Annotated in this window: 48 protein-coding genes, 1 tRNA gene and 4 pseudogenes (2 of these 53 only partly in view); 26 read left to right on the top strand and 27 right to left on the bottom strand. The window is 61.3% G+C overall.

The window, feature by feature from the left end; all coding sequences use genetic code 11:
• From ACVILI_RS09420 to melA, 5 genes are all read right to left on the bottom strand, one after another.
• A protein-coding gene (locus ACVILI_RS09420; protein WP_038644542.1) for an ABC transporter ATP-binding protein crosses the window boundary here: on the bottom strand, positions 1-414 show its 5' end (the start). 1,254 nt of this gene lie to the left of the window's left edge; 414 of the gene's 1,668 nt are visible here — the first part of the coding sequence; it begins with the start codon at positions 412-414; its stop codon lies beyond the left edge, outside the window.
• A 10-nt stretch (positions 415-424) separates the two neighbouring features.
• Complete coding sequence (locus ACVILI_RS09415) at positions 425-1,564, bottom strand: ABC transporter permease (protein WP_019860413.1); 1,140 nt, start codon at positions 1,562-1,564, stop codon at positions 425-427.
• Positions 1,565-2,572 carry an ABC transporter permease gene (locus ACVILI_RS09410; protein WP_019860414.1) on the bottom strand — a complete coding sequence of 336 codons (1,008 nt, stop codon included), beginning with the start codon at positions 2,570-2,572 and terminating at the stop codon, positions 1,565-1,567.
• 116 nt (positions 2,573-2,688) lie between these two features.
• On the bottom strand, positions 2,689-4,770 hold the full coding sequence (locus tag ACVILI_RS09405; protein WP_019860415.1) for an ABC transporter substrate-binding protein: 2,082 nt from the start codon (positions 4,768-4,770) through the stop codon (positions 2,689-2,691).
• A gap of 103 nt (positions 4,771-4,873) precedes the next feature.
• Positions 4,874-6,340, bottom strand: a complete 1,467-nt coding sequence (gene melA / locus ACVILI_RS09400) for an alpha-glucosidase/alpha-galactosidase (RefSeq protein WP_019860416.1) — start codon at positions 6,338-6,340, stop codon at positions 4,874-4,876.
• Between the two features lie 66 nt (positions 6,341-6,406).
• Between melA and ACVILI_RS09395 the strand changes: the two genes are divergently transcribed.
• Complete coding sequence (locus ACVILI_RS09395) at positions 6,407-7,462, top strand: AraC family transcriptional regulator (RefSeq protein ID WP_019860418.1); 1,056 nt, start codon at positions 6,407-6,409, stop codon at positions 7,460-7,462.
• Positions 7,463-7,486: 24 nt separating this feature from the next.
• Here the strand turns inward: ACVILI_RS09395 and ACVILI_RS09390 are convergent, their stop codons facing one another.
• The 5 genes from ACVILI_RS09390 to ACVILI_RS09370 all read right to left on the bottom strand — a co-directional run bounded on the left by ACVILI_RS09390 (position 7,487) and on the right by ACVILI_RS09370 (position 13,699).
• Positions 7,487-9,514, bottom strand: a complete 2,028-nt coding sequence (locus ACVILI_RS09390) for an aldo/keto reductase (protein WP_038644538.1) — start codon at positions 9,512-9,514, stop codon at positions 7,487-7,489.
• 36 nt (positions 9,515-9,550) lie between these two features.
• On the bottom strand, positions 9,551-10,630 hold the full coding sequence (locus tag ACVILI_RS09385; protein ID WP_457102400.1) for an ABC transporter ATP-binding protein: 1,080 nt from the start codon (positions 10,628-10,630) through the stop codon (positions 9,551-9,553).
• Positions 10,631-10,638: 8 nt separating this feature from the next.
• Entirely contained in the window at positions 10,639-11,475 is an 837-nt protein-coding gene (locus ACVILI_RS09380) for a carbohydrate ABC transporter permease (protein WP_019860421.1), read from the bottom strand.
• Positions 11,472-12,332, bottom strand: a complete 861-nt coding sequence (locus ACVILI_RS09375) for a carbohydrate ABC transporter permease (protein WP_038644534.1) — start codon at positions 12,330-12,332, stop codon at positions 11,472-11,474. Before ACVILI_RS09375 ends, ACVILI_RS09380 begins: the two co-directional genes overlap by 4 nt.
• Before the next feature lie 95 nt (positions 12,333-12,427).
• On the bottom strand, positions 12,428-13,699 hold the full coding sequence (locus ACVILI_RS09370; protein WP_038644532.1) for an ABC transporter substrate-binding protein: 1,272 nt from the start codon (positions 13,697-13,699) through the stop codon (positions 12,428-12,430).
• A 104-nt stretch (positions 13,700-13,803) separates the two neighbouring features.
• Here ACVILI_RS09370 and ACVILI_RS09365 point away from each other — a divergent pair, with 104 nt between their 5' ends.
• The 6 genes and pseudogenes from ACVILI_RS09365 to ACVILI_RS09340 form a co-directional block, all read left to right on the top strand.
• Positions 13,804-14,676, top strand: coding sequence for a helix-turn-helix domain-containing protein (locus tag ACVILI_RS09365; protein WP_019860424.1), 873 nt, complete (start codon positions 13,804-13,806; stop codon positions 14,674-14,676).
• A gap of 301 nt (positions 14,677-14,977) precedes the next feature.
• Positions 14,978-15,053, top strand: a tRNA-Phe gene (locus ACVILI_RS09360).
• Positions 15,054-15,140: 87 nt separating this feature from the next.
• Positions 15,141-15,632: a DUF6538 domain-containing protein gene (locus ACVILI_RS09355; protein WP_457102399.1), complete on the top strand. Its 492-nt coding sequence runs from the start codon at positions 15,141-15,143 to the stop codon at positions 15,630-15,632.
• A 111-nt stretch (positions 15,633-15,743) separates the two neighbouring features.
• Positions 15,744-17,258, top strand: coding sequence for an IS21 family transposase (gene istA / locus ACVILI_RS09350; RefSeq protein WP_457102398.1), 1,515 nt, complete (start codon positions 15,744-15,746; stop codon positions 17,256-17,258).
• A complete protein-coding gene (istB, locus tag ACVILI_RS09345) occupies positions 17,255-18,070 on the top strand; it encodes an IS21-like element helper ATPase IstB (RefSeq protein ID WP_284278837.1) in 816 nt (271 codons plus the stop codon). The genes istA (ACVILI_RS09350) and istB (ACVILI_RS09345) overlap by 4 nt, the downstream gene beginning before the upstream one ends.
• Positions 18,071-18,255: 185 nt before the next feature.
• Positions 18,256-19,215 (top strand): annotated as a pseudogene (locus ACVILI_RS09340) (tyrosine-type recombinase/integrase); the annotation flags it as partial.
• A 365-nt stretch (positions 19,216-19,580) separates the two neighbouring features.
• On the opposite strand, the gene ACVILI_RS09335 reads toward ACVILI_RS09340, so the two are convergent.
• The 8 genes from ACVILI_RS09335 to ACVILI_RS09300 form a co-directional block, all read right to left on the bottom strand.
• Positions 19,581-20,489: a hypothetical protein gene (locus ACVILI_RS09335; protein ID WP_240565318.1), complete on the bottom strand. Its 909-nt coding sequence runs from the start codon at positions 20,487-20,489 to the stop codon at positions 19,581-19,583.
• Positions 20,490-20,965: 476 nt separating this feature from the next.
• Entirely contained in the window at positions 20,966-21,364 is a 399-nt protein-coding gene (locus ACVILI_RS09330; RefSeq protein WP_240565319.1) for a hypothetical protein, read from the bottom strand.
• Positions 21,361-21,813 (bottom strand): hypothetical protein, encoded by a 453-nt coding sequence (locus ACVILI_RS09325; protein ID WP_240565320.1) that lies wholly within the window; start codon positions 21,811-21,813, stop codon positions 21,361-21,363. Before ACVILI_RS09325 ends, ACVILI_RS09330 begins: the two co-directional genes overlap by 4 nt.
• Before the next feature lie 502 nt (positions 21,814-22,315).
• Positions 22,316-23,071 carry an IS21-like element helper ATPase IstB gene (gene istB, locus ACVILI_RS09320; RefSeq protein WP_038646815.1) on the bottom strand — a complete coding sequence of 252 codons (756 nt, stop codon included), beginning with the start codon at positions 23,069-23,071 and terminating at the stop codon, positions 22,316-22,318.
• Positions 23,072-23,083: 12 nt separating this feature from the next.
• Positions 23,084-24,595, bottom strand: coding sequence for an IS21 family transposase (gene istA, locus ACVILI_RS09315; RefSeq protein WP_148307437.1), 1,512 nt, complete (start codon positions 24,593-24,595; stop codon positions 23,084-23,086).
• A gap of 835 nt (positions 24,596-25,430) precedes the next feature.
• Positions 25,431-25,706: a hypothetical protein gene (locus ACVILI_RS09310; RefSeq protein ID WP_240565457.1), complete on the bottom strand. Its 276-nt coding sequence runs from the start codon at positions 25,704-25,706 to the stop codon at positions 25,431-25,433.
• Positions 25,707-26,066: 360 nt separating this feature from the next.
• A complete protein-coding gene (locus tag ACVILI_RS09305; RefSeq protein WP_240565456.1) occupies positions 26,067-26,615 on the bottom strand; it encodes a recombinase family protein in 549 nt (182 codons plus the stop codon).
• A gap of 354 nt (positions 26,616-26,969) precedes the next feature.
• Positions 26,970-27,761 carry a hypothetical protein gene (locus tag ACVILI_RS09300; protein WP_240565455.1) on the bottom strand — a complete coding sequence of 264 codons (792 nt, stop codon included), beginning with the start codon at positions 27,759-27,761 and terminating at the stop codon, positions 26,970-26,972.
• A gap of 342 nt (positions 27,762-28,103) precedes the next feature.
• Between ACVILI_RS09300 and ACVILI_RS09295 the strand changes: the two genes are divergently transcribed.
• The 4 genes from ACVILI_RS09295 to ACVILI_RS09280 all read left to right on the top strand — a co-directional run bounded on the left by ACVILI_RS09295 (position 28,104) and on the right by ACVILI_RS09280 (position 31,376).
• Complete coding sequence (locus ACVILI_RS09295; RefSeq protein WP_457102397.1) at positions 28,104-29,732, top strand: IS1634 family transposase; 1,629 nt, start codon at positions 28,104-28,106, stop codon at positions 29,730-29,732.
• Between the two features lie 173 nt (positions 29,733-29,905).
• Positions 29,906-30,268 (top strand): hypothetical protein, encoded by a 363-nt coding sequence (locus tag ACVILI_RS09290; protein ID WP_240565454.1) that lies wholly within the window; start codon positions 29,906-29,908, stop codon positions 30,266-30,268.
• Positions 30,268-30,840 (top strand): DUF6680 family protein, encoded by a 573-nt coding sequence (locus ACVILI_RS09285; RefSeq protein ID WP_240565453.1) that lies wholly within the window; start codon positions 30,268-30,270, stop codon positions 30,838-30,840. The genes ACVILI_RS09290 and ACVILI_RS09285 overlap by 1 nt, the downstream gene beginning before the upstream one ends.
• A complete protein-coding gene (locus ACVILI_RS09280) occupies positions 30,837-31,376 on the top strand; it encodes a hypothetical protein (protein ID WP_240565452.1) in 540 nt (179 codons plus the stop codon). Before ACVILI_RS09285 ends, ACVILI_RS09280 begins: the two co-directional genes overlap by 4 nt.
• A 312-nt stretch (positions 31,377-31,688) precedes the next feature.
• Here the strand turns inward: ACVILI_RS09280 and ACVILI_RS09275 are convergent, their stop codons facing one another.
• Together ACVILI_RS09275 and ACVILI_RS09270 are read right to left on the bottom strand one after the other, a co-directional pair.
• A complete protein-coding gene (locus ACVILI_RS09275) occupies positions 31,689-33,191 on the bottom strand; it encodes a P-loop ATPase, Sll1717 family (protein ID WP_457102739.1) in 1,503 nt (500 codons plus the stop codon).
• 48 nt (positions 33,192-33,239) lie between these two features.
• Positions 33,240-34,460: an ISAzo13 family transposase gene (locus ACVILI_RS09270; protein ID WP_038650363.1), complete on the bottom strand. Its 1,221-nt coding sequence runs from the start codon at positions 34,458-34,460 to the stop codon at positions 33,240-33,242.
• Positions 34,461-34,985: 525 nt separating this feature from the next.
• Here ACVILI_RS09270 and ACVILI_RS09265 point away from each other — a divergent pair.
• The gene (locus ACVILI_RS09265; RefSeq protein WP_038644527.1) at positions 34,986-35,795 is read left to right on the top strand and encodes a hypothetical protein; all 810 of its coding nucleotides are present in this window, start codon (positions 34,986-34,988) and stop codon (positions 35,793-35,795) included.
• Between the two features lie 59 nt (positions 35,796-35,854).
• On the opposite strand, the gene ACVILI_RS09260 is transcribed toward ACVILI_RS09265, so the two are convergent.
• Positions 35,855-36,220, bottom strand: a complete 366-nt coding sequence (locus tag ACVILI_RS09260) for a hypothetical protein (protein WP_457102396.1) — start codon at positions 36,218-36,220, stop codon at positions 35,855-35,857.
• Positions 36,221-36,975: 755 nt separating this feature from the next.
• Here ACVILI_RS09260 and ACVILI_RS09255 point away from each other — a divergent pair.
• The gene (locus ACVILI_RS09255) at positions 36,976-37,713 is read left to right on the top strand and encodes a hypothetical protein (protein ID WP_038644524.1); all 738 of its coding nucleotides are present in this window, start codon (positions 36,976-36,978) and stop codon (positions 37,711-37,713) included.
• A 3-nt stretch (positions 37,714-37,716) separates the two neighbouring features.
• Here ACVILI_RS09255 and ACVILI_RS09250 read toward each other — a convergent pair whose 3' ends face one another.
• The 3 genes from ACVILI_RS09250 to ACVILI_RS09240 form a co-directional block, all read right to left on the bottom strand.
• Positions 37,717-37,935, bottom strand: coding sequence for a hypothetical protein (locus ACVILI_RS09250; RefSeq protein WP_019863197.1), 219 nt, complete (start codon positions 37,933-37,935; stop codon positions 37,717-37,719).
• 440 nt (positions 37,936-38,375) lie between these two features.
• The gene (locus ACVILI_RS09245) at positions 38,376-38,969 is read right to left on the bottom strand and encodes a DJ-1/PfpI family protein (RefSeq protein WP_019863196.1); all 594 of its coding nucleotides are present in this window, start codon (positions 38,967-38,969) and stop codon (positions 38,376-38,378) included.
• A gap of 201 nt (positions 38,970-39,170) precedes the next feature.
• Positions 39,171-39,872 (bottom strand): GntR family transcriptional regulator, encoded by a 702-nt coding sequence (locus ACVILI_RS09240; protein WP_038644522.1) that lies wholly within the window; start codon positions 39,870-39,872, stop codon positions 39,171-39,173.
• A 203-nt stretch (positions 39,873-40,075) separates the two neighbouring features.
• Here ACVILI_RS09240 and ACVILI_RS09235 point away from each other — a divergent pair, with 203 nt between their 5' ends.
• From ACVILI_RS09235 to ACVILI_RS09210, 6 genes and pseudogenes are all read left to right on the top strand, one after another.
• A complete protein-coding gene (locus ACVILI_RS09235; protein ID WP_038644520.1) occupies positions 40,076-41,302 on the top strand; it encodes an iron-containing alcohol dehydrogenase in 1,227 nt (408 codons plus the stop codon).
• Positions 41,303-41,318: 16 nt separating this feature from the next.
• Positions 41,319-42,806 (top strand): NAD-dependent succinate-semialdehyde dehydrogenase, encoded by a 1,488-nt coding sequence (locus ACVILI_RS09230; RefSeq protein WP_038644518.1) that lies wholly within the window; start codon positions 41,319-41,321, stop codon positions 42,804-42,806.
• Between the two features lie 10 nt (positions 42,807-42,816).
• A pseudogene (locus ACVILI_RS09225) lies at positions 42,817-43,642 on the top strand (alpha/beta hydrolase).
• Between the two features lie 178 nt (positions 43,643-43,820).
• On the top strand, positions 43,821-44,261 hold the full coding sequence (locus tag ACVILI_RS09220; protein WP_038644514.1) for a hypothetical protein: 441 nt from the start codon (positions 43,821-43,823) through the stop codon (positions 44,259-44,261).
• Positions 44,262-44,454: 193 nt separating this feature from the next.
• Positions 44,455-45,003 (top strand): hypothetical protein, encoded by a 549-nt coding sequence (locus ACVILI_RS09215; protein ID WP_236952160.1) that lies wholly within the window; start codon positions 44,455-44,457, stop codon positions 45,001-45,003.
• Positions 45,004-45,384: 381 nt separating this feature from the next.
• Entirely contained in the window at positions 45,385-45,729 is a 345-nt protein-coding gene (locus ACVILI_RS09210; RefSeq protein ID WP_010913447.1) for a hypothetical protein, read from the top strand.
• Between the two features lie 45 nt (positions 45,730-45,774).
• On the opposite strand, the gene ggt is transcribed toward ACVILI_RS09210, so the two are convergent.
• The 3 genes from ggt to ACVILI_RS09195 all read right to left on the bottom strand — a co-directional run bounded on the left by ggt (position 45,775) and on the right by ACVILI_RS09195 (position 51,108).
• Positions 45,775-47,514 (bottom strand): gamma-glutamyltransferase, encoded by a 1,740-nt coding sequence (gene ggt / locus ACVILI_RS09205; RefSeq protein WP_038644512.1) that lies wholly within the window; start codon positions 47,512-47,514, stop codon positions 45,775-45,777.
• 99 nt (positions 47,515-47,613) lie between these two features.
• Positions 47,614-48,906: an L-rhamnose catabolism isomerase gene (gene rhaI / locus ACVILI_RS09200; RefSeq protein ID WP_038644510.1), complete on the bottom strand. Its 1,293-nt coding sequence runs from the start codon at positions 48,904-48,906 to the stop codon at positions 47,614-47,616.
• A gap of 99 nt (positions 48,907-49,005) precedes the next feature.
• Entirely contained in the window at positions 49,006-51,108 is a 2,103-nt protein-coding gene (locus ACVILI_RS09195) for a bifunctional rhamnulose-1-phosphate aldolase/short-chain dehydrogenase (RefSeq protein ID WP_019863185.1), read from the bottom strand.
• Positions 51,109-51,292: 184 nt separating this feature from the next.
• On the opposite strand from ACVILI_RS09195, the gene ACVILI_RS09190 reads away from it, so the two are divergent.
• The 7 genes and pseudogenes from ACVILI_RS09190 to ACVILI_RS09160 all read left to right on the top strand — a co-directional run.
• Complete coding sequence (locus ACVILI_RS09190; protein WP_010913443.1) at positions 51,293-52,096, top strand: DeoR/GlpR family DNA-binding transcription regulator; 804 nt, start codon at positions 51,293-51,295, stop codon at positions 52,094-52,096.
• A gap of 54 nt (positions 52,097-52,150) precedes the next feature.
• Positions 52,151-53,146: a rhamnose ABC transporter substrate-binding protein gene (gene rhaS / locus ACVILI_RS09185; RefSeq protein ID WP_010913442.1), complete on the top strand. Its 996-nt coding sequence runs from the start codon at positions 52,151-52,153 to the stop codon at positions 53,144-53,146.
• Positions 53,147-53,229: 83 nt separating this feature from the next.
• Positions 53,230-54,039: pseudogene (locus tag ACVILI_RS09180) on the top strand (ATP-binding cassette domain-containing protein); the annotation flags it as partial.
• A gap of 156 nt (positions 54,040-54,195) precedes the next feature.
• The gene (locus ACVILI_RS09175) at positions 54,196-55,824 is read left to right on the top strand and encodes an IS1634 family transposase (RefSeq protein WP_038655116.1); all 1,629 of its coding nucleotides are present in this window, start codon (positions 54,196-54,198) and stop codon (positions 55,822-55,824) included.
• 77 nt (positions 55,825-55,901) lie between these two features.
• Positions 55,902-56,660, top strand: a pseudogene (locus ACVILI_RS09170) (ATP-binding cassette domain-containing protein); the annotation flags it as partial.
• Positions 56,657-57,634: an ABC transporter permease gene (locus ACVILI_RS09165; RefSeq protein WP_019863182.1), complete on the top strand. Its 978-nt coding sequence runs from the start codon at positions 56,657-56,659 to the stop codon at positions 57,632-57,634. The pseudogene ACVILI_RS09170 and the gene ACVILI_RS09165, both read left to right, overlap by 4 nt.
• Positions 57,631-57,671: the 5' portion of an ABC transporter permease gene (locus ACVILI_RS09160; protein WP_038644507.1), read on the top strand. It continues 955 nt past the right edge of the window; the window shows 41 of its 996 coding nt (coding positions 1-41); the start codon lies at positions 57,631-57,633; the stop codon falls past the right edge of the window. Before ACVILI_RS09165 ends, ACVILI_RS09160 begins: the two co-directional genes overlap by 4 nt.

The raw sequence follows: 57,671 nt of genomic DNA, 5'->3' as shown, positions 1-57,671 counted from the left end.
CGCCTCGACGATCTGGCTGCCGACCGTATAGATCGGGTTAAGCGAGCTCATCGGCTCCTGGAAGATCATCGAGATGCGGTTGCCGCGCAGCTTGCGCCGCTCGCTCTCGGGAAATTTCAGGATGTTCTGGCCGTCGTAACAGATGCTCGATTTCGGCGACACGGTGGCCCGGCGCGACAGCAGCCCCATGACGGCGCGAGCCGTCACCGACTTGCCGGAACCGGATTCGCCGACGATGGCAATCGTCTCGCCACGATAGAGCTGGAACGAGATGTCCTTGACCGCTTCGACAACACCGTGCTCGACCTTGAAGGCGACCTCGATATTGCGGGCGTCGATGATGGGCTGGTCCTGGCGCCCGTGATGGTCATGACGAACGGTGGGGGCGAAGGATTCGGCGAGTACGACGGTCATCCCAGCCACCTCAATACGGATCGACGGCGTCGCGCAGGCCGTCGCCCAGCGCGTTGAAGGCAAAGACGGTGGCGAGCACGAAACCGACCGGCGACAGGATCCAGGGATAGGTGCCGATGACGGAATAGGTCGCGGTGTCCTGAAGCATCAGGCCCCAGGAGATCAGTGGAGGCTTGACCGCGAAGCCGAGGAACCCGAGGAAGCATTCGAGCAGCACCACCGTCGGGATTGCCAAGGTGACGGCGACGATCACGTGGCTCATCACATTGGGCAAGATGTGCTGCAGGATGATGCGCCGGTCGGTGGCGCCGACCGCCATGGCGGCGCGCACATATTCGATGCGCGCCAGCGCCAACGTCTTGCCGCGCACCTCGCGCGACATCTGCGCCCAGCCCAGCGCCGACATGACGATGATGACGAAAGCGAGGAAGACATTGGTCGGCGCAGTGACGGGGATCAGCGTCGTCAGCGCCAGATAGAGCGGCAGCTGCGGGAAGGCGAGCACCAGTTCGACGAAGCGCTGCATCCAGATATCGAACCGGCCGCCGAAATAGCCGGAAACGGTGCCGACGGTGGTGCCGATGACGGTTATGATGAAGACGACCGTCAGCGCGATCATCAGCGAGACCCGTGAGCCATGGATGGCGCGCGACAGCACATCGCGGCCGAACTTGTCGGTGCCGAGGAAATGCACCGGCTGGCCGTCCATCGAGGCGAAGAAATGCCGGTTCGCCGGTATTAGTCCGAAGAGCTTGTAGGGCGCGCCCTCGGTAAAGAAGCCGAGCAGCCTTGGATGGTCGTAGTCGGGGCCGACCACGGGCTGGAAGGTGACCGGATCGAGGTCGGCCGAATCGGCCAGCGCATAGACCCGCGGCCGCGCAACGAAATTGCCGTCCTTATCGTGGAAGGAGGGCAGTTGCGGCGGCGCGAAGCCGACATCGGTCGCCTTCGGGTCCATCGGCGCCAGGAACTCGGCGAACACGGCCATGACCAGCAGCAGCACCACGAGCCAAAGCCCGGCCATGCCGGTCCAGGAGCGCTTCAGCCGGCGCCAGACGAGCGCGATATAGCTCTCGTTGCCGCGCGCCGGTTTGGCGACGATAGGCCCTTCGGCGGGCAGCGGCGGCGGTGATGGATCGCGGGCCAGCATCTAGCTCTCTCCGTATTGGCGGATGCGCGGGTCGAGCAGGACGAGCAGCATGTCGGCGATGATGTTGCCGACGATCAGCGTCGCCGCCAGCACCATCATGAAGGTGGCGGTGACGTAGACATCGCCGACCGCCATCGAACCGACAACCGCCGGGCCGACGGTCGGCAGCGCGAAGATGATTGCCGTCTCGATCTCGCCGGTGAGCATGTAGGGCAACACCACACCCTGATACATGACGAGCGGATGCAGCGCATTGGGCACCGCGTGGCGCATGACGACGGCGCTGCCGGTCAGGCCCTTGGCTCTCGCGGTTTCGACATATTGCGCGTTGAGGGTATCGAGCAGATTGCCGCGCATGACCCGCATATTGTAGGCGAGGCCGCCGAAAGTGGCGATCGCGACCACCGGCCAGACATGCTTGACCAGGTCGACGAACTTCGCCCACGACCATGGCGCACCGCCATATTGCGGCGAGAAGAATGAGCCGATCTCCGACACGTTGAACTGGAAGACCAGCAGATAGACGATGATCAGCGCCATCAGGAAGCGCGGCACCGTCATGCCGAGGAAGGCGATGGCCGAAAGCGTCGAGTCGATCCAGGTGTATTGCCTTGTCGCCGCCCATATGCCGAAGGTGATGCCCAGCACCGAGGCGAGCAAATGGCAGACCAGCGCCAGGAGCAGCGTGCGCGGCAGGCGCTCGCCCACGACATCGGCGACCGGCTTGTTGTAGTAGAGGCTGTAGCCGAAATCGCCGCGAGTGATGATTCCGCCGATCCAGTTGAGATACTGGACGGGCAGCGGCTTATCGAGGCCGTGTTCGACGCGGTAGGCCTGGGCCTGCGCATCGGCCTCGGCGAAGGAGGCACCGCCCTGGTTGATCAGCTGCGAACGGATGTAGTCGGCATAGTCACCAGGTGGTGCCTGGATGATGGCGAAGGTGACGAGGCTCAGGATTGCGAGGACCGGTATTGCCGACGCTATGCGCATAGCCAAGAATCGCAGCATGGACGGTCGGCTTCCTCATTTCGCCGGACGCTCCCATCGAGGGTCGTTCGGAGGGTTGGTTTGCCCTGGCCGCGCCAGCGGCGCGGCCAGGTCTCTTTTGGTCAGGGGAGGTAAACTTACATCGGACCCTTGTCTCCGGGCTTGCCCGGGAGCTCCTGCGGGAACAATTCGTATTTCGCCTGCTTGTCGGCCGCGACGAAGACGCGTTCGCGGACGATCGAATCCTCGGCCCAGTTGAACATGAAGATCGGCGTGCCCTGCGGAATGTTCGAGAAGCGCTTGTTGACGATCAGCGCGCCAGGATATTCCGTCAGGCCGACATTGTAGACATGTTCGGTCGAGATCTTCTGGAACTCTTTCATCAGGCTGGCGCGTTTGTCATTGTCTTCCGACGCGACGAACTTGTTGACGATGTCGACCAGGTCTTTTTCGAAAGGCATCAGGTCGACCTCGCCGCTTTCCGGCGCGCGGTGGTTCCAACTGGTCTTCGGACCGACAGGCGCGAGCTGCTCCGTGTTCTGCACGACGGAGGTCAGTTCCTGGTCGTTGCGCCGGATCAGCCAGTCGAAGCGGCCGGAGTATTGCGAGGCATCGCGCTGGGTACCGTTGAGGCCGTTGAGCACGACCCTCAAGCCCAGCTTTTCCATCTGGGCGACAACACCTTCGGCGAGGCTTTTGTCTGTGCCGTAGTCGTTGTTGACCAGCATCACGATCTCGACGTTCTTGCCGCCGGCGGTGCCGGCCGGGAAGTTCACGAAACCGTCGCCGTCGGTATCCTTGAGGCCGGCCTTTGCGAGTTCGGCCTTGGCGCCAGCGAGGTCGAACGGATAGTAGACGGTCGACTTGCGGTCATAGAAGCTGGTGCCCGAGGAGAAGCCGCCGGGATAGATGGCGGTGAACGGCCCTTTGACCAGGGAGTCGCCCAGCGCCTTGCGGTCGAGCGCCATGGTGATGGCCTTGCGGAAATCCTCGTTGCGGTTCAGCTCGCGAACCGCCTGGCTGCGTTCGTCCGGGTTGCCCCAGCCGTTGGCTGAAAAATTCATGCGCAGATTGTAGCCGATGAGGCGTGGACCGAAGGCGAGCCGTGCCGGCGCGTTCGCTTCAGCGGCGCGCTTCAGCGAGGCGACAAAGTTTTCCGGCTGCTCGAGGTTGGAGAAGTCGCCCGAGCCGGCGACCGCCTGGACGTCGCGGTCGGCCCAGGTCGACAGCTTGTACTGCAGTTCGTTGAGGTAGGGCAGCTGGTTTCCCTTTTCATCGACCTTCCAGTAGTAGGGGTTGCGGCGCATGACGATGATGTCGTCCGGCCGGTATTCGACCGGAACCCAGGCGCCCATCACCGGCATGTTCATATATTCCGGCGGGAAGGCGTTCTTGAACTGGTCGTAGGTGTTCTTCGAATATTTCGGATGCTGCGGCTTCAATATGTGCGCCGGGCCGGGACAGAAGGTGCCGTAAGCCATGGCGTAGAGGTACTGTTTCGGAAAGGCGTCCTTGAACGTCCATTCGACAGTGTAGTCGTCGATCTTCTTCAGCGTCGTGCCGACGCCGAAGGTTTCGGGCGTCGCGCCATTGAGCGGCGAGACGTTCGGGTCGACCACCTCGTCATCCCAATAGAACATGACGTCGTCGGCGTTGAAGGCCACGCCATCGGACCATTTCGCGCCCTCGATCAGATGCATGGTCAGCTTGTGGCCGTCCTTCGACCAGTCCCAGCTTTTGGCCAGATTCGGCAGCGGCTCGGTGTCCTTGGCTTCGACCTGGAACAGCGGCGCCGTGCGCGTCAGGCATTCGGAGAGGCCGATATCGATGCCGCCCCAGCCCTGCGTTTGGCCGGCGCCGTAGTTCCAGCCTTCGGGCCGGCCGCCGATGACATGGCGCATGGTGTCGCCATAGACGCCGATGCCGTTTGGCATGTTGGCCGTCTTGAAGACCAGCGGCTCCTTCGGCAACCTGTCCTTGACCGGCGGCAGTTTGCCGGTCTTGACGTATTTTTCGGTCACCCAATCCGGCTCGTGATATTCCGGCAGGGCCTTGAACTCCAGGATGGAGTCGCGCGCCACGTATTTGATCTTGCCCTCGGCCGGAAAGGTCGCCGGCACCGGCGGGACTGTCGGCTCTGAAGCGAAAGCGTTGAGTGCCGGAACCGAGACGCTCAGCGCCAGTCCGGCGGCAATGCCAATGCTGCGTAGATTTCTCATAGTCTCCTCCCTCATGTTCAGACGTTTTCTGCTGCTCGTCTCTGCTCGGACGGCTCAATGCGATGGACCTGCCTCCCAAGGTCCGCCGCCGCGCCCGGGTTTTTCAGCCGGCCTGTTTGAGCGCGGCTTTTTCGGCGCGCAATTCCTCGATCGAGCGCACGTTTCGCCGCGCAGCACCCGCCCATTCGCGGGTCTTGACCGCGGATTTCGACAGCCGCTCCTTGGCGGCCGGAACCGCATGCGCATATTGCGGCAGCCATTGAGCCTGGGCGACGACCATTTCGTCCACCATCTGCCAGACTTCCTCCGGCGTCGATACCGCACCGACCAGCGGGTCATGCAGCACGGCCAGTTTCAAGAGATCGATGTCGCCTGATACCGCGGCATGGACCGACATGCGCTGGACGTTGATCGAGGACATGCAGGTGGCCGCACAGGCCTCCGGCAGCGTGATGCCGGCGGCCATATTGATGCCGAAACGGTCGACGAAACCGGGCGACTCGATGATGGCATCCTGCGGCAAATTGGTGATCACGCCGTCATTCCTGACGTTGAAGTGGCCACGATAGACGCGGTTGGTCTCCAGCGCCTCCAATATGTGGCTGGCATGTTCGTTGGAGCGCTTGGCCGGATCGATCGGCTTCGACGCCGCTTCGAGGAATTGCGGATACTCCGTCTCGAACCAGTTGCGGGTTTCGGTGGAGTAGCGGAGATAGCCGCCGGTCTCGCCATGGATCCAATCCGACATGTCGATCCAGCGCGTGATCTCGTCGGGGCGCTTGCGGTACCATGGCAGATATTCGGAGAGATGGCCGTTGCTCTCGGTCGAATAGACGCCGAAGCGCTTCAAGACATCGATGCGCAGCTTTTCCTGCTGCGAATAGACCGGATGCGCCTCGAAGGCGGCAACCAGTTCATCCTTGCCGATCTTGCGGCCATTCAGCCGCAAATCGATGAACCAGGTCTGGTGATTGATGCCGGAACAGACATAGTCGAGCTCGTGCCTGGACTTCGCACCAAGCACCTCGGCGATCTGCTCGGCACCATGCTGGACGCCGTGGCAGAGGCCGACCGTGTCGACCTTGCCGTACTCGATCGCCGCCCAGGTGTTCATGGCCATCGGGTTGGCATAGTTGAGGAATTTGGCGCCCGTCGCGGCGACCTCGCGTATGTCCTTGCAGAAGTCGAGGATCACCGGAATGTTGCGCTGGCCATAGAGGATACCACCGGCGCAGATCGTGTCGCCGACGCATTGGTCGATGCCATATTTCAACGGAATGCGGATATCGTCGGCATAGGCTTCCAGACCGCCGACCCGCACACAGCTGATGATATAGCGCGCGCCTTCGAGCGCCTTGCGGCGATCGGTTGTCGCCGTCACCCTGGTTGGCAACCCATTCGCCTCGACGACCTTGTCGAGAATAGCCTTGATCATCCCGAGATTGTGTTCGCTGAGGTCGGTCAGCGCGAATTCGATATCCCTGAATTCGGGCACGCACAGGATGTCGGTGAACAGCTTCTTGGTGAATCCGACACTGCCGGCACCGATGATAGCGATTTTGAAACTCATCAGCCGTACCTCATCCTATTCCAGTGACAGGCCGGGAATGACAGGGGTGGGTCGCAGCCACATGCCATGGCAGGTGTACGGGACAAGCCGGATTCCGGCCTGCCAACCTCCCTGTCCGCTCCTCGCCTGCGGATCTCTCTCGCTTTTCGAGGGGGATTATGCCCTTATTCACGAGCGCGACCAGAGAAGGATTATGCTTTCAAGGGTAATTTTGTGCTACGAGATTTGATCGCCAACGGACAGTCGATGCGCACGATCTCGCTGCCGCGCGGCCGGCAGCGCCTGCATGCCATGCCGACAAGCACCGGCTATGAGGTGCGCGAGGACGAGATCTATGACTGGGACGGACGCAAACGCGGCCAGACGCCGTTCACCGTGCTCCAGCACACGATCAGCGGCACCGGCCGGCTGCGCTACGAGAACCGCAACTATCGCCTGCAAGAGAACGACACGCTGCTGGTGCTGGTGCCGCACAACCACCGCTATTGGCTGGCGAGCGACGAGCGCTGGGAATATTTCTGGATCTCGATGAACGGCGAGGAGGCGCTGCGCATCCACAAGTCGATCCTCAGCATCTCCGGTCCGGTGTTCCGGCTTAAGCCAGCGACGATCGACCACCTTGCCGATTGCAGCCTGCGCCTCATCAAGGGGGCGGCCTCAGCGGGTGCCGCGTCCGCTATCGCCTACGAGGCGGCGATGGCGCTCTATGACGATGTCTTCGGCTCGCATGCCTTTGCCGAAAAACAGAGCGCCATGCAGCCGGTCATCGATCATATCAACGCCAATCTCGACAAACCGCTGCCGGTGGCGGACCTCGTCCAGATCAGTGGCCTCAGCCGGGCCCATTTTTCGCGCTGCTTCGCCGAGAGCGAAGGCCTGCCGCCCGCCGAGTTCGTGCTGCAGCAGCGCCTGCAGCGGGCGGCGAAGCTGTTGACCAAGGCGGACTTTCTGCCGGTGAAGGAAGTCGCCATCCTGAGCGGCTTCGAGGATGCGAATTATTTTTCGAAGGTCTTCCGCCGCCTCTACGGCACCACGCCCAGCCAGTTCCGCACCACCGGCATGTATGCCAGTCTGCGGACCCCGGCCAGGCGCGGCGTCAGGGTGTCGGACGACGAGACCTGACGCCGCTTTTTGCGACCTGTTCTATCAGGCCGCGTGAAGGCTGCCGCCGTCCAGCCACTCGAGATCGGCCGGCGAAAGCGCGATGTCCAGCGCCCGCAGGCTGTCTTCCAACTCGCCCAGCGTGCGCGGCCCGATCAGTGGAACCGACGGGAAAGGCTGGTTGAGCACATAGGCCAAAGCAACATGGATCGGGCTCTTGCGCAGGCGCGCGGCGAGCTCGATGGCGCGGTCGCGGCGGCCGAAATTGCGCTCCGAATACCAGACCCGCACCAGTTCCTCGCTGTCGCGCCTGTCGCGCCCGGCGCGCTCGGTGAAGAAGCCACGGCCCTGGCTCGACCAGGCGAAATTCGGCATCTGCCTGGATGTCAGCCAGGCCTTCCAGTCGTCGGTGGACGAAGCCACACAACCCGCCCAGATCGGCTCCAGCATCTCGGCCAGCGAAAAATTGTTGGAGAGCGCGCCGGGCTTCTGCTTGCCGGCGCGCTCGGCATAGGCAATCGCCTCGTCCATGCGCTGCATCGTCCAGTTCGAGCCGCCGAACGGGCCACGGATGCGCCCGGCCTTCACCTCACGGTCCATGGCATCGACGAACTCGCCGACCGGCACATCCGGATTGTCGCGGTGCATGAAATAGATGTCGACATGGTCGGTCTGCAGGCGGTCGAGCGACTGGGCAAGCTGCTTGCCGATCACGTCGGGATAGCAGAGCGGCGAATGCGCGCCCTTGGCGATGATCACCGACTGCTCGCGCACGCCGCGGTTCTGCAACCACTGGCCAAGCAGCGTCTCGGTGTAGCCGCCGCCGTAGACAAAACCGGTGTCGAAGAGATTGCCGCCGGCCTCGAAGAAGGCATCGAGCAGGATCGAGCCCGAGGAGAAAGTGCGGAAATCCTCGAAGCCGAGCGCCACCACCGACGCCGGCTTCACCAGGCCCGGAATGGTGCGCTTGCCGATCGCCGTGCCGCCCGACCGCAAAGGCCTGCCGGAGATGGTGCTGGTGCGCAGCGGGGCCTTTTCGATCTCGTACTCCAGCCCGACGGCAGCGCGCCACCTGTCGAGCACCCGCAAGGTGCCGAGACTGTCGGCCCAATCCATGCCCGGCCAGGCGAATTCCTGCCGCCCGGCGAGGATGGCCTCGCCGGCGCCGTCGACCTCGAAGGAATAGACATGGCGCTTTTCATCGACGCTGATCGTCTCGCGCGAACCGTCGGCGCCGATCACGTCGATCCGGCCGAGGCCGACATCGCGATTTCCGCCGGCGAACCAGAAGTCCGGCACTTCGATGCGGCCCTTGGTGCCGAGGATACGCAGCACATTGTCCTGGTTCAGCGAGATGCTGCAGGAAACCTCGGCGACGATGCCGCCGGGAAAATGCAGCAGCGCCGAGGCCCATTCGTCGACGCCGGACTGGCCAAGATGAGCGGTGCCAACCACCTTGTCGGGCTCGGCAAAAGGTTGTCCCGATGCTGCCCCGGCAATCAGCCGCGCCATGGAGACGGTATAGCCGCCGACGTCCAGTATGCCGCCGCCGGCGGAATCATTGGCGTAGAGCCGATGCCGCGGCATGAAGCCCGGCATGGCGAAGCCGAAGCTGGACTTGATCATCCTGACCTCGCCGATGACGCCCGACTTGATCAGTTCCACCAGCTTCAGCGTCTGCGGGTGCAGCCGGTACATGAAGGCTTCGCCGAGAAAGGTGCCGGCCTTGCGCGCGGCATGGAACATGGCGTCGGCCTCGAAGGCGGTCAGCGCCAGCGGCTTTTCGCACAGCACGTGCTTGCCTGCTTCCGCGGCCCGGATTGCCCATTGCGCATGGCCGGGATGTGGAACCGCGATGTAGATCGCATCGATGTCGGGATCGGCTAGCAACGCTTCGTAGCCGTCGACGATGCGGGCGCCGGGAAAATTCCCGGCGAGGCTCGGCTTGCTCGGATTGCGCGCGCCGATGGCGACCAGTTTTCCGGTGCGCGAAGCGGCCACGCCGCCGGCGAAAGCCTGGGCGATGCTGCCCGGGCCGAGAATGCCCCAGCGAATGGGCGTGGTTGCGGTCATTGTCATTCTCCTTGAAGGCTGGAAGGGGGCGGCCGGTCAGCGCAGCCGCAGCCCTTTTTCGTCGAACAGGTAGGATTTGCGGATGGAAACGGTGACTTCGGAGGTTGTGGGAACCTTCGCCGCGTCGCGCTGGATCACCACGTCTTCGCCATGGGCCGTTCGGGCGTAGAGGAAGCTCGTGCCGCCGAGATGCTCGACCACGTCGATGGCGACGACAAGGTTGGTGTCGCCTTCCCCGGCGCTGCCGAAATGTTCGGGCCGCACGCCGACGATGACCTTGCTGCCCACTTCTGGCGCGGCGCCGGCCAATGGCTGGGTGATACGGGTCTTCTCCTGGCCCGCCAACTCGACCACGACGCCACGCGCATCCTGCCCGACGATTTGCGCCTTGATGAAGTTCATCTTCGGCGAGCCGACAAACCCGGCCACGAACAGATTGTCGGGATCGTCATAGAGATCGAGCGGTCGGCCGATCTGCTCGATATGGCCGGCGCGCAGCACGACGATCCGGTCGGCGAGCGTCATCGCTTCGGTCTGGTCGTGCGTGACGTAGATCATGGTGGCGCCGAGTTCCTTGTGCAGGCGCGTGATCTCGACCCGCATCTGGACGCGCAGTTCGGCGTCGAGATTGGAGAGCGGCTCGTCGAACAGGAACACTTGCGGCTCGCGCACGATGGCGCGGCCGATGGCGACGCGCTGACGCTGGCCGCCGGAGAGTTTCCTCGGGCGCCGGTCCATCAATTCGCTGATGCGCAGGATCTCGGCCGCGCGCTTCACCCGCCGGTCGGTGTCGGCCTTGGGGTTGCCGGTCATGCGCAGCCCGAAGGAGAGATTTTGCTCGACGCTCATATGCGGATAGAGCGCGTAGGACTGGAACACCATGGCGATGCCTCGATCGGCCGGCTCGACATCGTTGACCAGTTTGCCGCCGATGGCAATCTCGCCGCCGCTGATGTCCTCGAGCCCGGCGATCATCCTGAGCAGGGTCGACTTGCCGCAGCCGGACGGGCCGACGAAGACGACGAACTCACCGTGCTTGATGTCGATGTTGGCGCCATGGACGACTTCGAAGGCGCCGAAGCGCTTGACCACATTGCTCAGCGTAACGGTTGCCATGCTGCCTCTTACTTGACTGCGCCGGCGGCGATGCCGGCGATGAAATGGCGCTGCAGAAGCACGAAGACGATCAGCATCGGCACGGTGAGCATCACGGCCCCTGCCATGATGCCGCCCCACGACACTTTGGTGAGGCCGATCAGGGTGCCGAGCGCCACCGGCGCCGTCATCGAACCGGGCTGGCTGTTGATCAAAAGCGGCCAGAGATAATTGTTCCAGGAGGCGAGGAACAGGATGATGGCGAGTGCGGCCAGCATCGGCCGCGCCAGCGGCAGCGCGACAAAGAGGAAGATGCGCCACTCCTTCACACCTTCGACGCGGGCGGCGTCGAAGAGGTCGTCCGGCATCATCGAAAAACTTTGCCGCATGAAAAGCACACCGAGTGAATTGAACAGCGGCGGCACGATCAGCGCCACCCAGGTGTTGGCGAGCTGGAAGTCGCGCGCCACCATGATGAATTGCGGGATCAGCACCACCGCATAGGGCAGCGTGATGGTGCCGAAGATGATGCCGACGACCACGCCTTTGCCGAAGAACTGGTAGCGCGCCAGCGCCCAGCCGGCCATCGACGTCAACAGCACCGACAGGAAGGTGTAGGTCACCGCCACCGAGACGGAGATGCCGATGGCGCCGACGAAATTGGTGTCGCGCTGCAGATTGTTGAAATTGTCGACGAAATTGCCGTGCGGCAAGAGCTCGATGCCGGGACTGAAGATGCCGTTGTCGGGCATCGTCGAGAACACCACCATCATCCACAGCGGGAACAGCCAGATCAGCGCCAGCGGTGTGAGGAAAAGATGCAGCGCGATGCTGCGCCTCAGGCGGGCGGAGGAGAGCGAACTCATTGCTTTTCCCTCGTCAGCCACAGCTGCACCAGCGTGATCGCGATCGCCAGCGCCGCCATGGTGTAGGCGACGGCCGAGGCATAGCCGAAATTGAGCGACCGGAACCCCTGGCGGTAGAGCAGCAGGCCGAGCGTCTCGGTGCCGCCGCCCGGCCCGCCGCGCTCGGTGATCAGGAAGGGCTCGGTGAACAATTGCATGGTGCCGATGATCGAGAGCACCAGGCAAAACACGATGACCGGCTTCAACAGCGGCAAGGTGATGTGGAAGAACTGCTTGAGCTTGCTGACGCGGTCGAGCGTCGCCGCCTCGTAGACATCCTCGGGGATGGATTGCATGCCGGCCAGAAGGATGATGGCGTTGTAGCCGGCCCAGCGCCAGGTGACAGCGATCATGATCAGCGCCATGGCCGGCGTGACATTGGAGAACCAGTCGATCTTGGGCAGCCCGATGCTGTTCAGGAGCTTGTTGACGATGCCGAAATCGAGGCTGAACATCAGCCGGAACACCGCCGAATAGGCGACCTCACCGACCACCACTGGGGCGAAGAAGGCGAAGCGATAGAGGCCCCTCGCCTTGAGGAGCGGCGAATTCAAAAGCACGGCCATCACCATGGCCAGCGCGATCATCACCGGCACCTGGATGACGAGGATGAGCAGCGTGTTCTTCAGCGCGTTGAAGAAGGCCGGATCGCCGATCAGACGGCCCCAGTTGAAGCCCGGCGCGAAACGCCAGGGCACGGTGCGTGTCGCCTGGAAGGAGATCATGAACGACGAGATGATCGGCCACACCCAGAAGACGGAGAAGATCAGCAGATAAGGCGCCAGGAAACGATAGGCCGTGGCGTTGCGGTTGCGCATCCTGCTCCTCCTCCTTCATATCCGGTGTTTCAGCCAAGCTCGCAGGCGACAGGGTCCGGGCGGCAAGAGTCGTCCCGGACCCCATCCCTGGGAGGTTATGACTTGACCGGCAGTCCGGTCGCCGCGGCGATCTGTTTTGCCGCATCGTCGAGTGCCGCCTTGGCGTCGGGATAGCCGCCGGCCAGATATTTGGTCTGCACCGCGCGGACGATGATTTCGGCATCGCTCTGGAACTGCGTGCCGCGGCTGGGGACGACCTTGGGCAAGGTGCCCAGAATATCCTTCCACACCGCCTGGCCACCCCAATAGGGCAGGCCTTGGCTGACATAAGGATCATCCAGCGCCGAGACCAGCGAAGGGACGAGGCCGAACTCCTTCAGCATGGTGATCTGGCCTTCATTGGTTCCGAGCGTGTATTTCAGATACTCGTAGGCCGCTTCCTTGTTCTTCGAGGCCGAGGTGATGGCCAGCGACGAGCCGCCGAGATTGGCGGCGCGCGGACCGTCGGCGGTTAGGCTCGGCATCAGATAGACGCCCCATTTGCCGTTCTCGCCGGCCGATTCTGTGCGGATGGTGCCTTCATACCAGCCGCCATAGACTTGGGTGGCGACGGTGCCCGCCGTGTTGTTGGTGATCTTGGTGCCCCAGTCGGCGGACGAGACGATGCCGGCGTCCTTCATCTCCTTGACCTTGGTCATGGCGTCGACGCATTTGGGTTCGCTGACCGTGATCGACTGGCCGTCCTCGGCGAAATAGGCGCAGCCCTGCTCGTTGGAGATCATGCGGAAGAATTCACTGTCGCCGTTGAAATCGGCATTGGTCATCGAGACGCCCGGATTGGCCGCCTGGATCTTCTTGCCGGCGGCGATGAAATCGTCCCAGGTCTTGATCGATGCCGGATCGACGCCGGCCTTTTCATAGAAGTCGCGGCGATAGAAGGCGGCGACGGGCCCGGAATCCCACGGCATGGCATAGGCCTTGTCGCCGACCTCGAGTTCGGTGCGTTTGAAATCGGGGAATTTCTTCTGGTCCTCGGCACTGTAGCCCAGCGTATGCAGGTCGACGAAGCAGTCGGGGAACTGGCTCCAGTAATTCTCGGCTTCGCCATTCTCGATGGTGACGATGTCGGGCAGACCGACGCCGCCGGCCGCACAGCCGGCGATCGACTTGTCGTAGGTCGGCTGGTTGCCGAGATCCTGAACCGTGACCTTGATGTCGGGATGCAGCTTGTTGAAGCCGGCAACCGTCGCCTTCAGCGACGAAGCGGCGACATTCCAGCTCCAGATGGTGATTTCGCCGGACTGCGCAAAGGCCGGGGCTGAGCCCAGGGCAAGCGCGAGCGCGGCGCAAGTCAGTGTGATGCGCATTGAAATCCTCCCATTTCATTTGCTCTCTCTGCGAGCGTGGCTACACTATTCGGCGCGGAAGGCTTGTCGCCGACAAAGGGAATACGGAATTGGCGGAAAGTAAGATGCCGGAACGGCCGTTTTACCAGCCAGGCGCCAGCAGCGTGGAAGGCCTGCCGCTGGTCTTGCAGATGTTTCACACCGCTCCGCTGGTGATGCTCAAGCCGCACTGGCATGCCCAGGTCGAGGTGAATTTCATCGTGCGCGGCAGCGTGCACTACCGCATGAACGAGCACGAAATCTCACTTTCGGCCGGCGAGATGTGCTTCTTCTGGGGCGGCCTGCCGCACCAGATGGACGATCTCAGCGACGACGCCATCTATGCCGGCGCGCATCTGCCGCTGGTGCATTTCTTCCGGCTGCATCTGCCGGCGGACGTGCGCCACCGGCTGATGACGGGCGCGACGCTGGTGACCAGCGCCACCGACCAATCCGACAACGACAATTTCGCCCGCTGGAACCGCTATGCGCGCTCGGGCGATCCGGCCAAGGCCGAACACGCCGTCAACGAGCTTCTGCTGCGGCTGGAGCGGGTGCGGTTCGAACCCTACAGGCTGGTGCCAGAGACGGCGGCCGGGCAGGAAGCCGGCAGTGCGTTCGACCAGCAATCCTCGCGCAATGTCGGGCGCATGTGCGATTTCATCGCCGAGAATTTCCTGTACGACATCGATTGCATGAACATAGCGGCGGCGGCCGATATCCATCCCAAATACGCCATGAGCCTGTTCAAGAAATCGACCGGCATGACGCTCAACGAATATGTCAACCTGTTGCGGCTGAGCTACGCGCAGGCGCTTCTGATGCATCAGGATGCCAATGTGCTGCGCGTCGCCATGGACTCCGGTTTCGGCTCGCTCAGCGCCTTCAACAAGTCCTTCCGCAAGCTGGCCGGCATGACCCCCTCCGACTTCCGCAAAGGCGTGGCCGGCGCCAGGTAGGGCGACAGCTCGTTGCCCCCGCGGCATCTCCACCGGCTAACGACGGATCCCGGCGGTTGCAGCGCGGCATGGCGGCGCTAGGACAGAGGCCAAAGGGCAGAAGGAGGCCATCCCGCGCGCCATTGCGGTTGTGAAAGCGCCTGAGGAGGCCGGCCTTTCCACAGCCTCGCTTTTCCTGCCGGAAATCGCCACCTAGGCGCTGGACAGGCTAAATTCCCGTGCTATAACCCACGCGCTTTCAAGGGGTGCCCCACGGCGCCTTCATGAAATCCGGTTCACGCGTTTTCGTTTGCCGGAACAGGCCCAGATAGCTCAGTTGGTAGAGCAGCGGACTGAAAATCCGCGTGTCGGTGGTTCGAATCCGCCTCTGGGCACCATCTCTTCTCCAGAAGCCCTTATTTCTCAACGATTTCAAGGCTTAGGCTTTCCCTGCGGTCCACATTCCGGTACACCGGAGGTCCACAATGGGACTTGTTTTGAAGCACGTAAACCGAACAAAGGCCGGAACTTGGCAATACAGGCGAAGGCTCCCTAGAGACGTTGCGCCGATCGTCGGGAAGGGAGAGTTCAAACGTTTTCTCGGCTCCACAGAGCGAGAGGCCCTGCGCAATTTCCCGAAGGTCAATGTGGAATTTGAGAGGCTGGTGGCCGGTGCTCGGATGCGGAGCCATGCCGGCCAATCAGTGGGGACGCCGTTGGAGGTTCACCGCCAGGCGGAGAGGCGGGCGCAAGAGCTTGCAGCCACAAGCGTCTATATCGGCGACCGCGTGTTGCCCGCCAGTGACCCGGAGGCCGCGAGCGTGTTGCGGGATAGTTACCTCTCTTCATTCCCCTACGACGACGCCGGAGAGCCTGTAGGCGTCCCGGAGGTCGAGGTGCGGCGCGACAATGAAGGTGCGAGCGTTGCGTCAATCAAGATGAGAATGCTGGCGGGTTGGATCGCAGGGAGGGCGTAGCCCGACTGGAGTTTCAACCCGCCAGCGCCGCTGCCTTTTTGGGGGCGTTTGTCTGGTGATCGCGGTCGACCGGGTATGCCGGTGGTTTTTCCGATTTGGAGGAATCACTTTGTGCCCGGCCGCCACGTAACCGATCACCAGATGAGGCTCTACATGAAGTTCCGTCAGACCAATTCGACAGCCGTCGCGGCGGCAAAGGCGTCGATCAGCACGGCCACGGCCTATCGCATCGAGAAGGATTCGAGGCTGCCCTCGCAGAAGAAGGCGCCGCGGGAACGACGCCGTGCCGACCCGCTTGCCGATATTTTTCAGACCGAGGTCGTGCCGATGCTGCAAGCCGCGCCCGGCATTCGCGCGATAGCTATCTTCGAGGAGATGCTGCGCCGCCACCCCGATCTGGGCAACGGCGTTCGCCGCACGCTGGAGCGGCGCGTCCGCTCCTGGCGCGCCGTCCACGGCGTGGAGCAGGAGGTCATCTTCCGACAGGTGCATGAGGCCGGCCGCCTCGGCCTGTCGGATTTCACCGACATGGGTAAAGCCGGCATCACGATCGCCGGCCAGCCGCTCGACCACCGGCTCTATCATTTCCGGCTCGCCTATTCCGGCTTCGAGCACGCTCATGTCGTGCTCGGCGGCGAGAGCTTCGTCGCCCTGGCGGAAGGCCTGCAGAACGCGCTGTGGTCGCTCGGCGGGGCTCCCCGCGAGCATCGCAGCGACAGCCTCTCGCCGGCATTCCGCAACCTGGACAAGGACGCCCGGGCGGACCTGACGCGCCGCTACGACGAACTGTGCGGCCACTACGGCATGACCCCTTCCCGCAACAATCGCGGCATCGCGCATGAGAACGGCTCCATCGAAGGCCCGCACGGCCATCTCAAGCGGGCGATCGACGACGCGGCTCTGATGAGAGGATCGAGCGATTTCGGCGATCTGGTCTGCTACCGCCGCTTCGTCGACGAGATCGTCAGCCGCATGAACGCCCGCAATTCCAAGCGCATCGACATCGAGCGCGCCGAGCTCCAGGAACTGCCCGTCCGGCGCACATCCGACTACGAGGAGGTCACCGTGCGCGTCACCTCATCGGGCGGCTTCACGCTGCGCAAGGTGTTCTACACCGTGCCCTCGCGCCTGATCGGCCACCGGCTCAGGGTGCGCCTTTTCGACGATCGACTGGACATCTTCATCGGCGGCACCCTTCTCGTGACGCTGCCGCGCGGACGTGCCTCTCCATCGGGCAAACACGATCAGGTCGTCAATTACCGGCATGTCATCCATTCGCTGCGTCGCAAGCCGATGGCGCTGTTGAACCTGGTCTATCGCGACCAGCTCTTTCCGCGCGAGGCGTATCGGCACACCTTCGACATGCTCATGGAGCGGCTGCCGGAGCGGCAGGCCTGCCGCATCATGGTGGATCTTCTCGCCATGGCTCACGAGCGCGCCTGCGAGAGCGAACTGGCCGACCAACTGGATGCCGCGCTGCAGGCGCGCCGATTGCCCGACATGGCCGCCTTGCGGGAACGCTTCGCCCCCGATCCCTCCCGGCTGCCGAATGTCGTCGTGCGCCTTGCGCCGCTCAATGCCTATGAAGCCCTGCTCGGCGCCAGCCTGACGGGAGACGCGGCATGAAGACCAACACCACTGTCGATACCGCCAAGCTCAGCCTGCTCCTCAACGAACTGCGCTTGCCGGCCATCAAGCTCATGTGGCCGCAATTCGCCGAACAGGCCGACAAGGAAGGCTGGCCCGCCGCCCGCTTTCTCGCCGCGATCACCGAGCATGAACTGGCCGAACGCGACCGCCGCCGCATCGAACGCCACCTCGCCGAGGCCCGCCTCCTGCCGGGCAAGACCCTCGACACCTTCGCGTTCGAGGCCGTGCCGATGATCTCCAAGGCCCAGGTGATGGCGATCACCGCCGGCGACAGCTGGCTGGAGAAGGGGGCGAACCTGCTTCTGTTCGGCCCGCCCGGCGGCGGCAAAAGCCATCTCGCTTCAGCCATCGGCCTTGCGCTCATCGAGAATGGCTGGCGGGTGCTCTTCACCAGAACAACCGACCTCGTCCAGAAGCTTCAGACGGCACGGCGAGACCTGGCGCTCGAGAGCGCTCTGGCCAAGCTCGACAAGTTCCATCTCCTGATCCTCGATGATCTCGCCTACGTCACCAAGGACCAGGCCGAGACCAGCGTGCTGTTCGAGCTCATCAGCGCCCGCTACGAGCGGCGCTCAATGCTCATCACCGCCAACCAGCCGTTCGGCGAATGGGGCAAGGTCTTCCCCGACCCCGCCATGACGCTCGCCGCGGTCGACCGCCTCGTCCATCACGCCACCATCTTCGAGATGAATGTCGAGAGCTACAGGCGCCGCGAGGCCATGGAGCGAAAGCGTGGCCCGGGACGCCCCGCGTCCTATGCCACACCCGCCAACAGCGTCGCTGATTGACGCGCCGCGACAATCAAACCGACAAACCCTCTTGCGCGCGGCAATCAATGCCGCGATCATCACCTCCGCCGCGACACCAGATTCTCATCCAGATTGTCGCGCGCTTCTCATCAGAATTGTCGCGCCACATCGAGGGCCGCGCCCTATCGATACTTGTCAATGGCGGGCGCCTCTCGCGGCCCGCACCTACGATTGAGGACGCCCGTCTTCTCTATCTGCGCGAGCGGATTGAGGGAGACATTAACGAGACAGCGAAGACAGCGCGGCTACGTCTGAACATGGAACACCTGTCCGCCGCCTCCGTCGATAAAGGACGTGCGCTGACAAGCCTAACCAGAGAGGACGCCCGCAACGTGAAGGACTACCTTCTCCGCGACCTCGAAATGAAGCCTGCAACGGTGCGCCGATATATCAACGGTGTCTGTGCCCTTATCAACTTCGGCATGACAGAGTTCGGCCTACGGGACACGATGGTGAACCCCTTTCAAAACCTCACGATCAGGGGGGCGGAAACTGCCACCACGGCCGCCCGCGATGAGCGAAGCCCCGTTCCGGAGCCAATGCTTCCCGTGCTACGGGAGCGCGTCTCTGTCCATGCTGGGGAAGACCTGTGGCGCATATGGCGGATTGTCGAGGGGACCGGCTGTCGCCTTGGTGAGGTCACGGGCCTTCTGGTCTCTGACGTAATGCTAGATGCCGGCATCCCCTACATAAGCCTTGTCCCGCACACCCACAGACGCCTCAAGAACGCCGGCTCGGTCCGTAGGGTGCCACTCATCGGAGACGCCCTGAAGGCTGCGCGGGAGGCCGTGAAGGCGGCAGGGAACGGCCCTGCCCTGTTCTCCCGCTATGGTCGCGTGAGGGGCGCCGATGCCGCGTCCGCCATTCTCATGAAGCATGTCCGCGCGGTGACAGAAGACCGCAAGATTGTGGTCCACTCTCTCCGGCACCGCATGGAGGATCGCCTGACGCTTGCCGGCGTCAGCGAGTTTGACCGGAACCTAGTTCTAGGACATTCCAGCGGAGGCATGAGTGAGCGCTACGGTGGCCCTGACGCCCGCCTAAAGGTGGCTGAACGGGCAATCAAGGCCGCGTTGAGCGGCGCTGGAGACGGTGACAGAGGCAAAGGCCCCCGGCGCAAATAGCACTCCTGGAGCCTTCTGTTGTTACCTATCCGGTGCGACCGTCAGCGGCTCAAATCGGGATAGCTTCTCCGGACATCGGCATCGTATTTCTCCCGGTCAGTCATTGTGTTGACCGGGGAAGGCAGCGCGGATGAGACCGACTTAGGCGATCCCGCGCTTTCGCCGATCCCCTCTTGGGCTTGCGGCGGGGTCGTCTCGTCGTCGGCGGGGAAGTGTCGGCGCTCGTTAGGGAAGCCCGGACGGGTCACGGTCCAATTGCCGCGCCCGTCGTGGGAGACGCGGTACAGGTGGACCGAACGTGATCTCACGGCCCGTGCCTGCCAATCCAGCAAAGCGCGGGGATGGTGGATGCTAGAAGGCATCCGTCACCCGACCCGCACGATGCCGGCGCGGACGGCGGCGCCGAAGGACATGGCGGGCCTGCCGGGGACCCTTACGACCCACTCGCGCTGCTCCTCGCTGTAGACCAGAGCCTTGCGTTCGTTCGCGGGCATGTCTGCAATAAGAGCCTTGAAGGCGGCGGCGTCCTGATAGGGAAGCGTTTCCATACGCCCAAGGGCGGCCTGACCAAAGTGGGCAAGCTTCTCCCGATCGTTGTGGATGGTCGCCATCCGGGCCTCCCGAAGCTCACTGTCGGTAAGCGTCTCAAGCAACATGTCCACCGACGCCATGCCACCCGGCAACGCCTTCAGGACGTTGTTCGCTTGGGTCATGAAGCCCTCGACAATGGCGCTAACAGCATCTTCGGTGACACCCTTCGGGGTGCTCCCTTCAAGGTCGCCGGTTTCTGCGGCCTGCCAGATGCTTTCGTTTACAGCGTCCGCGCCTAGTGCACCGGCCAGCGTGTCCATCACGAATGCCGCCGTGTCAGTAGCGTCCGGGGCACCTTTAGGAGCATCCTCACCGACGCCGGCTTGCTGTTCGCCTTGCTGCTGATTGCCTGCCGGGGCAGCGGCGGACTGACCCCCGACAGGCTCACTAAAACCCGGAGGGAGCAACCCTGCAAGGCGGGCGGCCTCGATGCTGGTCTCGCCGAAGCCGGGAATGATGATGTTGCCGGGACGGACTTGGCGCTCGGTATTCACGGTGCGGGCGCTTTGGTCCCTCACGGTCTGCCGACCGTCGCCGAACGTATCGACCTGAAACTTGCGGCTGGTCTGGACGGATGGGGCCGTTGCGGGAGCGCTGCGGTGCGACTGAACATCGTGGTTCGCGGCTGCGATGGTCTCGGCAGCGGTGTCTGAAGTGGCTTGGAAGGTGGCGTAGTTTGCCATTGGAATGTGTCTCGCTTTCTTGCGGTGAGGTTAGGTTTTTGGTTGGTGGGAAACGGTTCGTGGAAAGGCGTTCAGGTCGGGACGGTGCATTCTACGTCCGGACCCCTCGCAGCCTCTGAAATGCCACTACCGCGTACGAACGGGCGGTATTCTGTGCGCACTGCGACCCTAGTCTGTGTGTCGATCCAATCCTCTCCCGCCCACGCTGACAGCTTGCGGTCGCGTTTGAAGATCGGAACTCCGTCGCGAACGATATGCATACGGTAGCTGGGGTCGAAGCCTTCGCGGATCAGAAGGCGGGCAAGTGGGCCTAGAGGGTCTTTGGGGCTTTTGCGTCCGTTGAAGTCGACAACATGGAAGTCATGTCGTGCGCCGTATGGGCCGAACAGTTCAACGGGTAGGGTCGCGGCGCGTTCAACGCCGTGCATGTGGATAGAGATACCTTTGCTCCTTTAGCTGGGTGGTGAGGTTGATCGTCACGGCCTCGGGTCGAAGATGTCGTGGGCCGTCTTGTATGAGGTCGGCGCTCCCGCCGGAGTTTCGGGCGGTGGCCGGGTGTTGACCGTAAGGTGGTTGAAGGTGGGCTCGGGGGAGAACCGTTCGGGCAGATGCGCCAAGGCGGCGTCTATCGTCGCCTGCGTGATCCCGTGCTCTTTGACGTAGCCGCTGTGCATGAGCGGCAGAGCGACCCTCGCGAGATTGGCGCGAGAGCGGAGAAGCGAAGCGATGTTGAACCACTTCCCCTTGCTCGCCCGGCGCTGCTGTAGGTTCCAGCCGAAGCCCTTTCGGTCCACTATCACGCGGTGGCCGGGGCCTATGGCGGCAACGACACCGGGATAGTCGTCGGACCATTCTAGCGTGTTGTAGAAGCTCATAGGGCTGCGGCCTGTCGTACGATGGCGAGGTCGTGCCGCTTGCTGTAGCGCTTGCCGGTCTTTCCACCTTTGAGCCGGAGATTGGTGGTGCGGAGGTCAAGGCGGTTGCCATTGACATTCCGGACGTACTCTCCGGGCTTCGCATTCATGATGATACGGGCAACCGTAACCAGACTGCCGGCAACCATTGCCCTGACAGAGACTTGCATGTCGTCTGTAGCGGTGCCGTCTTTCACGATCACCCAAGAGGCGCTTCTCACGCGCTCTGGCAGAGCGTCGAAGGCCGACCGCTCCACCTTGGCGAACAGCATTCGGCCTCGCTTCCGGTCATTGATAGGCACCAGCACGATTTCGCTCAACGCGCCCCAGCGGCGATGGTCGTTAGGGGTCGTCTGGTATGTTTCGGGGCGACCTGGGGTCGGGCCTCCGGGGTTTGTGATGTTGGTCATTACGAGGTCCAAAAAATTGAGGGAGGGGAGGCAAGCGGCGGCGCTTGGGTGGCCGGAAGTGGGCCTAGCGGGCTTACGGGTTGGGAAGAAACAGAGAGCCACAGACAGGGCCAATGAATGAAAGAGACACAGGACGCCGGGCACACAGGTGGAACAGCCTGTGATGCCGGTCACAGCGGGGAGCCCACACACCGGGCTTCAAGACTTCGGAGACACCCGGAAGCCTGACAGCTCAATGCGCGTTTGGATGAAGGGACCTTTTCAGCGTCCTGTGTCGAGAAGTGGCAGACGGAGACGCCCCCGCATTCGGGAGACCTTGGCTCTTCTGCGAAGAGGGAGTGCGCGGTGGGCTCTGCGTATTCCGACGAAGCCGGCCATCGATTCCGATTTGAAGCCGGCCAGTCATTCCGATTTCATTCCGGCCGGTGTTCCGATTTGAAGCCGGCCATTTTTCGGACTGATCCTGGGTCTCGTTGATGTTTGGATTGGGTTTCGTTTCAGGTCAAGCGTGCGCTGTTTCGGACGCTCTCGGCGAGCGCTGTTTTCGCATGCTTTCACCGGTGAGATCGATGCGATAGGCGTTGTGAACGAGGCGGTCCAGGATGGCATCGGCCAGGGTTGGGTTTGCAATGATCTCGTACCAGCGATCCAGGGGCAGCTGACTGGTGACGATTGTCGATCGGCGTTCGTAGCGGTCTTCAATGATCTCAAGCACATCACGCCGCTGGTCATCATTGAGTTTTTCCGGTCCCCAGTCATCGAGAATGAGAAGGTCGGTTTTGGCGAGTTGCTTGAGGATCCGGCCATAACGTCCGTCGCCTCTCGCGAGGGCAAGCGTTGCAAACAGCCGGGGAACGCGGTGATAGGCGACGGAGAAATCCTCTCGGCAAGCTTTGTGGCCAAGCGCACAGGCCAGCCAGCTCTTGCCGACGCCGGCCGGCCCGGTGATGAGAAGACTGTGATGCTTTCTGATCCAGTCGCAGCCGGCGAGCGCCATGAACAGATTGCGATCAAGACCGCGTGCGGCACGAAAGTCGGCATTCTCGATCTGTGCGTCATGGCGAAGTTTTGCAGCTCTGGCGCGGGCTTCGAAACGCTTCTGGCGGCGCATGGTAGCCTCGCGCTCGAGCAGCATGGCAAGCCATTCGCCATGCTCGAGGCCGCGTGCTTCGGATTGTGCGTCGAGTTCCTGGAAGGCAGTGGCCATGCCATGAAGGCCGAGTTCGCGCAGCATGTTGATGGTCGGATGGATGAGCATTGGTATGTCTCCTCAATGGAAGTAATCAGGGCCACGCAGATTGGCGTGATCGACGATGGCGGTCGGTTCGGTGGAATGCCTTGCGGCCTTGTGATTGGCGATGAGCGAGGCGATGCTCTTGCAGTTCAGCCCACCGATCTCGACAGCGCGGGCTGAGACGGCTTCGGCGCGATCGCGTGTGACATCGCGAAACAGGCGAAGGACACCCAGGCATGTTCGAAAGCCTTGTTCAGGATGTGGGCGGCTGGCGAGGATTGCGACAACCAAGCCTTCCGTCTCGGGCCCGACGGATGCGGCCCAGCGACGGAAACGATCCGGCGTCCACTCGGCATATCGCCGGTGGGAGCTGGGCATATGATCCGGATCCGTCCCATGACGAGGGCCGCCATAGCGGCGCTGATGGACGGCAATGCGCTTGCCGCGGTGGAAGATCTCGATGGTGCGTGCCGTTGCCCTCAGATCGACTTGCTGACGAATGAGGTTGTGCGGTACGGAATAGAAGAAGGTCTTGAACTCGACGTGGTAATCCGTCGAGACGCGGGCCAAACGCCACTCGGCGAATTCGTAGTCTTCGCTCGGAAGGCTTGCCAGCGCAGCACGCTCGACGCTCTCAAACAGTTGCCGGCGACTGACGCCCAGCCGACGCATGACGTGATCATTGATGCGATTGAGTGCCTGGCGAATTGCGGCATTGGCCTCGGCCAGCGAGAAGAAGGTCTGGTTGCGCAGCCGCCCCAGAATGCATGACTGGGCGAAACGCACGCCGTTCTCGACTTTCGATTTGTCCTTCGGCCGTCGCGGCCGTGCCGGAAGAACGCCGACGCCATAATGGGATGCCATCATGCCGTAGCTGCGATTGATCTCGGGATCGTAGAAGCTGGCGCGGCTGACGCCCGACTTCAGATTGTCGGGGACGATCAGGCGGGGAACGCCATCAAAGAAACGAAACATCCTGACGTGTGAACCAATCCAATCCGGCAGTGTCTGGGTCCAGGTCGCTTCGGCATAGGTCAAGCTGGACGCACCCAGCACTGCCACGAAGATCTCCGCCTCACGGATCTCGCCGGTGTCTCGATCAACGATCGGGATCTTCTTGCCGGAATAGTCGACGAAGACCTTGTCGCCGGCGGCGTGTTCCTGGCGCATCGTCGGCGAAAGCCGCTGTTCGAAGCTGCGAAAGAGCTCGCAGAACCGGCTGTAGCCATATCCGTCGGGATGACTTCCTCGATACTCCTCCCACAAGATGAGGAGCGTGACGCCCGGCTTCTTGAGCTCGACGGCAAGATGGGCCCAGTTCGGCTCTGTGCGCCGCCGCGTGCCCTGCTTGACGCCATTGCGAGCGAAGAGTTTGTTCTCAAGCGCGTCATCGGTCAGCTCGCCTGGCAGGGGCCAGCTCAACCCGATTGCCGCTGCGCGCCGCAGATTATCCTGCACCGTACTGCGTGCTATTCCCAGCACGACCGCAATCTCGCGGGAGCTGGTCCCGCTTCCGGCAAGCCGAAGCATTTGTCTCAACTGTCTCATGGTCAGCCTTCTCTTTGCCGGCATCAAAATGTCCTCGTTCATCGCGAGGTAATTGATGCCAAAGTTGCTGACCCAGGAGGTAATCTTCAGTGCCGAAAACCGGCCGGTCTTTGGTTGGAATGGTGGCCGGCTTCATACCGGAATGGTGGCCGGTGTTTGATCGGAATGGCGGCCGGCTTCACGTCGGAATCCGCAGTGGGCTCCGCTTACGGGGAACCAAAAAACAAAGGCGGATCACGATCAGCCTGCCTGATCACATTCAACGCTCATACACATGTTTAGGTCGTATCGGGGGATCATGCTTCCTGGGGCGTGTCGCAATCAACGGCCCGGCTCTGAAGCTGACTAGTCAAACGCCTATAAACGTTAGATGCAACCGGAGGCGCTGGTTCCTGAAGGGAGTGGCAATCAACCCTCGCCCACCTATCGTGCCACGACAGGGAGCCTTCTGTGGGACTGCCGGGGGCCTAGCGTGGCTCTCGTGGAGCGACAACATACAGCGCCGCCCATAAACATGTTCAGGTAACTGTATCGGGGATCGTGCTTCCTAGAGGGAGTGGAAATCAACCGCTCGGCTCGGTCGGTGAGGTCCAACGCCTATCAACGGTATGCAACCGGAGGGACGTATCCTAAGTGGAGGGGTATTCTCCCGGCGCACCGGCGCATCCGCTCATCAATCATGTATGGCTGACCGGAGGCGGCGTACTCCTGAGATAGTGGGTAATCGATTTTGTACGCGGTCAGGCCGTAGAGCGCCTTTCGGGTCCAGACGGTACATTCTACCAGCCGAACCCTCTAAGCCACTGAAACGGCCTTACCGCGTACAAGAGAGAGCCTATTGGCGCTGCAATGGAGCCCCAAAGAACCGCGTCTCGGCTTCCAGCCGCGCGGCGGGGCTTACGCTCCTGACTACTTCGGCCACTTTCGCTTCGACCAGTAGCAGCGGCCATATGTCGTCAAAGGCGTCCAGCGGCTTCCCGGACGACTGGCGGTCGGCAATCTCATGGAGCCAGTCGGCGGCCACGCGGGCGGCCTGTTGTGGGCCTTCGCGTAGGGCATTCTGCCAAGCGTGGTTGTTCTCGTCGGCAGTGGCGGTGTTGATGGTGGTCATTCGTATTCCCCAAGGGCTTGTGTGCGGTTGACAGAGACGGGCCTACGCGAGGCCGCAAAGCCAAGCAACGGTCGTTCTCTTGGGGCCTACAGGGCGCATTGTTTCGATGTTCCCGTTGCCGGGACAAATACCTACAGTGGCCTTCGGGTTGTGGCGGATGACTATCCTGCACATTGTCCCGGCAACGGGCCATGTGTGGGTCACACTTATTCTTGGCTTGGCCTAATATCTACTCCCCAGAAGAAAACGGGCCATACAGAGGTGTTTGGGTCGGGGCGGTACATTCTACCTCCCACACTCTCCGCGCCGCAGAAACGGCCCTACCGCGTACAGAAAGAGAGCCTATCCAGAGGGAGCCCCCTAGTTCGCGAGTATCTTCTGGACCGCAGAGGATGAACAGCCGGCCTCTTTGGCAATCTTACGGACTGACAGCCCCTCGGCCTTCAGGGCCTTGATCCGGTCGTGGTCGAGTTTCACGGGCCGTCCGCCGATTGTCCTGCCTTCGGCCTTCGCCAGAGCGATGCCTTCCATCTGCCTTTCCTTACGCAGCGCTGTCTCAAACTCGGCAATGCTGGCGAGGATGCCGAAGACCAGCCGGCCTGTCCGCGAGGTGGTGTCGAGCGACGGATCGTCCAGCACCTTGAAGCCCACACCCTTGGCGTTCAGCCCCTCTACAATCTCATGGAGGTGAGCCGCAGAACGGGCCAAGCGATCGAGCTTGGTGACAATCAGCGTGTCGTTCTCGTCCCGCACATAGTCCAGACACTTGCCAAGCTCCGGCCTGCCCCTGTCCTTACCCGACTGCTTCTCCTCAAATATCTTGGTCGCCCCCGCCGCCTTCAGCTTCTCAATCTGCGTGGCGTGGTCCTGCCCTGTCGAGCTAACCCGCGCATATCCGACTACCGCCATGCTGTGCCCTTTCCTCTTGGACTGTTAGTGCACACCAATTAGTGGACGCCTAGTGCACATGTCAACAGGTATGTTCACCAACGTAAACCTTAGTGGACGCAAAAGCGGTGACTGGAAAGGCGTTAGGGTCTGCCCAGCGTCCCACACCATCGAACCCTCCGAAGCCGCACCAGCCGCTGCCACTGCATGAAAGAAGGCCCATTGGTGGCCGACCGTGGGCCTCGGGTGTGGGCCTGGACGCGACCCCACCGGGGGGTATCGCGCCGCTGCAACTGTCGAGTTCGACCGCTCGGATTTTCCCGCAATTTTAGGGGCCGCCAGTCTCTGCACCACAAACGGTCGCTGAATTGGTCGCTATGCCGCGCCGCCGTCGTCTACGGTGATAGCCCGCAACTCTGCCCTAGCGTCTTCATACACCTTGAAACGTTCCTCCAACCACGCCTTCTTACGTGGCAACTCTGCTCGATACGGATCAAGCGAAGGGGCTCTCATGGCCCTCTGGAGGAAGTCGATCCACTCGCCCTCTGCCAATGAAAGTGCCGTCCCCGCTTTCATAAATGATGACGCTTTCTGCGCTAGATCGAAGTCTGAGAACGTGCCCGCCTCCGCTTGAGCAATCATGTCCTCCAGCGATTTGTCCATTTGAGACAGGGTGTCATCAAGGTCATCCTTGCGGACCTTTGCGTGGTCGAGGAGCATTTTTAGACTAACGCGACCTTTCTCCCCTTCTGGGGAAATATCGCCAACGACATCGAGCAGTTGCTGGCATACGTCCCTTAGCCGATCAATATTGGCATCAGCGCGTTCAAGGGCCTGCTCGGCCTCGCGCACTTCTCTCTCAAAGCCGGGACTTGGCCGCCCATTGTTGAACTCAAGTGCACGGTGCATCGCCTTGATGAGTTCCTCCGGATGTGTGAGGTCGTCAATAAGCGCACTTGTGAAGTAGCCGTGCTTCCCTTGAGCGAGTTTGAACGACGTGGCCTCCGATGAACCCTCGTCGATGCCAGACACGGCAAATGCCTTGGTCGTCCGTTCAAACAGTTCTAGGCCAGCCTGGACCGCCGCGAGGCGACGGTTCAGGTCACCCTGAAGTGCGTCAACTGCCTTTTGTGCCTTGGATCGAAACAAGCGAGAAAAAAGTGACATGGTACGGCCATCCCCCTCACGCGATTTTATACCAGAAGGGACGCTTGACGGCACCGGGGAATAGTGAGGAACCCTTCATGTCGAATGCCCCTGCCGGGGAGGCCCCGACTGCTAAATCCTGTGTCACACCATAGGAAGGGCGGGCGGGCCGGCCTCGCTGTCAACGCAAAAAACTTGGCCCAACTTGAACAGTTGGACGTGAACGGATAGCGAACACTGTCCGTTAAGCCATTGAAATCATTTGCCTTGAATTTCGGGCGCGAAAATGTGTGGTAACAACATTTGATCTGCTAGCCGCATGTTGTATGGATTTTATGGCATTTATTCGCTAACAACGCTGGCATGTTTGTCGTTGAGAGAGTCGCGCGCGGCCATCGCTATCTCTACCTCGTGGAAAGTGTCCGCGACGGCAAAACCGTTCGCCAGCGCACGATAAAGGCACTGGGCCGCAAGGATGCGCTGGTTGCCAGCGGCGAACTTGACAGATTGGCGGCCTCGATTGCGCGCCATGGCGAACGCAGCCTCATCCTGTCCGACATTGACGCGGGGCGGATTGCCTCTCGCCGCATTGGCGGTCCGCTGTTGTTCGGGCGGCTGTGGCAGCGGCTCGGGATTGGCGATGTGCTGGAAGAGGTGCTGGAAGGGCGCCAGTTCGGCTTTGCGGTGGAACGGGCGGTGTTCATTGGCACGTTGCATCGGCTGTTCGTGTCGGGCTCGGACCGCGACTGCGCGAACTGGATGGCCGATTATGGTATCGAGGGCGCCGAGGGTCTGGCGCTCCATCACTTTTACCGGGCCATGGCGTGGCTGGGCGAGGAACGCGGCGAAAAGGCGCAAGGCGCGCTGGTGGCGCGCTGCGTGAAAGACGTGATCGAGGAAAAGCTCTTCGCGCGCCGGCAGGACCTGTTCACCGACCTCAGCCTTGTGTTCATGGACACAACCTCGTTATCCTTCTACGGCGCGGGCGGCGAGACGCTGGGCAAGCGCGGGCATTCCAAGGACTTCCGCCCCGATCTGGCGCAAATGATCCTGGCGCTGGTCGTTGATGGCGAGGGCCGGCCGATCTGCACCGAGATGGTGCCTGGCAACACCGCTGACGTGACCGTCCTGTTGCCGGTGGTCGATCGGCTGCGAACGCGCTTCGGCGTCACACGCGCCTGCGTTGTCGCCGATCGCGGCATGATCAGCGCCGATACCATCGCCGCGCTCGAAAAGCTGGGCATGGAATACATTCTGGGGGCCCGCGAACGCTCGAGCAGCGTGATCCACAACGTCGTGCTCAATGACACGGCGCCGATGGTTCCGCTCGTTCTCGAGCGCCAGCGCGGTGAAACTCAGTTGTGGGTCAAAGAGGTCAAGTTCGGTAAAGACCGCTACATCGTCAGCCGCAATGACGCCGAGGCCGAGAAGGACAAGGCCGACCGCCAGGCGATCATCGCCGGCCTCGAGGCACAGCTCAAGAAGGGCGACAAGGCACTGGTCGGCAACTCGGCCTACCGGCGTTACCTCAAGGCCAGCGGCAAGAACTTCAAGATCGATGTCGGCAAGCTTGCCGAGGAAGCCCGCTACGACGGTATCACCGTGGTGCGGACCAACGCGAAGGTGACCCCGCTCCAGGCCGTGCTGCGGTATCGCGATTTGCTCGAGGTCGAGAGCCTGTTCCGCGCCGCCAAGGCAACCTTCAATACCCGGCCGATCTTCCACCAATCCGATGCCGCCATCCGCGGGCATGTGTTCTGCTCGTTCCTGGCGCTCGTGCTCAGCAAGGAACTGCGCCGCCTCTGCCGGGCCAAAGGCCTGACGCCCGAATGGCAGCCGCTCCTACGCGATCTCGATCGCCTCCAGGAAGCCACCATCGAAAAGGATGGTCGCATCGTCACAACCAGAACTCACGTCACCGGCCAAGTGGGCAACGTCTTCAAGGCAGCTGGCATCGCTCTGCCACACAACCTCGACGAACAACTCGCCTGAGATCCCCCCCAGATGTAGTGGTAACACGCGCCGGCGCGCGCCTAACATGCTGACTTAATGACATATTCTCACAGGCGGTGTTTAAGTCGGGCTTGGGTAAATCGGCCGAAAGCTATTGAAAGATTGCTTGAAGAGTTCCTACTTCGTTCCCAGTTACACTTTGAGGTCATAAAATGAGCAACCCCGGCCGCACCCCGATTGACGGCTTCTATACTGCATACTTTTCGGGAGTTTCAGGAACTTCGATTGGAATGTTTGTCTTCAAGGACGGAGTGGTCGTGGGCGCAGACGCTGGCGGAGGGCGCTACGACGGGGAATATACGATGACAGCGGACGGCAGCCACGTCGAGGCAAAACTCCGTTTCACGCTACCGGTGGGGAACCTGTCCATAACGGGAATAGCAGCAGAGGCCGAACCCCTCAGCATCGAAGTCCCTCTCCAGCTTCCCATAGAATTTAACAGAAACGACGTTCACCGTATTGAAACCCCTCTAGGCCCGATCAACGCCAAGTTTGACAAGATTAGGAGCGCTTAGTGGACACCGGGTTGCGCTGGATAGACATTCTGACGATTGCGGCGCTGGTCCTTGGTCCCGTCCTTGCCGTCGCGATTGACCGTTACCAGCAGCGATGGACCGACCGGAAGCAACGCCGATTGAAGATTTTTCGCGATCTTATGGGGACCCGCAAGGCGAGGCTCGACCCCCTTCACGTCGGCGCCCTCAATCTGATTGACCTTGAGTTCTATGGGGTTGAACGGGTAATGGCGCCATTTCGGACGTACATGGATAATCTCTACCTGCCGATGCCGATGCCAGAAGCGCAAGAAAGGTTTTTCGACCACCGAAACGATCTGTTTGTGGTTCTCCTCCACGCGATCGGCAGAGAGCTGGGATACACCTTCGACAAACACGATCTCGAAAAATTGGCATATGGGCCAACCGGCTGGAACAACGATCAGAACATGCAGCGTCAAAATATGACACTCGTGAATGAGCTGCTTTCTGGAGTAAGGGCCTTGCCTGTAACTGCAATGCAACCGACATCGCAGAACCCTTTCCCCCCCGCTCCGACCGTTGTGAAGCCAGAACCGGGGGCGGCAAAATGAGAGAAGAAGACGGCCAGCTTCCTTCCACATACTTCGAGGGCCTCTTGAAGCACCGCGAGGCTATGGTGGAACTTCGTTCGGACCAGCTCACGACTTTGGATAAGTCGCTACTAGGCATATCGAGCGGAGCTTTTGGCATATCCATCGCATTCATGGATAAGATTGGTGGAGGTAGCGCAGGCGTCACCAACTTCCTACTCGCCTCTTGGCTCTGTTTTGCAGCCGCAATTTCTGCAAACATCATTTCATATTTCACGGGGGGTGCGGACGCGCAGCGAGAAATTAGGAAGATCGACAATTGCCTCATCGCTGCCACGGCCTATGAAAGTGGTGGAAATCCATTCAGAGGGGCAACACAGGCCCTCAATATCGCTGCACTTGTGCTATTTTTGCTTGGCGTTTCTTTCTTGACGCTCCACGCCTACACGAGCACGAGAGCTAACCCCAATGGCACAGCAACCGCCGCCCCGTCCGCCCAGCCCCAGCCCCTTCCAAAAGGGAACCCCCAGCCTAACGCCAGCCCCAGCGGTCCCTAGTCGCGGCGGCGTGGGTGGCGGCAAACCATCATCTCCTCCGCCTCCGCCACCAACTACGCCGACAAAGAAGTAGCTACTCTCTCGCGGCCTCGTTGCTTCCATAGCCACCCGAAGCCGCGCGTCGTCGCTCCCGTAGGTCTCCCCAACGCCCCCGCTTGCGTGCCCGAGGATCATGTGTTGGGTGCGCCTCAAAGCTCCCGCAACGAGCAGGCGGTCCTTCACTTTGTGCCGAAGGAAGTGGAGTGTCGCCTCGCGTTTTTGCGACAATTGGTGGCTCTGTAAGTCAATACTTCTTCTAGCCCGCCCCAAAATTTATGCAAATCGCGGGTCATTCCCGAAATCGTCCTCCCGCAATCTCGACAGTTTAAGCGCCGGATAAAGCGCCCGGTGGACGATCATCCATTGCGACGCCTCAAACTCCCTATTGTCGCGGTAGAACCACGTCTCATTAACTTGCCTTCTTACTTGGCCAGTTTGGGTCGTATAGGTGCCTGCGGGGACAGACTGACCCAAAACACCAACGTAATAAAGGTCACGGCAAATCCGCTCTGCCCCAATGGTCTGTTTCACTTGCATTACGCCGGAGTTCCCTTGCGCCAGAGCGGTCAGATGGTTCGAGAATTGATCCACCTTGAAATGCTTAAGCCATGCGTTCAGGCACTTCTTCATTACCTGAACAACCGCCATATTGTGCTCAGCATTTAATTCTTCAGCTCGTTCATGCCAGGCTATCTGTGAGTATTCCTCTATTATAGAGGAGAATACGCTTGTGTTGTATGTCGATATATGAATTTCACTCCTGGACGTCAAATTGAACAAATTAACCACATCCCGCGGGTTACACCACGTTATCTCGGAAATAAATCTCTTTGGCGTTACACCATATACATCTCGGGAAAAATAGTTCCGCCAAATGTCTTCCGGGCTATTAGAGCGACCCGCTATATTGTGTTCAAGTGCACGTATCCTATTCTCGATGATCGTATTTATCGGATACTTATCTACAGAATACCTTCCGTACCACTGGAGCTTGTAACCATGATCTACAAGATACTTGTCTATCTCTTGCCTCGATATGCTAACAGCCTTTGCAATCTCCACCCGAACGGCGGCGTAAACATATATAGGAACACCTTTCTCGACGAATACCCGATTTAGATTACCAACGGTGATTATCAAATCGCGTATAAGTATGCTGTCCTTTTTATGCTGCTTTACGCCCAACATCGACAGATTGATCTCGTCAAGATAAAGGATGAATTTAACGTCCTTTGGATAGGTTATAGTGCAAATCTTCTCTATGACCAGTTGGGTGAAGCGCGAGTAGTCAACTTCTTCTCCCTTTTCTATCCTTTCCCAATTCACGGTACTTTCGATCTCGGCGATGCCCCCGGCCCGACCTTTAAGTGACAGTGTGCCGCTTTTTATGCCCGCCAAAATCCGCTGAAGCGTACTCAAATTATTCAGTTCAAAGACCTTAGAAATTATCTCATTGATTTTTCTAGCCTCAGCCGTCTCGTCAAACAGGCGCGGCTCTTCGCATAGAAGCGCAGAGATTTTCTGAATAAGAAACAGCTTCCACATGTCCCGGACCTCGGGCTCTTCTTCCAAGCCAGGGATCGACACAGTCTCGTAGTTCAAAGGCTTGGCGATCTTCGCTTTCTCTTGTTGCGAAATGTCTTCGGAAAAAACGATAACACGCGTGACATTGCCGGCTTGGTTCTCAAGTTCCATTACGTACCTAAGCAGCGCTGTCTTACCCGACCCCTTTGTCCCGTAAAAAAGAAAGCGGTCGCCGTTTCGTATGGCATCGATGTCGGCCGGTTGCGGAGGCGCAAATGCTTCTAAGGACGTGTCGATAATTTATCGCGCTAATTTTTGGGATTGCGGCTTGATTGTATAGTTCCATTCACCGTGGAATTCGTTGCGAATGATGTTCAAGCTGGCCATGTCCTCGTCGGAGACTTTGATCCCGGCGGGATAGCGGTTTTCATCAAGTTCGCAACGAACGGTCAGTCCCGCCGTCGAGGTTGTGGCGCCGATGAGTTCGACGATGGTGCGATAATCGGTGAGCGGTCGTCCACGCCAGTTTCTCGAGATGAACGAGAAGAGGCGGTGTTCGATCTTGTTCCATTTGCTGGTGCCGGGCGGGAGATGGAGGACAGCGATGGTCAACCCCAACTCGTCGGCCAGCTTTTGGAGTTCGACTTTCCACAGGCGCACGCGCGAACCGTTGCTTCCGCCGCCGTCGGCGGTGATCGTCAAGGTATGAGCGTGCGCGTAGCGATCACGCCCCATGCTGATCCACCAGGAGCGTATGGCGTTGACGGCGAAGGCAGCGGTATCGTGGTCGATCCCGACGCTGACCCACCCTTTGTCATCGGCGATATCATAAATACCGTAGGGCGCGGCACGACCGAGCTTCGGGTCGACGAAATCATGGACGCGGACCGGCTCTGGTGCTCCGGCCGGTCGGTATTCACGTCCGCCATTCTTGAAGTCGCCGACGAGTTCTTTCTTCTTCGTATCGACGGAGATCGCAGGTTGACCGGCCGTAATGGCGTCCTTGACCGTCCTGGCGATGTGCTGGAACTGTGCGTCGCGATCGACGTGGCTCGATCCCTCCAGCGTCTTTCGATTGCCCTGAAGAGAATACCCAAGCGTTTTCAACAGAGTACCGACGACGTCATGACCGACACGATGGCCCATGGCGCAAAGCGCCGCCGCCAAGTTCCGCAAGCTTTTCGATGTCCACTTCAAGGGTGACATCGGATCGCCACGCGTGGCGGGGTCGACAAGCCTTTCCAGGTCGCTGAGAAGTGTCGGATCCGTCTGCGTCAAAGGTTTGCGTCCGGCACCCTTGCGCCGGATGCCGCCAAGAGCTGAATCCGGCGCCGCGCCGCGCAGTTCCCGCAATCCATATCCGATGGTGCTACGCGCGATCCCCGTTGCCGCGGACACCGCCGCGATCCCGCCCCAGCCCGCGGTGAGCGCTTCCGCCGCCGCAAAGCGGCGACGACCACGCTCGTCCAGCACGGGGCTAACCGCATCATAGCGGAGCTTTATAGCGGCGACATCGATCACCGCCCATGTCTACAAAGCAACGCAGGATTTCGGAATCCCCCAAAACGAGCTTTATCGATTCAGCAATTTATCGACGTGTCCTAAGAACAATCGTCGAGATGCCTCGTCGCGCGTAACCAATGCGCTTTTCGCATCGGTCTTCCCAAAGTCGATCTGCGTCCTGCGAATGTACTGCAATTCCCCCCCCCCCCCCTGTGACGGCTTTCTGGTCCTTAACAATTAGCGCCGCCATGAAGGATGCGAAAGCAGCAGCGCGAGACCGTCAACTTCTGCTATACCAACTGTAGGTGGCCTTTGGAAAGAAGCAGCAGCTCCACTAAACGACCCGTCCCTGTCGATCAGTTGCCTGGCTGCAAATTCGTACCAGCCTGATGGTCGATCACCCTTAGCTCTGCTTCGCAGCTACCCAGCTAAAAACACTTATCGACCGTTGCGCAACCGAAAGCAAAGCCGTAGAGCGGATGACAATTGCGGCCGCTATACTGTTTGAGGTTACGCGTCTGTTCGTTGGGGAGTGTTAAAGGAATGCCATTTTCGGCCACGGTATTTAATGTTTTGATTGCGTCGCCATCAGATTTGCCCGGGGAACGGGCGGCGATTGCTCAAAGCCTTCAGGACTGGAACTCACTTCATTCGGAGGACCAAGGCAAAATCCTGCTTCCCGTAATGTGGGAGACGCACAGCGCACCTTCGATGGGGGATCGGCCCCAAGGCTTGATCAACGAGCGTGTTGTAAAGAGATGCGACATCTTGATCGGTTCGTTTTGGAATAGGCTGGGCTCACCGACCGGTGTGGAGGAGAGTGGCACCGTGGAAGAGGTAAAATGGTTCCTGGCTAATAAAAAGCCGGTGATGCTTTATTACTCTAAGGCTACGGTCGACATGGATACCGTGGACTTGGACCAGTACAAAAAATTGAGGGAGTTCAAAGGGTCAATCCGCGACAAGGGTATTCAAGAGGACTATCATTCAGTGGGTGAGTTGCGGGAGAAGCTATCTCGCCATCTTACGATCGTCATGAGAGAGATGTCCGTCGCTCCGGTCATCGACAAACGCACCGTCGAGGCGGCACGTGCGTCTACACGCTCCGGGGTAGCTGCCCCGACGGTGGAACCAAAGTCCACAATTGTTGCCCCAATAGCGCTATTTGACTACACAGAAAAGGCGTTCATCGTGCGGGGCGACACGGTTGATTTCAAAGAAAAGCTTCGGGAGCTCGGCGGGAAGTGGATATCAACTAAGGACGGAGGGAAGGCGTGGATGTTCTCTAAACGCCGGCTCAACGAGGTTGCGGTGCTGTTGCAAGTTGGCGCTAACCTTCATCCCATTCAGTGATGCCATCAATTGGTTTTCGGCATGAGGTCTTCGGTCCTCTCGCCAGCGTGCTTCGCTGTTTAGGGGCTCCTCTTGAGCCTTGCCATCGTGTCAACGACAGCTGCAACGCCAAGTTCGTCGGGATTTCTTTTGCAGAACCCGTATAGCGATGCCCAAACCTCGGCGCGTGTGAGGCTATTAAAGTCGAAGCCTTGCTCGCCTTTCTCGATCAAGTTCATGTTCGTCGCGGTGATATAACCTTCGGTCCAGCTTAACATTGCGAAAGCCAGCGGATGCTGCCCGACCGACACGTTGTCATTCATCCCCGAGACAAGCCGGGAACACTTCGATGCCATCACTCCCGCGCCGAAAGATGCTTCCTCTTGCGCGTGAGCAGAGGACCCTGATGCTAGAATGATTAAAAGCCCCGAAACCCACTTGAACATTTTCTTCGCGCCCGCTGTCTGTCGCTGAACGTACATCATTGCTTCAACAGCTATCGTCAAGTAGCGTGGCGCTTGCGGTCCACATTCGGGCCGCATGAGGTCCACAACAGCGGAGTGGGATCAAAGAGGGCATTTGGTCTAACTTATTGTAATCACTTAGAGAAATGGATGGCTTTTGTCGGTCCGATTTTGTGCCACTAAGCCGCCTCTGGGCACCATTTCCTTTGTAAGGTGTTGACGCAGCTGAAAAACCAGCAAAACTAAATGCTTAGGGCTGCCGGAGTGCTACACACAGGTGTTACACATGGTCCTTGCTATGAGGCGTCCTGTTAAACATCGTAAGACCGGGGTTTACTGGTTTCGAAAGCGCCTACCGGCGGACATTGCCGCGCCGGCGCCGCATGTGCGAGCGATGGCATAGATGTCGCAGGGATGGTGATCGGTCCGAGCCTGCATGCCGCGCGCCCTTGCCGTGAGAACGCCGCGGATATTGCATAAGTCTCCGCTTATAGGCAAGGCTCAACGAAGCCCGCCCCAGACAGTTTTGCCCCCGTCCGAGGCGGGCTGAGGAAGCTGATGGAGGCAGCCTCCGGCCTTGGCCCACGGGGATCAAAACCAAGGCAGATTCAAAACTACACCCGGCGAAGAATGTTCCGGCCGTGGTGATCTCCGGCTGTAGTCACATTAGCCCCAACTAACGCTCTCTGGACTCTTTTCGCCAATGGAAGCATTCTTCCGGCGGGGAGAGTGGGACTGTGGGCCAAGTCCAGCAACAGGGGTCAGCCATCCTGATCGATGGGGGGATCGCAGGGCAGCGGCTCAATCTGCCGCTCGCGATCATCTTGACCGTCAGCCTGGTCATCGCGGCTATTGCGCCATTCGACGTTGGCTTCGTCGCCGTCACGTTCGAATCTCCAGTTCTACGCGTCATGCTTATGGCCGCCCTCGTGATGATCGGCGCTTGGTCAGCGAGCCAAGTCGGCCTACGTCTGACCGCATCGGCTCGATCAGCATTGATCGGGGCGATTGGTGCGATCCTGGTTGCCGGCTATGTAGTCTGCATCGACTGCTATCTATTTCGAAGCGTTGTCCCGGAATCCTATGCGCAATTTTTCGAGCAAATGCCGCTGGGTGAGCGCTTTGCCTATTTCATGCTCCGCGCGTTCAACGAGAATGTGATCTATCGCCTGTTCGTATTCGCGACCGCCCTTTGCCTGCTTTCGAAGCTGACGAGGGTAGGAGCAAGGGAGATGGCACCGATCGCCATCCTAGCCGTCATGGTCGCAACCCAGGCGCTCAACATTGGGATGAACGTGACGGCGTTCTTACCGGGCCCGATATCGCCGCTGGTGCTCACCTACGAGGCTTTGCGCTACGTCGTCCCAGGCGTCATTTGGGCATGGCTGTTCTGGCGCTTCGGTTTCCTGACTGCCGAGATTGCTTCGGTTGGCTGCCATCTGTTTCTTCAGCCGGCGCTGGGCATTCTGCTTTAGCCGTTAACGGTCTATTGCGTGATCCTCGTTTAGCATCCGCCGATGGATGACACGTTCGAAGACTTGATTCACGCTGTGAAAGCTGCGCCAAAAAGCGATCGGCTTGGCATCGTGCTGGCGAGCCTTGCCATCCTTGCCGCGGTGGCCGGCAGTGTATTGCTCAAAGGAATAGGGCACGATCAGTCGCGACAGCCAACTGTCGACATTGGCCAGATCCTTCATCCCGGAGTGGTCTGAAGCTACCCCCATGCAGAGAAGCCCGACGGCGGAGACTGGTTGAACGCAGTGGCGACAAAATTGGCGGCGGAAAAGTCTGTGCTGTTATGAATGCTGATACCGGCAAAAACAGCGCCGGAATTGAGGCCACTGGGAAGCGATATCCCGCCGGCACCAGTCGCAGGATCGAGATGTCAGCGCCGTGGTTGATGTGATAGACGGCGCCGACAATCACGAGCGCCGGGACGGACTTGACCCCGGCTTCTTTCGCTTCGGCAAGCCGGCCCTTCGTCACGCCCCGTGCGGCCGTTGCCGATCCTGGCGCCGTTCACGGTTTCACGGAAACGGCAGCCTGCTCTAACTCTTCGTTTTGAACCCATTCCCAAGGGAAGGCGTCTGCTCTTCCCTTGGGAATGGCCGGCGCGCTGGCGTGCCGGCCATTGGCGTCAAGCGTGGCGGATTTCGGTTCCCAGCACCTTCAAGCATTCGCGGATGAACGCGGCAAGCGCCGTCCAACCCTTGGCCGAAACCATCGTCCCGTCCACATAGGCATCGGTGGGAGACAGGTCGATGTATGTGCCGCCGGCAAGCGTCACCTCGGGCTCGCAAGCCGCGAGAGCCCCAACCTTCTTGCCGCGGACGACACCATCGACCGCGATCAGAATCTGGACGCCGTGGCAAATCGTGAAGATCGGCTTTTTGGTCTCATGGAAATGGCGCACGATCGCCTGCACGCGCTTGTCGGTACGAATGTATTCCGGCCCGCGGCCGCCTGCGCAGTAGACCGCATGATACTGGTCGAGCTGTCTTTCGGCGTCCGAAAACGTCTTGTTGATCAGCGCATAGTGGCCAAGCTTTTCGGTGTAGGTCTGGTCGCCCTCGAAGTCGTGCAGCGAGGTCTTGATCAGGTCTCCTGCGTTCTTGTCGGGGCATACCACATGAACCGTGTGGCCCACCGCCTCCATCGCCTGCTGATAGACGAAGATTTCGTATTCCTCGGTGAACTCACCGGTCAGCATCAGTATTTTCTTGCCTGGCATGGCTCTTCCTCCTGTTGGGGCTGGGCGAGGCGCGGATCGCGCCTCGCCTGTCTTCGAAATCGGATCGGATCAGAACGGCGGGTCCCGGAAATGAGCGCTCGGCGCGCAGCACCGGTTCGACGGCGCCCGGCACGCCACCAGTAGGCAGCGTGCTTCCTCCCTCTCCGGCGATATTGGCGGAAATGGACATCGGGTCCGACCTCAATCGAAGGCCGGAAGCAAGCGATCGCGCGAATGCTCGATATGGACGCGCATCGCCTTTTGGGTGGCGTCGGGATCGGCCGCGCCGAATGCGGCGAGGATCGCCTCGTGTTCGTCGAGCGCTTCCTCGGTCACGCGGGCATGATACATCAGGCGGAAGATATGGAAGTGGGTATGCTGGTGGCTCAACGTCTGCCGAATGAGTTCGTTTTGCGAAAACTCCATGATCTTGTCGTGGAAGATCGCGTCCTGCCGGGCGAAATTCGAATAGCGCAGGCGATCGTCCTTGCCTTCGCGCCGTGACATCACACCGGCTGCTTCCAGCAAAATGTTGAGCTTGGCTTCATCCATGGCAGCGGCGGCTTTCGCCGCGGCATGCGGCTCAAGCAGAAGGCGCATCTCGTACAATTCGTCGAAGCGGCGCCGTGTGATTTGTGGTGCCGCGCGATAGCCGATCAGGTGCGTCTTGAGCACCAGGCCTTCGCCTTCGAGGCGGCCGAGCGCCTCGCGGATCGGCGTGTGCGAGACGTTGAATTCCTTGACCAGGCTGTCGACGGTGATGCGCGAACCCGGCGCGATCTTGAGCGCCATCAGCTGCGCGAAGATCGCTTCGTAGACATCCTCGACCAGGCTGTTGGAGCGCTGGATGCGACCGCCGCCGGCGGTCGTTTCGGTCGTGTCGGCTGAGTTCGCGATCTGCATCTTTTTTGCCTCTTGACAGTGCGGACTGCTAACACGATGCTCCAGCCGACGCAATCCTATATCCTATACGATTTTAAAGCGGATATGTCTGTCGGGCCGTTGCATGGGTGCTACAGGGTGTCCTGGCGCGGTTGCGGACAGATGGCGGATCCGCAGCGAGAACCCTAGCCAGTTCAGCCGCCTTCAAAGGACAAAAGATCATCATGAGCCTCTTCGCCGCCCTCCGGCTTCCGCGTGAAATCCTTTTCGGGAAAGGCCAGCGCCATGCGCTGCCGACAGTCGCCGGCAGGTTCGGCCGGCGCGCCCTGGTCTGCACCGACGAGCGTTTCGCCGGCACGGCGGTGTTCGCGGAAATCGTCAAATCGCTCCAGGCCGCCTCGATCGAGGTGCTGGTGCATGACCGCGTGCTTCCCGACGTGCCGCGCGACAGCGTCAGCATTTGCGTCGAGGAGGCGGAGAAATTCCGGCCCGAGATGGTGATCGGCATCGGCGGCGGCAGCTGCCTCGATTTCGCCAAATGCGCTGACTTGCTGCTCAGCCACGGCGGCACACTTCAGGAGTATTATGGGGAGTTCAAGGTGCCCGGCCCGACGCTGCCGCTGATCGCCGTGCCCACGACAGCGGGCACCGGTTCCGAAGTGACGCCCGTCGCGGTGATCTCCGATCCGGACCGGACGCTGAAGGTCGGCATATCGAGCCCCTATCTGATCGCCGCGGTTGCCTTGTGCGACCCCGAACTGACGATGACATGCCCCCCTGCCCTGACCGCGATAGCCGGCGCGGATGCCTTGACCCATGCGATCGAGGCCTTCACCGCGAAGCGGCGCGGCGAGGACCCCAGCCTGGCGCAACAGCATGTCTTCATCGGCAAGACCGCGCTGACCGACCATTTCGCCCTGCTGGCCATAGAGCTGCTGGGCCGCAGCCTGGAGAAAGCCTGCACCGATGGCACCGATGCCGATGCGCGCGCCGATGTGATGATGGGCGCGCTGGCGGCGGGCTGCGCATTCGGCACCGCCGGCACGGCGGCGGCGCATGCCGTGCAATATCCTGCGGGCGCCCTCACCCACACCGCGCACGGATTGGGCGTGGCGACGATGATGCCCTACGTCATGACCTACAACAGCCGCGTGGTCGCCGCCGAGATGGCCGAGATCGGCGCCGCGCTTGGCCTCGAAGCCAAGGGGCGGAGCGCCGAGGAGATGGCGGATGCCACCATCGGGGAAATCCGGCGGCTATTCGCGACGATCGGCATCACGCCGACCCTGGCCGATCTCGGCCTTCCCGCCGACAAGCTCGACTGGACCGCCGATCAGGCGCTCGGCATCGACCGTCTGATCAAGAACAACCCGCGCCCCTTCGATGTCACTGCCATGCGACGCCTGGTCCAGGCCGCCCATGACGGCGACCTCGCAGCCTGCGCCATGTAATCCACGGAACAAGACCATGAACCTTCCTCCCAATGCGCTGTGGATCGACCAGGACGACTATGATGTTCGCGGCTTTTCGCACGGACTGTACATCGACGGCAGATGGCGACCATCTTCCGACGGCCGGGTCATTGACGTCGTCGATCCTTCGTCGGGGTCTGTTATTGCAGCGGTCCCCGACGCGACGCTCGAGGATGCCCTGGCCGCGGTCGATGCGGCAGCCAAGGCGGCGACGGGATGGCGGGAGACGGCGCCGCGCAAGCGCTCGGAAATCCTCAGGCGCTGTTTCGAACTCATGGTCGAGCGGTCGGAAACGCTCGCCATGCTGATCTCGCTCGAAAACGGCAAGGCTCTGCGCGACGCGCGCGGCGAGGTTGCGTACGCCGCCGAGTTCTTCCGCTGGAACGCGGAAGAAGCGGTTCGGATCACCGGCGAGTTCGGCACCGCGCCATCCGGCACCAACCGCATCGTGGTCGACTATGAGCCGATCGGCATCTGTGTGCTGATCACGCCCTGGAATTTTCCGGCCGCGATGGCGACACGAAAGATCGCGCCGGCATTGGCGGCCGGTTGCACGGTGATCCTGAAGCCGGCCAGCGAAACGCCGCTGACGGCCTATGCGCTGGCCGCGCTCTACGGCGAGGCCGGCGTTCCGGCCGGCGTGGTCAACGTGCTCACCACGACCAGTCCCGGTCCGCTGACATCGGCCATGCTGGCCGATCCGCGCGTCAGGAAGCTCTCTTTCACCGGCTCGACGGGCGTCGGACGAACCTTGCTTGGCGAAGCCGCCAAGCATGTAGTCTCCTGCTCGATGGAACTCGGCGGCAATGCACCCTTCGTCGTCTTCGACGATGCCGACCTCGATGCCGCGCTCGATGGCGCCATGATCGCGAAGATGCGCAATGCCGGCGAAGCCTGTACAGCCGCCAACCGCATCTATGTCCAGTCGGGCATTCATGATGCGTTCGCCGACGGCCTTCGCAAGCGCATGGCAGCTCTCAAGGTCGGACCAGGCATGAGTGCGGATACCGAGTGCGGGCCGATGATCACCAGAAAGGCGGTCGCCAAGATCGACCGCCTTGTCAATGACGCCGTGGCCCGGGGAGCCAAGGTACTTTGCGGCGGCTCGATCCCGGAAGAGGAAGGCTTCTTTTATCCGCCGACGGTCCTGTCGCAGGTTTCGCCCGATGCCGACATGGCGCATGAGGAGATCTTCGGGCCGGTAGCGCCCATCACGCGATTCGAGACCGAGGCCGAAGTCATCATGCACGCCAACAACACGGAATACGGCCTTGCCGCCTATATCTATACGCGCGATGTGGGCCGAGGATTGCGGGTGGCATCGAGGATCGAGGCCGGCATGATCGGCCTCAATCGGGGGCTGATGTCGGATCCTGCGGCGCCCTTCGGTGGCGTCAAGCAGAGCGGCCTGGGTCGCGAGGGCGGCCAGCACCACGGCATCGCCGAGTTCATGGAGGCGAAGTATATCGCCGTTACCTTCTGATCGGGCATCCATGCAGAAAGACCCCTTCCGCACCCGCGACCACGTTGCCGACTTTGACGACATCGTGGCCGATATCATGGCGCGCAGCGCCACGACCCGGGCGACGCTGCCGATGGTGGCTGATGTCGCCTACGGCAATGGCGACGCCGAGAGGCTCGACCTGTTCTTTCCCCCGGTCGGGCGCAAGAATATTCCGGTTCATATTTTCATCCACGGCGGCTACTGGCGCATGTTTTCAAGGGGCGACTATTCCTATGTGGCGAACACAGTCACCAAAGCCGGTGCGATCGCCGTCATCGTCGATTATGCGCTAATGCCCGAGTTCAGGATGGCGGCGATCGTGGAACAGGTCCGGCGCGCCAAACAATGGGTGCTGGACAACATCGTCGACCATGGCGGCGATCCCGCCCGGATAAGCGTCAGCGGCCATTCAGCCGGAGCGCACCTGGCCACATTCCTGTTCGAGAAGACGCCAATGCCATCACGCATCCGTGCGGCGCTGCTGCTGGGCGGCCTTTACGACCTGAAGCCTCTGCAGAGATCCTTCCTCGAGCCGTTGATCGGCATCACCGACGAGGAGGCAGCTGCCTTCACGCCAATGACGCGGCGGCATGACCCGAAGACGGCAGTGACCATTCTCGTCGGGGACCAGGAAACGCCAACCCTTCCACCAGCAAGCGGCCGACTTCGGAACACTCTTGCGCGCGCAGGGGCACGGTGTCCGCGACCTCCGCCTGAATGACCGGAACCATATGAACAGCGTACGGGATCTGGGCATCGTCGGCACGCAGGCTGGCGATTGCCTGATGCAGACGATTGAAACAACCCTCGTCTAGAGCAATTCCAGGAAAAGTGTGAGCGGTTTTCCGCAACCTCAGGGCTTGGCCCTGTTGCGCGACCAGGCGACTCGCCGAGCGAAACAGCTTTGCTCTCATTGGCCATTCAGCGGATTCGATTTGCTTGGTGATCCCTCACCCTTAGGGCAAACTCCCTGCCGGGGCTGCAGGAGGTGAAATGAGAGCACGCGCAGCAACGCTCGGGGATCTCGAGGATGTCTTTCATGGCCTGTCCAAGCGGATGTCGGAGGAATACGCGGCGGCCGGCAAGGACCGCAAGATCGCCTATGACAATCTGATGATGAATCTGAAGGAAGGCCGGGCGCACGCGCTGGTCGAGGGCGAGAAGGCCGTGGCGATCATCGCCTGGCATGAGAACAGCGACGCCGCCGATACGCTGTTTGCCGCGCAGGAGGACTTCTTCCGCGGCTCGACCGTGCGCTTCTGCAAGCGGCATATCAGGCACATCCAGGCGCTCGCCGGCAACCTTCCCATCCACTCGCGCAGCTGGCTGCAGGGGCCTGACGTCGCCCGATGGTTCGGCATTATCGGCTATGTCGAGCGCGGCCAGGAGAACGGCGCCAACCTGTTTGAGCTGCCGCCGGCCCGCGCCAGCTAAGGAACCCTGGCTGGCGGCATGTGTTCCTCCTTGCCGCAAACGCCGAGTATACCTCGCCATTGCCCGCGCAGATTCGTCGATGCGGGTCACCTCTTCGGCTCCAAGCGCTTTAACTCGGTGGCCGTGCGAATTGCACACTCGGCCGCCTTGGACTGCCTCAGCAAGCGGCTTGCACGGGGCGACGATTGGCGGGATGTTACTGGGGGCAACCGGGGCCAAACCGGCAGGCCGAGATCGATATGGCTGCTGGAAAATGTCGCGAGCTTGCTTCGCCCTTTTTATCCTTGTTGCCTTGCTGATGCCGGTGGAGGCCAGCGAGCGCATGTCTCATCTGCTTGACCGCTCCAACCTGCCGGTCTCCTATCTTCGCGAATCGGATGTTGTGACCGCATACACGACTGCAATGGCGCGCTTCCGTCTGCAGTTCGCAGGACGTGCCGGCGAAACCAATCTTGCGGTCTCTCTCGAACCATTGCTTTTGCGGGCGGAATTCCGTGCGCGGACCTGGCGCTCGGCGGATGGCAGCTTGTTGCAAGGCTTCGCCGGCAAGGGCGGCTTCCGATTGACGATCGGTAACTGCCTGGCGCGTATCTGCGCTGCCAGCGAATGCAGCGATGCCGGTTGGCCGGTTTACGCCTGCAGCGACGGACGCAAGCGCAAGATGTCCGTCACGGATTTTGTGACGGCAAGCTTCGATGGCGTGCCCTATCGTCGATTGAGCGCCCCCCCTTCGCAGGAATGAGGGCGCGAAGTGCCACCATCCTACCGAGGCAGGCGTTCAGTAAGGGGCGGTATTCCTTTCCCGCACCGCGAACGCCATCCCAGTCAAAAATTACTCGCCTCACGCCCAGCGCTGCGACTCCCCGCCGCAGTCGCGCAGGGCGTTGCGGCACTGAAATTGACGCTCGGCATCATCTTTTCCCCGCGAACTCGGTCCAAATAGAATAGGATGGTGGCGCGCCATCCGAACGCGGACACGTGTTGCATTCGACCCAGGCAGCCGGAAAACCGGTGACAAGCGCCGCCGGAACGTGTTGAAGGTGACGGTCGACACAGAGAGGGACGTGCGATCGGGTTGCACTCGGCAAGTGTTGATGGTTTGTTGCCGGTCTGCGGAGAACGAATGATGCGAGAATCGATCGGTCAAGACGAATATGGGTCGGCGAACCCTTTCGATCCGGACGACCTGCCCAATCTGAATGCGATCGGGCCAGGGATCGGCAACAATGATTTCGAGAAATACGCGGTCGCCGTGATCATCGTGTTCGGCGCCCTGATCATCGGCGGGCTGATGGCCGCGTCGATGACCTTCGGCCATCGCAACGGGTTCCTCTTCGCGCTTGGCGGCGCCACATCGGCCTGGATCTCCGGAAACGCGCTTCTGCTTGACCGGCCGCGCATCTACGCGCTGTTCGTCGGCATCGCCGCCCTGATGCTGATCGCATCGACCATCACACTGGTTACCTGACGGTTCTTGCCGGGCCGCGACCCTGTCCGAGGGTCCGCCCCGGCATCAATATCCGAGTGCCTCGCCAGAGGCCGCCCGGCTGTCGATGGCGCCATTGTAGCGCGCGCCGCCGCCTTTCCCGATTTCCGCGAGGCTTTTGCCGCCGACCAAAATGCCGGCCGCCTGGCCCCAGGTCTGGTCGCCGAGATCAAGGTGGTAGCCCATGCCGGCCAGCAGCCTTTCGGTGTCCGGCGACAGGCCGAACGGCTCGACATAGACCTTATCGGGCAGCCATTGATGGTGGATGCGCGGCGCGTCGATCGCCTCCTGGATGTTCATGCCGTGGTCGATGACGTTGACGATCGCTTCCAGCGTGATGGTGATGATGCGCGAGCCGCCGGGGCTGCCGATGACCATGAACGGCTTGCCGTCCTTGGCCACGATGGTCGGGCTCATCGATGACAGCGGCGTCTTCTTCGGCTGAATGGCATTGGCCTCGCCCTGGACCAGGCCGTAGAGGTTAGGGACGCCCGGCTTCTGGGTGAAATCGTCCATCTCGTTGTTGAGCAGGATGCCGGTGCCGTCGGCGACGACGCCGGCGCCGAAGGAGCCGTTCAGCGTGTAGGTGACGGCGACCGCGTTGCCGTCCTTGTCGATGATGGAATAGTGCGTCGTCTCCTTCGATTCGCCAAAGCCTTTCGGCATCAGGTCCTGCGACACGCCGGCGCGGAATGGGTCGATCTTGTCGCGGATGTCCTTGGCGTAGGCTTTATCCAGCAGTTTCGAGACCGGATTGTCGACGAAATCGGGGTCGCCGAGCGCGGAGTTGCGGTCGACATAGGCATGGCGCATCGCCTCGACCATGACATGCACGGTCTCGGCCGAACCGGCGCCGAGATAGGACAGCGGGTAGCCTTCCAGCACGTTGAGGATTTCGCAGATGATGACGCCACCGGAGCTTGGCGGCGGCGAGGACGTGATCTCATAGCCGCGATAGGAGCAGGTGACCGGTTTCAGTTCGCGCACCGCATATTGCTCGAAATCCTGCTTGGCCAGGATGCCGCCCTTGGCGCCACTCGCCTTGACGATGGCGTCGGCGATGGCGCCCTTGTAGAAGGCGTCGGGGCCTTTCTCGGATATCGCCGAGAGCGAGGCGGCAAGGTCTGGTTGGGTGAGCCGCTCGCCAAAGCCAAAGGGCTTGCCATCGGGTTTCAGGAAGGCGGCGGCCGCCGCAGGATCCTTCGCCAACCTTTCAGCGTTGCCGGCGAACGAGGCGGCGTCGCCCTGATTGAGAATGAACCCGTCCTTGGCATAGCGAATGGCCGGCGCCATCAGCTCTTGTCTTGAGAGTGTGCCATATTTTTCGCGCGCCATTTCGAAACCGGCCACCGAGCCCGGCACGCCGACGGCGAGATAGCCGTCGAGGCTGGCGCCCTTCACCGGGTTGCCATCCTTGTCGAGATACATGGTCTTGGTCGCGGCCAACGGCGCGCGCTCGCGGAAATCGAGGAAGGTCGATTTGCCATCGGCGAAACGGATGGTCATGAAGCCACCGCCGCCAATGTTGCCGGCATTGGGGTAGACGACGGCCAGCGCATAGCCGACGGCGACCGCCGCATCGATGGCATTGCCGCCCTTCTTCAGGACCTCGACGCCGACTTCCGACGCCAGATGCTGGGCCGTCACCACCATGCCGTGCTCGCCCTTGGCCGGCGCCGGCGACGCCGCAAGGACGCTGGTCAATGGTGCGAGGGCAAAGGTGATGGAAAGACTGGCGGCGATCAGTATCCGACGGGTGACGTGCATGGCGGGTTCTCCTGGCGGGGACGCCTAGAAGAGCCCGTCGCTGCGGCCGAGTCCACCTTCAACAATGGGCCAGGCGGATCAATTCTGATGTCAGGCGTGTCAGACAATTCCACCCGAGCCGCCGGCGACAGCCGGGCGTTCGGCCGCGACCTTGGCGCGGTAGCCCGCTGCCCGGTAGGCGGCGACCGGATCGATGGCGCCCCCGGTTTTCAGCCGCGCCATGGCCAGGATCGGCTCGACATCGGTGCGGTAGGCCGCCTTCAGCGTCTGCGTCGCCATCAGCGCGTCATTGCCGTCCTGAAAACCTTCGAGCGCCTTGCGGTCGACCAGCAACGCCTGCGCATAGGCGCGCTGCACCTCGACCGCCGAGAGCATCAGGCTTTCAATCGGATCGGTGACGTTGTGGCTCTGGTCGAGCATGTGGGCCGGATCGAAACCCTCGGCGCCGGACAGTTCGGCATCGACCAGTTCGTTGAAGACCAGGAACAGCCGGTAAGGATCGATCGAACCGGCGTCGAGATCGTCGTCGCCATATTTCGAATCGTTGAAGTGGAAGCCGCCGAGCTTCTTGAACTGGATCAGCCGCGACACGATCATCTCGATGTTGACATTGGGCGCGTGGTGGCCGAGGTCGACCAGGCAGAAGGCCCTGTCGCCCAATTCCTTGGCGATAAGGTAGTTGGTGCCCCAGTCCTGCACGACCGTGGAATAGAAGGCCGGCTCGTACATCTTGTGTTCGGTGAACAGTTTCCAGTCGGCGGGCAGCCCGGCATAAACCTCCTTCATGGCATCGAGGTAGCGCTCGAAGGCTTTGGCGAAATTGACCTGGCCCGGAAAGTTCGAGCCGTCACCGATCCACACCGTCAGCGCCTTGGAGCCGAGCGTCTTGCCGATCTCGATGCATTCGAGATTGTGCTCTACCGCCTGCCGGCGGGTGCCGGCGTCGGCATGCGACAGCGAGCCGAACTTGTAGGAGAGTTTCTGGTCCCTGGCATCGGAGAATGTGTTGGAGTTCATGGCATCGAAGCCGAGGCCGAAGCGCGAGGCCGCCTGCTTCAGCCGGTTCGGATCGGCCTTGTCCCATGGAATGTGCAGGGAGACGGTCGGCGTCGCCTGCGTCAACTGGCTGATGACGGCGCAATCCTCGATCTTGTCGAAAATATCGCGCGGCTCGCCGGCGCCGGGAAAGCGCGCAAAGCGCGTGCCGCCGGTGCCGACGCCCCATGAGGGGATGGCCACGGCGAATTTCTCGACCTTGTCGCGGATGGCGTCGATGGCGATGCCGCGGCGATCCAAGCGTTCCCCAAGGGAGGCGTAGTCGCGCTCTAGGTCGGGCTTACGGGCGGCGTTGTGGCTGTCGACGATTTCGGCGGAAATGATGGTTTCGGACAAGTACTGGTTCCTCCCAAATGCGTTCCGTCAGCGCTGCCCCTCATCCGGCCCTTCGGGCCACCTTCTCCCCGTGAACGGGGAGAAGGGAAGCGCTCCAAATCAGCGCGTAAAGCTCTGCGCGTTGCCGGCGTCGACGTTGATGATGTTGCCGGTCGATTTGGCCGACATGTCGGAGGCGAAGAAATAGATCGCCTCGGCGATGTCTTCCGGGAAGACCGAGCGCTTCAGCATCGAGCGCGAACGATAATGCTCTTCGAGGTCGTCCGTGGACATCTTGTAGGCGGCGGCGCGCTGTTCCTTCCACTCGCCGGTCCAGATTTTCGAGCCGCGCAGCACGGCGTCCGGATTGACGACATTGACCCTGATCTGGGCTTCCGCGCCTTCAAGCGCGAGACACCGGGCGAGATGGATTTCGGCGGCCTTGGCCGTGCAGTAGGCGGCGGCGTTGGGCGAGGCGGCAAGGCCGTTCTTGGAGGCGACGAAGACGACATTGCCGCCGATCTTCTGCACCCGGAACAGCCGGAACGCTTCCCGCGAGACCAGGAAATAGCCGGTCGACAGGATGTCCATGTTCTTGTTCCACAGCGCCAGCGACGTCTCCTCGATCGGCGCCGAGGAGGCGAGACCCGCGTTGGAGACCAGAATGTCGATGCCGCCGAACTCGACCGCCGTCTCGGCAAAGCCCGAAACGACCTGGTCTTCCGAGGTGACGTTGATCACAACCGGGCGGACGAAATCCTTGCCATAGGCTTTCGCCAGTTCCTCATTGGCGCTGGCCAATGCAGCCTCATCGATGTCGGCCAGCACCACGCAGGCGCCTTCGCGCAGCAGCCGGTTTGCGGTCGCCCGGCCAATGCCGCCGGCGCCACCAGTGACCAGCGCGATCTGGCCGGCGAGCGATTTCGGCTTCGGCATGCGCTGCAATTTGAGATCCTCGAGCAGCCAGTATTCGATGTCGAAGGCTTCCTGGGCGGGCAGGCCGACATAGGACGAAACGGTCGAGGCGCCGCGCATGACATTGATGGCGTTGACGTAGAATTCGCCGGAAATTCGCGCCGTCGCCTTGTCGCCGGCGAAGGTGAACATGCCGACGCCGGGCATCAAATAGACCACGGCATTGGGATCGCGGATGGCGGGCGAATCCGGATGCTTGCAGCTGTCGTAATAGGCCTGGTAGCCGACGCGGTATTCGGCGATGTCGTCGGCGAGGCGCGCAATGACGGCATCGACATCGGGTTTTGCCGGATCGAACTCGATAACCAGCGGGCGGATCTTGGTGCGCAGGAAATGGTCCGGGCAAGAGGTGCCGAGTGCCGCCAGCGGACGCAAATCCCTGGAGTTGACGAATTCGAGCACGGCGGCGGAATCGTCGAAATGGCCAAGCTTGTGGCTCTTTTCCGAGATCAGGCCGCGGATTTTCGGCATCAGTTTCGCCGCGACGGCGCGCCGCTCCTTGGCATCGAGCGACTTGACCACTTCGCCGCCGAAGATGGCGAGGCCCTCGGAGCGGCGCTCGAACCACTCGATCGCCTGGTTGATCACCGAGATCGTCGTCTCGTAGCATTCCTTGGGCGTGTCGCCCCAGGTGAACAGGCCGTGGCTTTCGAGGATGACGCCCTTGGCGGCGGGGTGTTCGAGGCAGAACCTCTCCAGCCACAGGCCAAGCTCGAAGCCCGGCCGCTTCCACGGCAGCCAGCCGATGGCATCGCCGAAGATCTCCTTGGTCAGCGCTTTGGAATCCTTCGCCGCGGCAATGGCGATGATGGCGTCGGGATGCATATGATCGACAAACGGCTTCGGCACATAGGCGTGCAGCGGCGTGTCGATCGAGGCCGCGCGTGGGTTCAGATTGAACGTGCAGTGGGGCAGATATCCCACCATCTCGTCCTCATGCTCGACGCCGCGATAAAGGCCTTTCAGCGCGCGCAATTTGTCCATGTAGAGCGTGGCGAAGCCGTCAAGCTTGATCGAGGCGCTGTCGCCGCCCGAACCCTTGACCCACAGCACTTCGACAGTCTCGCCGCTGAGCGGGTCCTTCTGCCATATCTTGGAGGAGGTGTTGCCGCCGCCATAGTTGGTGACACGCTTGTCGGAACCAAGCGTGTTCGAACGATACACCAGAAGCTCGGGGTCGCTCATCCCTTGGGTTTTCGCATCATCCCAAAGATTGGCAAGGCGCGAGCCGGAGCGCTTATCGAGCATAGGTATCCTCCCTGGGACGCAAAAAGCCGCAGTCCATTTTGCCCGGAATGTCTACGCAAGCATCTCGCTTGTCAATCATAAACGATCAAGATCGATCATATTGCACTGCACAATGAAATTATATGATCGGAAATGATTGACACTGCTCGTTATGAGTGCCTAGATGGCCAGGCAGGGAGGAACCATGCACGAAAAAGAGCGCCACAGGATCATTCTGTCCGCCGTCCAGGAAAAGCCTGTGGTGACGGTGCAGGAAATGGTCGACCTGACGGAGTCGTCGGAGGCGACGATCCGGCGCGATATCGCGGCTCTGCATGTGCAAAAGCGCCTGCGCCGGGTGCGCGGTGGCGCGGAAGCGATTTCGCCACCGCAATTCATCGGCCTGGCCGGCCGGCCCTTTTCCGTCAACGAAACGATCAACGCTTCGCAGAAGAGGGCGATCGCCCGGGAAGCGGTCGAATTGTGCGGGGATGGCGAGCCGATCATCATCAATGGCGGCACCACCACCTTCCAGATGGTGCATTTTCTGACCGGTCGGCGCATGCCGATCTTCACCAATTCGTTCCCGATCGCCGAGCATCTGCTCAAGCACTCGAAGAACACGGTGATGCTGTCGGGCGGCACTATCTATCGCGAGCAGAACATCATCCTGTCACCCTTCGACAATGACGTGACGCGCAATTTCTATGCACGCCGCATGTTCATGGGCGCGCAAGGGCTGGGACCGCTCGGCCTGATGGAAGGCGACCCGCTGCTGATCCAGGCGGAGCAGAAGCTGATCGACCAGGCAGACGAGCTGGTGGTGCTGGTCGACTCCTCGAAATTCCGCAAGCGCTCCAGCCTGATCCTGTGCGGGTTGTCGCGCATCGCCACCGTCATCACCGATGACGGCATCGAGGATCGCGAAGCCAAGATGTTGGAGACCGCGGGCGTGACGCTGATCGTCGCCCGCAAGACGGCAAAGGAAGAATCTTCACTGCAGGCCTGAGACACCTCACGCCCGCAGCGGCGATGGAATGCAACGCTCAAGGGAGGATATGCGATGAGCTTTTTGAAGAAACTGATGGTGACGGCCGCATTCTCGGCCGCCATGTTCGTGAATGCCGCCTATGCCGAAAACGTCAAGATCGCACTGGTGGTGAAGTCGCTCGGCAACGGCTTCTTCGACGCCGCCAACAAGGGCGCCGAAGAGGCGGCCAAGGAACTCGGCGATGTCGACATCATCTACACCGGCCCGACCAAGGCGACCGCCGAAGCGCAGATCGAAGTGGTCAACTCGCTGATCGCGCAGAAGGTCAACGCCATCGCCATTTCGGCCAATGACGCGGACGCGCTGGTGCCGGTGCTGAAGAAGGCCATGGAGCGCGGCATCACCGTCATCTCCTGGGATTCGGGCGTTGCCAAGGAAGGCCGCCAGCTTCACCTCAACCCGTCCGACACCGGCCTGATCGGCGAGACGATCATCAAGCTTGCCGCCGACTATCTGCCGGAAGGCGGCGATGTCGCCATCCTGTCGGCCTCCTCGACCGCGACCAACCAGAACGCCTGGATCGACGCGGCCAAGAAGGTGCTGCCGGAGAAGTTCCCCAAGATCAAGCTCGTCGCCACCGTCTATGGCGACGATGATTCGGCCAAGAGCACCGATGAAGCCAAGGGCCTGCTGAAGTCCTATCCGAACCTCAAGGCGATCATCGCGCCGACCACCGTCGGCGTTGTTGCCGCCGCCCAGGTCGTCACCGACGAGAAGCTGATCGGCAAGGTCAATGTCACCGGTCTGGCGCTGCCGTCCGAGTTCAAGAAGTTCATCGACAACGGCGCCAGCCAGGCGGTCGCGCTGTGGAACCCGATCGACCTCGGCTACTCCGCCGTCTACCTCGCTCACGACCTGGCGGTGAAGAAGGAAGAGGCCAAGCCCGGTGCGACGCTGTCGATCGGCCGCGTCGGCAAGGTCACGCTCGACGACTCGAACTCGGCCGCAATGGCTCCGCCCTTCCAGTTCGACAAGACCAACATCGAGAAGTTCTCCAAGATCTATTGATCTGGAGCCTTTCAAGCCGTCGCGGCGGGGCTCACATCCCGCCGCGATTTTAAACGGACCTACTTTCAGGGCTTGATACGACCATGGACACGACAGCCCAGCACGGCACGGTGAAGGAGGGGCCAGCGGCCTCCGCGCCAAGCCTGTCGCTGTCCGGCATCTCGAAAAGCTTTCCCGGCGTGCGCGCGCTGCACAATGTCAGTCTGTCGCTCTACCCCGGCCAGGTGACGGCACTGATCGGCGAGAACGGCGCCGGCAAGTCGACGCTGGTCAAGATCATGACCGGCATCTATCAGTCGGATTCGGGCACGATCAGCATCGACGGCCAGGCCGTCACCTTGCCCAGCGCGCATGCCGCCTTCGGCCATGGCGTCACCGCCATCCATCAGGAAACCGTGCTGTTCGACGATCTGAGCGTCGCCGAAAACATCTTTCTCGGCCACGCGCCGCGCACACGGCTAGGCACCATCGACTGGCGCACGATGCGCAAAAATGCCCGCGAAGTGCTCGACACCATGCATGCCGGCCATATCGACGCCGATGCGCGCCTGAAAGATCTCGGCATCGCCAACAAGCATCTCGTCGCGGTGGCGCGCGCCATGTCGATCGACGCGCAGATCGTCATCATGGACGAGCCGACAGCAGCCCTTTCGATGAAGGAGATCGAGGAGCTGTTCCTGCTCATCGAATTCCTCAAGGAGGAAGGCAAGGCGATCCTGTTCATCAGCCACAAGTTCGACGAGATTTACCGCATCGCCGACCGCTACACGGTGTTCCGCGACGGCGAGATGGTTGGCGAAGGCCTGATCAAGGATGCTGGCCAGAGCCAGATCGTGCGCATGATGGTCGGCCGCTCGGTCGACCACATCTTCCCGCAGCGCAAGGCCCAACTTGAACAGTTGGACGTGAACGGATAGCGAACACTGTCCGTTAAGCCATTGAATTCATTTGCCTTGAATTTCGGGCGCGAAAATGTGTGGTAACAACATTTGTGCTGTTTGCTCTGTTTTGTCTGGATTTGACGGCATTTATTTACTAACAACGCTGGCATGTTTGTCGTTGAGAGAGTCGCGCGCGGCCATCGCTATCTCTACCTCGTGGAAAGTGTCCGCGACGGCAAAACCGTTCGCCAGCGCACGATAAAGGCACTGGGCCGCAAGGATGCGCTGGTTGCCAGCGGCGAACTTGACAGATTGGCGGCCTCGATTGCGCGCCATGGCGAACGCAGCCTCATCCTGTCCGACATTGACGCGGGGCGGATTGCCTCTCGCCGCATTGGCGGTCCGCTGTTGTTCGGGCGGCTGTGGCAGCGGCTCGGGATTGGCGATGTGCTGGAAGAGGTGCTGGAAGGGCGCCAGTTCGGCTTTGCGGTGGAACGGGCGGTGTTCATTGGCACGTTGCATCGGCTGTTCGTGTCGGGCTCGGACCGCGACTGCGCGAACTGGATGGCCGATTATGGTATCGAGGGCGCCGAGGGTCTGGCGCTCCATCACTTTTACCGGGCCATGGCGTGGCTGGGCGAGGAACGCGGCGAAAAGGCGCAAGGCGCGCTGGTGGCGCGCTGCGTGAAAGACGTGATCGAGGAAAAGCTCTTCGCGCGCCGGCAGGACCTGTTCACCGACCTCAGCCTTGTGTTCATGGACACAACCTCGTTATCCTTCTACGGCGCGGGCGGCGAGACGCTGGGCAAGCGCGGGCATTCCAAGGACTTCCGCCCCGATCTGGCGCAAATGATCCTGGCGCTGGTCGTTGATGGCGAGGGCCGGCCGATCTGCACCGAGATGGTGCCTGGCAACACCGCTGACGTGACCGTCCTGTTGCCGGTGGTCGATCGGCTGCGAACGCGCTTCGGCGTCACACGCGCCTGCGTTGTCGCCGATCGCGGCATGATCAGCGCCGATACCATCGCCGCGCTCGAAAAGCTGGGCATGGAATACATTCTGGGGGCCCGCGAACGCTCGAGCAGCGTGATCCACAACGTCGTGCTCAATGACACGGCGCCGATGGTTCCGCTCGTTCTCGAGCGCCAGCGCGGTGAAACTCAGTTGTGGGTCAAAGAGGTCAAGTTCGGTAAAGACCGCTACATCGTCAGCCGCAATGACGCCGAGGCCGAGAAGGACAAGGCCGACCGCCAGGCGATCATCGCCGGCCTCGAGGCACAGCTCAAGAAGGGCGACAAGGCACTGGTCGGCAACTCGGCCTACCGGCGTTACCTCAAGGCCGGCGGCAAGAACTTCAAGATCGATGTCGGCAAGCTTGCCGAGGAAGCCCGCTACGACGGTATCACCGTGGTGCGGACCAACGCGAAGGTGACCCCGCTCCAGGCCGTGCTGCGGTATCGCGATTTGCTCGAGGTCGAGAGCCTGTTCCGCGCCGCCAAGGCAACCTTCAATACCCGGCCGATCTTCCACCAATCCGATGCCGCCATCCGCGGGCATGTGTTCTGCTCGTTCCTGGCGCTCGTGCTCAGCAAGGAACTGCGCCGCCTCTGCCGGGCCAAAGGCCTGACGCCCGAATGGCAGCCGCTCCTACGCGATCTCGATCGCCTCCAGGAAGCCACCATCGAAAAGGATGGTCGCATCGTCACAACCAGAACTCACGTCACCGGCCAAGTGGGCAACGTCTTCAAGGCAGCTGGCATCGCTCTGCCACACAACCTCGACGAACAACTCGCCTGAGATCCCCCCAAAATGTAGTGGTAACACGCGCCGGCGCGCGCCTAACATGCTGACTTAATGACATATTCTCACAGGCGGTGTTTAAGTCGGGCAAGGCCGAGATCGGTGCGCCGGTGCTCTCCGTCTCGGGCCTGTCGCACCCGACCGAGTTCAACAATATCGGCTTCGAGCTGCACAAGGGCGAAATCCTCGGCTTCTACGGCCTCGTCGGCGCCGGGCGCAGCGAAGTCATGCAGGCTATCTCAGGCATCACGCGCACATCAGGCGGCACGATCACGCTGGAAGGCAAGGCGATAGCGCCGAAAACGGCGGCGGATTCGATCGAGGCCGGCATCGTCTATGTGCCGGAGGAACGCGGCAAGCAGGGCGTGGTGATCGGCCTGCCGATCTTCCAGAACGTCTCGCTGCCCTCGCTCAAGCGTACCTCCAAGTCAGGCCTGCTGCGGCTGGCGGAAGAGTTTTCGCTCGCCCGCTCCTACACCGAGCGGCTTGACCTCAGGGCCTCGTCGCTCAGCCAGGATGTCGGCACGCTGTCGGGCGGCAACCAGCAGAAGATCGTCATCGCCAAGTGGCTGGCGACCGCGCCCAAGGTGATCATCCTGGACGAGCCGACCAAGGGCATCGATATCGGCTCGAAAGCCGCCGTGCACGGCTTCATGGCCGAGCTGGTAGCGCAGGGCCTGTCGGTGATCATGGTGTCGTCGGAACTGCCGGAGATACTCGGCATGTCCGACCGGGTGGTGGTCATGCGCGAGGGCCTTGTCGCGGCGGTCTATGACAATAAGTGGCTGGACGCCGAGACGCTGGTCCGGACGGCAGCGGGGATCGCGGCATGAAGGCTTTTCTGAAATACCGCGAGATCTGGCTGGCCGCGGCGATCGTTGTTTTGATCGGGCTGATCTCAACCCGCTTCCCGGCCTTCGCCGACCCCGGCAATCTGCGCCAGGTGTTCAACGACACCTCGATCCTGATGATCCTGGCGCTCGGCCAGATGGTGGTCATCCTGACACGGTCGATCGACCTGTCGATGGCCTCCAACCTCTGCTTCACCGGCATGGTGGTGGCGATGCTGAACGCCGCGCACCCGGCGATCCCGATCCCGGCACTGATCGTCATCGCGCTGGCGGTCGGGCTGGTGCTCGGCGCCATCAACGGCCTTCTGGTGTGGCGGCTGAACATCCCCTCGATCGTGGTGACTTTGGGCACACTCACCATCTATCGCGGCGCCACCTTCGTCCTGTCCGGCGGCGCCTGGGTCAATGCCGACAAGATGAGCCCGGATTTCATCGGTTTCCAGCGCGCGGCCTTCCTCGGCATTCCGGTGCTGTCCTGGATCGCCATCCTGGTCATCGCGCTGTTCTTCGTGCTGATGACACGCACCGCGCTCGGCCGCTCGATCTATGCCATCGGCGTCAACCCGACGGCGTCGGTCTATACCGGCATCGATGTCGGCCGCACGAAATTCATCGTCTTCTGCATCTCCGGCATGATCGGCGGGCTTGCCGGCTACCTCTGGATCTCGCGCTACGTCATCGCCTCGGTCGAGGTCGCCAACGGTTATGAACTCAACATCATCGCCGCCTGCGTCATCGGCGGCATCTCGATCGCCGGCGGCATCGGCTCGGTCGGCGGCGCGGTGCTTGGCGCGCTGTTCCTCGGCATCATCTCCAACGCGCTGCCGGTCATCAACATCTCGCCCTTCTGGCAGATGGCGATTTCGGGCAGCGCCATCATCCTGGCTGTTGTGCTCAACGCGCGCGGTGAACGCCAGCAAGGCCGCATCATCCTGAGAAAGGCAGAGGTGGCATGACCGACATCCCTGCCCCGCGGCATATTCCCGACCGGCT

This window comes from Mesorhizobium sp. USDA 4775 (assembly GCF_054062655.1).
Note: the sequence above shows the minus strand (reverse complement) of the source record. Positions and strands in the feature narration are given on the sequence as shown.

Excerpts from the sequence above, each read along its gene's own strand:
- ACVILI_RS09415 (WP_019860413.1), bottom strand. The coding sequence starts at position 1,564 with ATGCTGGCCCGCGATCCATCACCGCCGCCGCTGCCCGCCGAAGGGCCT.
- ACVILI_RS09410 (WP_019860414.1), bottom strand. The coding sequence starts at position 2,572 with ATGCTGCGATTCTTGGCTATGCGCATAGCGTCGGCAATACCGGTCCTC.
- ACVILI_RS09405 (WP_019860415.1), bottom strand. The coding sequence starts at position 4,770 with ATGAGAAATCTACGCAGCATTGGCATTGCCGCCGGACTGGCGCTGAGC.
- melA (WP_019860416.1), bottom strand. The coding sequence starts at position 6,340 with ATGAGTTTCAAAATCGCTATCATCGGTGCCGGCAGTGTCGGATTCACC.
- ACVILI_RS09395 (WP_019860418.1), top strand. The coding sequence starts at position 6,407 with ATGGCAGGTGTACGGGACAAGCCGGATTCCGGCCTGCCAACCTCCCTG.
- ACVILI_RS09390 (WP_038644538.1), bottom strand. The coding sequence starts at position 9,514 with ATGACCGCAACCACGCCCATTCGCTGGGGCATTCTCGGCCCGGGCAGC.
- ACVILI_RS09385 (WP_457102400.1), bottom strand. The coding sequence starts at position 10,630 with ATGGCAACCGTTACGCTGAGCAATGTGGTCAAGCGCTTCGGCGCCTTC.
- ACVILI_RS09380 (WP_019860421.1), bottom strand. The coding sequence starts at position 11,475 with ATGAGTTCGCTCTCCTCCGCCCGCCTGAGGCGCAGCATCGCGCTGCAT.
- ACVILI_RS09375 (WP_038644534.1), bottom strand. The coding sequence starts at position 12,332 with ATGCGCAACCGCAACGCCACGGCCTATCGTTTCCTGGCGCCTTATCTG.
- ACVILI_RS09370 (WP_038644532.1), bottom strand. The coding sequence starts at position 13,699 with ATGCGCATCACACTGACTTGCGCCGCGCTCGCGCTTGCCCTGGGCTCA.
- ACVILI_RS09365 (WP_019860424.1), top strand. The coding sequence starts at position 13,804 with ATGCCGGAACGGCCGTTTTACCAGCCAGGCGCCAGCAGCGTGGAAGGC.
- ACVILI_RS09355 (WP_457102399.1), top strand. The coding sequence starts at position 15,141 with ATGGGACTTGTTTTGAAGCACGTAAACCGAACAAAGGCCGGAACTTGG.
- istB (WP_284278837.1), top strand. The coding sequence starts at position 17,255 with ATGAAGACCAACACCACTGTCGATACCGCCAAGCTCAGCCTGCTCCTC.
- ACVILI_RS09335 (WP_240565318.1), bottom strand. The coding sequence starts at position 20,489 with ATGGCAAACTACGCCACCTTCCAAGCCACTTCAGACACCGCTGCCGAG.
- ACVILI_RS09330 (WP_240565319.1), bottom strand. The coding sequence starts at position 21,364 with ATGAGCTTCTACAACACGCTAGAATGGTCCGACGACTATCCCGGTGTC.
- ACVILI_RS09325 (WP_240565320.1), bottom strand. The coding sequence starts at position 21,813 with ATGACCAACATCACAAACCCCGGAGGCCCGACCCCAGGTCGCCCCGAA.
- istB (WP_038646815.1), bottom strand. The coding sequence starts at position 23,071 with ATGCTCATCCATCCGACCATCAACATGCTGCGCGAACTCGGCCTTCAT.
- istA (WP_148307437.1), bottom strand. The coding sequence starts at position 24,595 with ATGAGACAGTTGAGACAAATGCTTCGGCTTGCCGGAAGCGGGACCAGC.
- ACVILI_RS09310 (WP_240565457.1), bottom strand. The coding sequence starts at position 25,706 with ATGACCACCATCAACACCGCCACTGCCGACGAGAACAACCACGCTTGG.
- ACVILI_RS09305 (WP_240565456.1), bottom strand. The coding sequence starts at position 26,615 with ATGGCGGTAGTCGGATATGCGCGGGTTAGCTCGACAGGGCAGGACCAC.
- ACVILI_RS09300 (WP_240565455.1), bottom strand. The coding sequence starts at position 27,761 with ATGTCACTTTTTTCTCGCTTGTTTCGATCCAAGGCACAAAAGGCAGTT.
- ACVILI_RS09295 (WP_457102397.1), top strand. The coding sequence starts at position 28,104 with ATGTTTGTCGTTGAGAGAGTCGCGCGCGGCCATCGCTATCTCTACCTC.
- ACVILI_RS09290 (WP_240565454.1), top strand. The coding sequence starts at position 29,906 with ATGAGCAACCCCGGCCGCACCCCGATTGACGGCTTCTATACTGCATAC.
- ACVILI_RS09280 (WP_240565452.1), top strand. The coding sequence starts at position 30,837 with ATGAGAGAAGAAGACGGCCAGCTTCCTTCCACATACTTCGAGGGCCTC.
- ACVILI_RS09265 (WP_038644527.1), top strand. The coding sequence starts at position 34,986 with ATGCCATTTTCGGCCACGGTATTTAATGTTTTGATTGCGTCGCCATCA.
- ACVILI_RS09260 (WP_457102396.1), bottom strand. The coding sequence starts at position 36,220 with ATGTTCAAGTGGGTTTCGGGGCTTTTAATCATTCTAGCATCAGGGTCC.
- ACVILI_RS09250 (WP_019863197.1), bottom strand. The coding sequence starts at position 37,935 with ATGAAGGATCTGGCCAATGTCGACAGTTGGCTGTCGCGACTGATCGTG.
- ACVILI_RS09245 (WP_019863196.1), bottom strand. The coding sequence starts at position 38,969 with ATGCCAGGCAAGAAAATACTGATGCTGACCGGTGAGTTCACCGAGGAA.
- ACVILI_RS09240 (WP_038644522.1), bottom strand. The coding sequence starts at position 39,872 with ATGCAGATCGCGAACTCAGCCGACACGACCGAAACGACCGCCGGCGGC.
- ACVILI_RS09235 (WP_038644520.1), top strand. The coding sequence starts at position 40,076 with ATGAGCCTCTTCGCCGCCCTCCGGCTTCCGCGTGAAATCCTTTTCGGG.
- ACVILI_RS09230 (WP_038644518.1), top strand. The coding sequence starts at position 41,319 with ATGAACCTTCCTCCCAATGCGCTGTGGATCGACCAGGACGACTATGAT.
- ACVILI_RS09220 (WP_038644514.1), top strand. The coding sequence starts at position 43,821 with ATGAGAGCACGCGCAGCAACGCTCGGGGATCTCGAGGATGTCTTTCAT.
- ACVILI_RS09215 (WP_236952160.1), top strand. The coding sequence starts at position 44,455 with ATGTTACTGGGGGCAACCGGGGCCAAACCGGCAGGCCGAGATCGATAT.
- ACVILI_RS09210 (WP_010913447.1), top strand. The coding sequence starts at position 45,385 with ATGATGCGAGAATCGATCGGTCAAGACGAATATGGGTCGGCGAACCCT.
- ggt (WP_038644512.1), bottom strand. The coding sequence starts at position 47,514 with ATGCACGTCACCCGTCGGATACTGATCGCCGCCAGTCTTTCCATCACC.
- ACVILI_RS09195 (WP_019863185.1), bottom strand. The coding sequence starts at position 51,108 with ATGCTCGATAAGCGCTCCGGCTCGCGCCTTGCCAATCTTTGGGATGAT.
- ACVILI_RS09190 (WP_010913443.1), top strand. The coding sequence starts at position 51,293 with ATGCACGAAAAAGAGCGCCACAGGATCATTCTGTCCGCCGTCCAGGAA.
- rhaS (WP_010913442.1), top strand. The coding sequence starts at position 52,151 with ATGAGCTTTTTGAAGAAACTGATGGTGACGGCCGCATTCTCGGCCGCC.
- ACVILI_RS09175 (WP_038655116.1), top strand. The coding sequence starts at position 54,196 with ATGTTTGTCGTTGAGAGAGTCGCGCGCGGCCATCGCTATCTCTACCTC.
- ACVILI_RS09165 (WP_019863182.1), top strand. The coding sequence starts at position 56,657 with ATGAAGGCTTTTCTGAAATACCGCGAGATCTGGCTGGCCGCGGCGATC.